General features: G+C 64.3%; 64 protein-coding genes and 1 pseudogene (2 of these 65 only partly in view). 52 read left to right on the top strand and 13 right to left on the bottom strand.

The genetic code is table 11. The features are described 5' to 3' along the window. From fusA to EJ073_RS03455, 31 genes are all read left to right on the top strand, one after another. Positions 1-582, top strand: the final stretch of a protein-coding gene (gene fusA / locus EJ073_RS03305) for an elongation factor G (RefSeq protein WP_126054432.1). It extends 1,509 nt beyond the left edge of the window; the window shows 582 of its 2,091 coding nt (coding positions 1,510-2,091); the start codon falls outside the window, past its left edge; it ends in the stop codon at positions 580-582. 65 nt (positions 583-647) lie between these two features. Next, the gene (tuf, locus tag EJ073_RS03310; RefSeq protein WP_095805843.1) at positions 648-1,823 is read left to right on the top strand and encodes an elongation factor Tu; all 1,176 of its coding nucleotides are present in this window, start codon (positions 648-650) and stop codon (positions 1,821-1,823) included. Positions 1,824-1,891: 68 nt separating this feature from the next. After that, the gene (gene rpsJ / locus EJ073_RS03315; RefSeq protein WP_006205468.1) at positions 1,892-2,200 is read left to right on the top strand and encodes a 30S ribosomal protein S10; all 309 of its coding nucleotides are present in this window, start codon (positions 1,892-1,894) and stop codon (positions 2,198-2,200) included. Between the two features lie 94 nt (positions 2,201-2,294). Then, positions 2,295-3,011 carry a 50S ribosomal protein L3 gene (gene rplC, locus EJ073_RS03320; RefSeq protein WP_126054433.1) on the top strand — a complete coding sequence of 239 codons (717 nt, stop codon included), beginning with the start codon at positions 2,295-2,297 and terminating at the stop codon, positions 3,009-3,011. Further along, on the top strand, positions 3,011-3,631 hold the full coding sequence (rplD, locus tag EJ073_RS03325; protein WP_126054434.1) for a 50S ribosomal protein L4: 621 nt from the start codon (positions 3,011-3,013) through the stop codon (positions 3,629-3,631). The genes rplC and rplD overlap by 1 nt, the downstream gene beginning before the upstream one ends. Then, the gene (locus EJ073_RS03330) at positions 3,628-3,921 is read left to right on the top strand and encodes a 50S ribosomal protein L23 (RefSeq protein WP_126054435.1); all 294 of its coding nucleotides are present in this window, start codon (positions 3,628-3,630) and stop codon (positions 3,919-3,921) included. Before rplD ends, EJ073_RS03330 begins: the two co-directional genes overlap by 4 nt. A gap of 22 nt (positions 3,922-3,943) precedes the next feature. Continuing rightward, positions 3,944-4,777, top strand: a complete 834-nt coding sequence (gene rplB / locus EJ073_RS03335; RefSeq protein WP_126054436.1) for a 50S ribosomal protein L2 — start codon at positions 3,944-3,946, stop codon at positions 4,775-4,777. 16 nt (positions 4,778-4,793) lie between these two features. Next, positions 4,794-5,072 (top strand): 30S ribosomal protein S19, encoded by a 279-nt coding sequence (rpsS, locus tag EJ073_RS03340; RefSeq protein WP_006205463.1) that lies wholly within the window; start codon positions 4,794-4,796, stop codon positions 5,070-5,072. A 2-nt stretch (positions 5,073-5,074) separates the two neighbouring features. Continuing rightward, positions 5,075-5,464 carry a 50S ribosomal protein L22 gene (gene rplV, locus EJ073_RS03345; RefSeq protein WP_006205462.1) on the top strand — a complete coding sequence of 130 codons (390 nt, stop codon included), beginning with the start codon at positions 5,075-5,077 and terminating at the stop codon, positions 5,462-5,464. Further along, positions 5,464-6,195, top strand: a complete 732-nt coding sequence (gene rpsC, locus EJ073_RS03350; protein WP_126054437.1) for a 30S ribosomal protein S3 — start codon at positions 5,464-5,466, stop codon at positions 6,193-6,195. Before rplV ends, rpsC begins: the two co-directional genes overlap by 1 nt. 27 nt (positions 6,196-6,222) lie before the next feature. Then, a complete protein-coding gene (gene rplP / locus EJ073_RS03355) occupies positions 6,223-6,636 on the top strand; it encodes a 50S ribosomal protein L16 (RefSeq protein ID WP_126054438.1) in 414 nt (137 codons plus the stop codon). Between the two features lie 13 nt (positions 6,637-6,649). Beyond that, positions 6,650-6,850 (top strand): 50S ribosomal protein L29, encoded by a 201-nt coding sequence (gene rpmC, locus EJ073_RS03360; protein WP_126042433.1) that lies wholly within the window; start codon positions 6,650-6,652, stop codon positions 6,848-6,850. Between the two features lie 11 nt (positions 6,851-6,861). Beyond that, the gene (gene rpsQ / locus EJ073_RS03365) at positions 6,862-7,101 is read left to right on the top strand and encodes a 30S ribosomal protein S17 (RefSeq protein ID WP_126054439.1); all 240 of its coding nucleotides are present in this window, start codon (positions 6,862-6,864) and stop codon (positions 7,099-7,101) included. 72 nt (positions 7,102-7,173) lie between these two features. Continuing rightward, on the top strand, positions 7,174-7,542 hold the full coding sequence (gene rplN / locus EJ073_RS03370) for a 50S ribosomal protein L14 (RefSeq protein WP_006205457.1): 369 nt from the start codon (positions 7,174-7,176) through the stop codon (positions 7,540-7,542). Between the two features lie 12 nt (positions 7,543-7,554). Next, a complete protein-coding gene (gene rplX, locus EJ073_RS03375) occupies positions 7,555-7,869 on the top strand; it encodes a 50S ribosomal protein L24 (protein WP_126054440.1) in 315 nt (104 codons plus the stop codon). Beyond that, positions 7,862-8,440, top strand: coding sequence for a 50S ribosomal protein L5 (gene rplE, locus EJ073_RS03380; RefSeq protein WP_126054441.1), 579 nt, complete (start codon positions 7,862-7,864; stop codon positions 8,438-8,440). The genes rplX and rplE overlap by 8 nt, the downstream gene beginning before the upstream one ends. 26 nt (positions 8,441-8,466) lie before the next feature. Then, positions 8,467-8,772 carry a 30S ribosomal protein S14 gene (gene rpsN / locus EJ073_RS03385; RefSeq protein ID WP_126054442.1) on the top strand — a complete coding sequence of 102 codons (306 nt, stop codon included), beginning with the start codon at positions 8,467-8,469 and terminating at the stop codon, positions 8,770-8,772. Positions 8,773-8,785: 13 nt separating this feature from the next. Then, the gene (gene rpsH / locus EJ073_RS03390; RefSeq protein WP_126054443.1) at positions 8,786-9,184 is read left to right on the top strand and encodes a 30S ribosomal protein S8; all 399 of its coding nucleotides are present in this window, start codon (positions 8,786-8,788) and stop codon (positions 9,182-9,184) included. 89 nt (positions 9,185-9,273) lie between these two features. Then, the gene (gene rplF, locus EJ073_RS03395) at positions 9,274-9,807 is read left to right on the top strand and encodes a 50S ribosomal protein L6 (protein WP_126054444.1); all 534 of its coding nucleotides are present in this window, start codon (positions 9,274-9,276) and stop codon (positions 9,805-9,807) included. 90 nt (positions 9,808-9,897) lie between these two features. Next, positions 9,898-10,257: a 50S ribosomal protein L18 gene (rplR, locus tag EJ073_RS03400; protein WP_126054445.1), complete on the top strand. Its 360-nt coding sequence runs from the start codon at positions 9,898-9,900 to the stop codon at positions 10,255-10,257. 77 nt (positions 10,258-10,334) lie between these two features. After that, a complete protein-coding gene (rpsE, locus tag EJ073_RS03405; RefSeq protein ID WP_027046810.1) occupies positions 10,335-10,904 on the top strand; it encodes a 30S ribosomal protein S5 in 570 nt (189 codons plus the stop codon). 25 nt (positions 10,905-10,929) lie between these two features. Then, the gene (gene rpmD, locus EJ073_RS03410; protein ID WP_006205449.1) at positions 10,930-11,127 is read left to right on the top strand and encodes a 50S ribosomal protein L30; all 198 of its coding nucleotides are present in this window, start codon (positions 10,930-10,932) and stop codon (positions 11,125-11,127) included. A gap of 22 nt (positions 11,128-11,149) precedes the next feature. Next, positions 11,150-11,623 (top strand): 50S ribosomal protein L15, encoded by a 474-nt coding sequence (rplO, locus tag EJ073_RS03415; RefSeq protein WP_126054446.1) that lies wholly within the window; start codon positions 11,150-11,152, stop codon positions 11,621-11,623. A 191-nt stretch (positions 11,624-11,814) separates the two neighbouring features. Beyond that, positions 11,815-13,155: a preprotein translocase subunit SecY gene (gene secY / locus EJ073_RS03420; RefSeq protein WP_126054447.1), complete on the top strand. Its 1,341-nt coding sequence runs from the start codon at positions 11,815-11,817 to the stop codon at positions 13,153-13,155. Next, positions 13,152-13,751, top strand: a complete 600-nt coding sequence (locus EJ073_RS03425; protein ID WP_126054448.1) for an adenylate kinase — start codon at positions 13,152-13,154, stop codon at positions 13,749-13,751. Before secY ends, EJ073_RS03425 begins: the two co-directional genes overlap by 4 nt. A gap of 188 nt (positions 13,752-13,939) precedes the next feature. Further along, positions 13,940-14,308 carry a 30S ribosomal protein S13 gene (gene rpsM / locus EJ073_RS03430; RefSeq protein WP_006205445.1) on the top strand — a complete coding sequence of 123 codons (369 nt, stop codon included), beginning with the start codon at positions 13,940-13,942 and terminating at the stop codon, positions 14,306-14,308. A gap of 158 nt (positions 14,309-14,466) precedes the next feature. Further along, positions 14,467-14,856: a 30S ribosomal protein S11 gene (gene rpsK / locus EJ073_RS03435; protein ID WP_006205444.1), complete on the top strand. Its 390-nt coding sequence runs from the start codon at positions 14,467-14,469 to the stop codon at positions 14,854-14,856. A gap of 102 nt (positions 14,857-14,958) precedes the next feature. Further along, complete coding sequence (locus EJ073_RS03440) at positions 14,959-15,969, top strand: DNA-directed RNA polymerase subunit alpha (protein ID WP_006205443.1); 1,011 nt, start codon at positions 14,959-14,961, stop codon at positions 15,967-15,969. Between the two features lie 104 nt (positions 15,970-16,073). After that, on the top strand, positions 16,074-16,505 hold the full coding sequence (gene rplQ / locus EJ073_RS03445; protein WP_126054449.1) for a 50S ribosomal protein L17: 432 nt from the start codon (positions 16,074-16,076) through the stop codon (positions 16,503-16,505). A gap of 194 nt (positions 16,506-16,699) precedes the next feature. Then, the gene (locus EJ073_RS03450; RefSeq protein WP_126054450.1) at positions 16,700-18,187 is read left to right on the top strand and encodes a DegQ family serine endoprotease; all 1,488 of its coding nucleotides are present in this window, start codon (positions 16,700-16,702) and stop codon (positions 18,185-18,187) included. 39 nt (positions 18,188-18,226) lie between these two features. Continuing rightward, positions 18,227-19,537, top strand: a complete 1,311-nt coding sequence (locus EJ073_RS03455) for a replication-associated recombination protein A (RefSeq protein WP_126054451.1) — start codon at positions 18,227-18,229, stop codon at positions 19,535-19,537. 40 nt (positions 19,538-19,577) lie between these two features. On the opposite strand, the gene EJ073_RS03460 is transcribed toward EJ073_RS03455, so the two are convergent. The 4 genes from EJ073_RS03460 to EJ073_RS03475 all read right to left on the bottom strand — a co-directional run bounded on the left by EJ073_RS03460 (position 19,578) and on the right by EJ073_RS03475 (position 22,576). After that, the gene (locus EJ073_RS03460) at positions 19,578-20,003 is read right to left on the bottom strand and encodes an HIT family protein (protein WP_126054452.1); all 426 of its coding nucleotides are present in this window, start codon (positions 20,001-20,003) and stop codon (positions 19,578-19,580) included. Between the two features lie 109 nt (positions 20,004-20,112). Then, entirely contained in the window at positions 20,113-21,327 is a 1,215-nt protein-coding gene (locus tag EJ073_RS03465; RefSeq protein ID WP_126054453.1) for a GNAT family N-acetyltransferase, read from the bottom strand. 41 nt (positions 21,328-21,368) lie between these two features. Beyond that, positions 21,369-22,097 carry a glycerophosphodiester phosphodiesterase gene (locus EJ073_RS03470; protein ID WP_126054454.1) on the bottom strand — a complete coding sequence of 243 codons (729 nt, stop codon included), beginning with the start codon at positions 22,095-22,097 and terminating at the stop codon, positions 21,369-21,371. A gap of 14 nt (positions 22,098-22,111) precedes the next feature. Further along, positions 22,112-22,576 carry a RidA family protein gene (locus EJ073_RS03475; protein ID WP_126054455.1) on the bottom strand — a complete coding sequence of 155 codons (465 nt, stop codon included), beginning with the start codon at positions 22,574-22,576 and terminating at the stop codon, positions 22,112-22,114. Positions 22,577-22,713: 137 nt separating this feature from the next. On the opposite strand from EJ073_RS03475, the gene EJ073_RS03480 reads away from it, so the two are divergent. The 5 genes from EJ073_RS03480 to tsf all read left to right on the top strand — a co-directional run bounded on the left by EJ073_RS03480 (position 22,714) and on the right by tsf (position 26,484). Next, positions 22,714-23,544, top strand: coding sequence for a cell envelope integrity EipB family protein (locus EJ073_RS03480; protein ID WP_126054456.1), 831 nt, complete (start codon positions 22,714-22,716; stop codon positions 23,542-23,544). A gap of 58 nt (positions 23,545-23,602) precedes the next feature. After that, a complete protein-coding gene (locus EJ073_RS03485; RefSeq protein WP_126054457.1) occupies positions 23,603-23,881 on the top strand; it encodes a DUF4031 domain-containing protein in 279 nt (92 codons plus the stop codon). Beyond that, a complete protein-coding gene (locus EJ073_RS03490; protein WP_126054458.1) occupies positions 23,878-24,489 on the top strand; it encodes a LysE family translocator in 612 nt (203 codons plus the stop codon). The genes EJ073_RS03485 and EJ073_RS03490 overlap by 4 nt, the downstream gene beginning before the upstream one ends. Positions 24,490-24,666: 177 nt before the next feature. Continuing rightward, positions 24,667-25,446, top strand: coding sequence for a 30S ribosomal protein S2 (rpsB, locus tag EJ073_RS03495; RefSeq protein WP_126054459.1), 780 nt, complete (start codon positions 24,667-24,669; stop codon positions 25,444-25,446). Positions 25,447-25,563: 117 nt separating this feature from the next. Next, a complete protein-coding gene (tsf, locus tag EJ073_RS03500; RefSeq protein WP_126054460.1) occupies positions 25,564-26,484 on the top strand; it encodes a translation elongation factor Ts in 921 nt (306 codons plus the stop codon). 27 nt (positions 26,485-26,511) lie between these two features. Here tsf and EJ073_RS03505 read toward each other — a convergent pair whose 3' ends face one another. Beyond that, positions 26,512-27,438 (bottom strand): LysR family transcriptional regulator, encoded by a 927-nt coding sequence (locus EJ073_RS03505; RefSeq protein ID WP_126054461.1) that lies wholly within the window; start codon positions 27,436-27,438, stop codon positions 26,512-26,514. 116 nt (positions 27,439-27,554) lie between these two features. Here EJ073_RS03505 and EJ073_RS03510 point away from each other — a divergent pair, with 116 nt between their 5' ends. From EJ073_RS03510 to lpxB, 13 genes are all read left to right on the top strand, one after another. Next, positions 27,555-28,082 carry a nuclear transport factor 2 family protein gene (locus tag EJ073_RS03510; RefSeq protein ID WP_126054462.1) on the top strand — a complete coding sequence of 176 codons (528 nt, stop codon included), beginning with the start codon at positions 27,555-27,557 and terminating at the stop codon, positions 28,080-28,082. A gap of 38 nt (positions 28,083-28,120) precedes the next feature. Next, positions 28,121-29,230 carry an aldo/keto reductase gene (locus EJ073_RS03515; RefSeq protein WP_126054463.1) on the top strand — a complete coding sequence of 370 codons (1,110 nt, stop codon included), beginning with the start codon at positions 28,121-28,123 and terminating at the stop codon, positions 29,228-29,230. A gap of 159 nt (positions 29,231-29,389) precedes the next feature. Further along, positions 29,390-30,112, top strand: a complete 723-nt coding sequence (pyrH, locus tag EJ073_RS03520; RefSeq protein WP_126054464.1) for a UMP kinase — start codon at positions 29,390-29,392, stop codon at positions 30,110-30,112. Between the two features lie 121 nt (positions 30,113-30,233). Then, positions 30,234-30,788 carry a ribosome recycling factor gene (gene frr / locus EJ073_RS03525; RefSeq protein ID WP_126054465.1) on the top strand — a complete coding sequence of 185 codons (555 nt, stop codon included), beginning with the start codon at positions 30,234-30,236 and terminating at the stop codon, positions 30,786-30,788. A gap of 33 nt (positions 30,789-30,821) precedes the next feature. Beyond that, complete coding sequence (locus EJ073_RS03530; RefSeq protein WP_126054466.1) at positions 30,822-31,541, top strand: isoprenyl transferase; 720 nt, start codon at positions 30,822-30,824, stop codon at positions 31,539-31,541. Between the two features lie 11 nt (positions 31,542-31,552). Then, on the top strand, positions 31,553-32,368 hold the full coding sequence (locus tag EJ073_RS03535) for a phosphatidate cytidylyltransferase (RefSeq protein WP_126054467.1): 816 nt from the start codon (positions 31,553-31,555) through the stop codon (positions 32,366-32,368). Between the two features lie 103 nt (positions 32,369-32,471). Beyond that, positions 32,472-33,614 carry an RIP metalloprotease RseP gene (rseP, locus tag EJ073_RS03540; protein ID WP_126054468.1) on the top strand — a complete coding sequence of 381 codons (1,143 nt, stop codon included), beginning with the start codon at positions 32,472-32,474 and terminating at the stop codon, positions 33,612-33,614. A 218-nt stretch (positions 33,615-33,832) separates the two neighbouring features. Beyond that, on the top strand, positions 33,833-36,190 hold the full coding sequence (bamA, locus tag EJ073_RS03545) for an outer membrane protein assembly factor BamA (protein ID WP_126054469.1): 2,358 nt from the start codon (positions 33,833-33,835) through the stop codon (positions 36,188-36,190). 78 nt (positions 36,191-36,268) lie between these two features. Beyond that, the gene (gene lpxD, locus EJ073_RS03550) at positions 36,269-37,324 is read left to right on the top strand and encodes a UDP-3-O-(3-hydroxymyristoyl)glucosamine N-acyltransferase (protein WP_126054470.1); all 1,056 of its coding nucleotides are present in this window, start codon (positions 36,269-36,271) and stop codon (positions 37,322-37,324) included. Beyond that, positions 37,317-37,775, top strand: coding sequence for a 3-hydroxyacyl-ACP dehydratase FabZ (fabZ, locus tag EJ073_RS03555; protein ID WP_126054471.1), 459 nt, complete (start codon positions 37,317-37,319; stop codon positions 37,773-37,775). The genes lpxD and fabZ overlap by 8 nt, the downstream gene beginning before the upstream one ends. Before the next feature lie 15 nt (positions 37,776-37,790). Then, positions 37,791-38,624 (top strand): acyl-ACP--UDP-N-acetylglucosamine O-acyltransferase, encoded by an 834-nt coding sequence (lpxA, locus tag EJ073_RS03560; RefSeq protein WP_126054472.1) that lies wholly within the window; start codon positions 37,791-37,793, stop codon positions 38,622-38,624. After that, complete coding sequence (locus EJ073_RS03565) at positions 38,605-39,513, top strand: LpxI family protein (RefSeq protein ID WP_189347942.1); 909 nt, start codon at positions 38,605-38,607, stop codon at positions 39,511-39,513. The genes lpxA and EJ073_RS03565 overlap by 20 nt, the downstream gene beginning before the upstream one ends. Beyond that, positions 39,503-40,669 (top strand): lipid-A-disaccharide synthase, encoded by a 1,167-nt coding sequence (lpxB, locus tag EJ073_RS03570; RefSeq protein ID WP_126054474.1) that lies wholly within the window; start codon positions 39,503-39,505, stop codon positions 40,667-40,669. The genes EJ073_RS03565 and lpxB overlap by 11 nt, the downstream gene beginning before the upstream one ends. Before the next feature lie 46 nt (positions 40,670-40,715). Here lpxB and gltA read toward each other — a convergent pair whose 3' ends face one another. Continuing rightward, positions 40,716-42,044, bottom strand: coding sequence for a citrate synthase (gltA, locus tag EJ073_RS03575; protein WP_126054475.1), 1,329 nt, complete (start codon positions 42,042-42,044; stop codon positions 40,716-40,718). 182 nt (positions 42,045-42,226) lie between these two features. After that, positions 42,227-43,651, bottom strand: coding sequence for a glutamate--tRNA ligase (gltX, locus tag EJ073_RS03580; RefSeq protein WP_126054476.1), 1,425 nt, complete (start codon positions 43,649-43,651; stop codon positions 42,227-42,229). Between the two features lie 102 nt (positions 43,652-43,753). On the opposite strand from gltX, the gene EJ073_RS03585 reads away from it, so the two are divergent. Next, complete coding sequence (locus tag EJ073_RS03585) at positions 43,754-46,213, top strand: ComEC/Rec2 family competence protein (RefSeq protein WP_126054477.1); 2,460 nt, start codon at positions 43,754-43,756, stop codon at positions 46,211-46,213. On the opposite strand, the gene lexA is transcribed toward EJ073_RS03585, so the two are convergent. From lexA to EJ073_RS03615, 6 genes and pseudogenes are all read right to left on the bottom strand, one after another. Further along, positions 46,207-46,941: a transcriptional repressor LexA gene (gene lexA, locus EJ073_RS03590; protein WP_126054478.1), complete on the bottom strand. Its 735-nt coding sequence runs from the start codon at positions 46,939-46,941 to the stop codon at positions 46,207-46,209. The two genes, EJ073_RS03585 and lexA, sit on opposite strands and share 7 nt — an antisense overlap. A 116-nt stretch (positions 46,942-47,057) precedes the next feature. After that, on the bottom strand, positions 47,058-48,263 hold the full coding sequence (glp, locus tag EJ073_RS03595) for a gephyrin-like molybdotransferase Glp (RefSeq protein ID WP_126054479.1): 1,206 nt from the start codon (positions 48,261-48,263) through the stop codon (positions 47,058-47,060). Continuing rightward, positions 48,263-48,760, bottom strand: a complete 498-nt coding sequence (gene moaC / locus EJ073_RS03600; RefSeq protein ID WP_126054480.1) for a cyclic pyranopterin monophosphate synthase MoaC — start codon at positions 48,758-48,760, stop codon at positions 48,263-48,265. Before moaC ends, glp begins: the two co-directional genes overlap by 1 nt. A 2-nt stretch (positions 48,761-48,762) precedes the next feature. After that, positions 48,763-49,575, bottom strand: coding sequence for an indole-3-glycerol phosphate synthase TrpC (trpC, locus tag EJ073_RS03605; RefSeq protein ID WP_126054481.1), 813 nt, complete (start codon positions 49,573-49,575; stop codon positions 48,763-48,765). A gap of 4 nt (positions 49,576-49,579) precedes the next feature. Further along, positions 49,580-50,590 carry an anthranilate phosphoribosyltransferase gene (gene trpD, locus EJ073_RS03610; protein ID WP_126054482.1) on the bottom strand — a complete coding sequence of 337 codons (1,011 nt, stop codon included), beginning with the start codon at positions 50,588-50,590 and terminating at the stop codon, positions 49,580-49,582. Beyond that, positions 50,587-52,478 (bottom strand): annotated as a pseudogene (locus EJ073_RS03615) (SurA N-terminal domain-containing protein). Before EJ073_RS03615 ends, trpD begins: the two are co-directional and overlap by 4 nt. 145 nt (positions 52,479-52,623) lie before the next feature. Between EJ073_RS03615 and tpiA the strand changes: the two are divergent. Continuing rightward, positions 52,624-53,391: a triose-phosphate isomerase gene (tpiA, locus tag EJ073_RS03620; RefSeq protein WP_126054483.1), complete on the top strand. Its 768-nt coding sequence runs from the start codon at positions 52,624-52,626 to the stop codon at positions 53,389-53,391. Between the two features lie 161 nt (positions 53,392-53,552). Then, positions 53,553-53,927, top strand: the 5' portion of a protein-coding gene (gene secG / locus EJ073_RS03625) for a preprotein translocase subunit SecG (RefSeq protein WP_126054484.1). Its footprint extends 129 nt past the window's final position; 375 of the gene's 504 nt are visible here — the first part of the coding sequence; its start codon is at positions 53,553-53,555; the stop codon falls past the right edge of the window.

Genomic DNA, 53,927 nt, shown 5'->3' on the forward strand with positions numbered 1-53,927 from the left:
CAGACGGGCGGTACCGGTCAGTTCGCCCGCGTCAAGATCCTGTTTGAGCCGGACCAGGAAGGCGGCGACTTCAAGTTCGAGTCGAAGATCGTCGGCGGCGCGGTGCCGAAGGAATACGTCCCCGGCGTCGAGAAGGGCATCAACAGCGTGCTGTCGTCCGGTCCGTTCGCTGGCTTCCCGATGATCGGCGTCAAGGCGACGCTCATCGACGGTGCCTTCCACGACGTCGACTCCTCGGTGCTCGCCTTCGAAATCGCCGGCCGCGCCTGCTTCCGTGAAGCTGCGCCGAAGCTCGGCGTGCAGTTGCTCGAGCCGATCATGAAGGTCGAGGTCGTGACGCCGGAAGACTACGTCGGCAGCGTCATCGGCGACCTCAACGGCCGCCGTGGCCAGATCCAGGGCCAGGAAGCGCGCGGCGTGGCCGTCGTCATCAATGCGATGGTGCCGCTCGCCAACATGTTCAAGTACGTCGACAATCTGCGTTCGATGTCGCAGGGCCGCGCCCAGTACACGATGCAGTTCGACCACTACGAGCCGGTTCCGACCGCGGTCGCCCAGGAAGTCCAGAAGAAATACGCGTAACTCGAGCGGGTTGCACGAGACCTTAATTCAAGCCCCGCACGGGCAAGCAGGAATGGAGACATCACATGGCAAAAGGTAAATTCGAGCGCACCAAGCCGCATGTGAACATTGGCACGATCGGCCACGTCGATCATGGCAAGACGTCGCTGACGGCGGCGATCACGAAGTATTTTGGCGAATACAAGCGCTATGACCAGATCGACGCGGCGCCGGAAGAGAAGGCGCGTGGCATCACCATTTCGACGGCGCACGTCGAATACGAGACGGCCAACCGCCACTATGCCCACGTCGACTGCCCCGGCCACGCCGACTATGTGAAGAACATGATCACCGGCGCGGCGCAGATGGACGGCGCGATCCTGGTCGTTTCGGCCGCCGACGGCCCGATGCCGCAGACGCGCGAGCACATCCTGCTCGCCCGCCAGGTCGGCGTGCCGTCGATCGTGGTGTTCCTGAACAAGGTCGACCAGGTCGACGACGCCGAGCTGCTTGAGCTGGTCGAGCTCGAGGTTCGCGAGCTCCTGACCAAGAACGAGTTCCCCGGCGACGACATTCCGATCGTCAAGGGCTCGGCGCTGGCGGCGCTTGAGGACTCCAACAAGACCATCGGCGAGGACGCGATCCGCGAGCTGATGGCGCAGGTCGACGCCTACATCCCGACGCCGGTGCGTCCGCTGGACAAGCCGTTCCTGATGCCGATCGAGGACGTGTTCTCGATCTCGGGCCGCGGCACGGTTGTGACCGGCCGCGTCGAGCGCGGCGTGGTCAAGGTCGGCGAGGAACTGGAGATCGTCGGCATCCGTCCGACGACCAAGACGACCTGTACGGGCGTCGAGATGTTCCGCAAGCTGCTCGACCAGGGCCAGGCCGGCGACAACATCGGCGCGCTGCTGCGCGGCGTCGACCGTGAGGGCGTCGAGCGCGGCCAGGTTCTGGCCAAGCCGGGTTCGGTGAAGCCGCACAAGAAGTTCGTGGCCGAAGCCTACATCCTGACCAAGGACGAGGGCGGCCGCCACACGCCGTTCTTCACCAACTACCGTCCGCAGTTCTACTTCCGCACCACTGACGTGACCGGCATCGTGACGCTGCCGGCCGGCACCGAGATGGTGATGCCTGGCGACAACATCACGGTCGACGTCGAGCTGATCGTGCCGATCGCCATGGAAGAGAAGCTGCGCTTCGCCATCCGTGAAGGCGGCCGCACCGTCGGTGCCGGCATCGTCGTCACCATCAAAGAATAATTGGACTTAAACCGATCTGTCGCGGGCGCGGAAGTTGCCCGCGCCGCGCCAGAACAAGGAAGTGACGCATGAACGGACAGAATATCCGCATCCGCCTTAAGGCGTTTGATCACCGCGTGCTCGACGCCTCGACGCGGGAGATCGTGTCGACGGCCAAGCGCACCGGCGCCAACGTCCGCGGCCCCATTCCGCTGCCGACGCGGATCGAAAAGTTCACGGTCAACCGGTCGCCTCACGTCGACAAGAAGAGCCGCGAGCAGTTCGAGATGCGCACGCACAAGCGTCTGCTCGATATCGTCGATCCGACCCCGCAGACGGTCGATGCTTTGATGAAGCTCGACCTCGCCGCCGGTGTCGACGTCGAGATCAAGCTCTAAGGAACAAGAGGCGCGGGGCGACCCGGAACTCTGAAGGAACAAGAGGCGTGGAGGGGCGACAGCCCCGACAGGGAACTCTAAAGGAATTGAACCGATGCGTTCAGGTGTGATTGCAAAGAAGGTGGGAATGACCCGCATCTATAACGATGCCGGGGAACATGTTCCCGTCACCGTTCTCCAGATGGAGAATTGCCAGGTCGTGGCGCAGCGCACGCAGGAGAAGAACGGCTACACCGCCGTCCAGCTCGGCGTTGGCCTTGCCAAGGTAAAGAACACGTCGAAGGCGATGCGCGGCCATTTCGCCGCCGCTTCCGTCGAGCCGAAGGCGAAGCTCGCCGAATTCCGCGTCTCCGCCGACAACATGATCGACGTTGGCGCCGAGATCACCGTCGAGCACTTCGTCGCCGGCCAGAAGGTCGACGTCACCGGCACCTCGACCGGCAAGGGTTTCCAGGGCGTGATCAAGCGGCACAACATGGGTGGTGGCCGCGCCACGCACGGTAACTCGGTCTCGCACCGCACGCACGGCTCGACCGGCCAGCGCCAGGACCCCGGCAAGGTGTTCAAGGGCAAGAAGATGGCCGGCCACATGGGTGACGTTCGCGTCACCACGCAGAACGTCGAGGTCGTCTCGACCGACGCCGACCGCGGCCTGATCCTGATCCGCGGCGCGGTTCCCGGCGTCAAGGGCGCCTGGATCCTGGTCCGCGACGCGGCCAAGGTCGCGCTGCCGGCCAATGCGCCGAAGCCTGCCGCGATCCGCGCTGGCGCCGCCAAGAATGAAGCCCCGGCTACCGAGGGAGCGGAATAATGGACCTCAAAATCACAACGCTGGGCGGCAAGGACGCCGGCAAGGTGAAACTCTCCGAGGAGATTTTCGGCCTTGATCCGCGCGAGGACATCCTGCAGCGCGTCGTGCGCTGGCAGCTGGCCAAGAAGCAGCAGGGCACGCACAAGGCCAAGGGCCGCGCCGAGATCGCGCGCACCGGCGCCAAGATGTACAAGCAGAAGGGTACGGGCCGCGCCCGCCACCATTCGGCTCGCGCCCCGCAGTTCCGCGGCGGCGGCAAGGCGCACGGCCCGGTCGTGCGCAGCCACGAGCACGACCTGCCGAAGAAGGTGCGCGCGCTCGGCCTCAAGCATGCTCTGTCGGCGAAGGCCAAGAGCGCGTCGATTATCATCGTTGACGAGCTGAAGCTGACCGAGGCCAAGACCAAGGCGCTGGTCGCGAATTTCGAGACGCTTGGCCTGACCAACGCGCTCGTCATCGGCGGCGCCGAGCTCGACCAGAACTTCAAGCTGGCGGCGACCAACATTCCGAACATCGACGTGCTGCCCATCCAGGGCATCAACGTCTACGACATTCTGCGCCGCGGCACGCTGGTCCTTTCCAAGGCCGCCGTCGAGGCTCTCGAGGAGCGCTTCAAATGACCGACCTTCGTCACTACGACGTGATCGTCTCGCCGGCGATCACCGAAAAGTCGACCATGGCTTCCGAGCAGAACCAGGTCGTCTTCAACGTCGCCAAGAAGGCGTCGAAGCCGGAAATCAAGGCCGCCGTCGAAGCCCTCTTCGGGGTCAAGGTTACGGCCGTGAACACGCTTGTCCGCAAGGGCAAGATCAAGCGCTTCCGCGGCACGATCGGCCGCCAGGGCGACGTCAAGAAGGCGGTTGTGACGCTGGCCGACGGCCAGTCGATCGACGTCGCGACGGGTCTCTGAGCAAGGCCGCGAGGACAGGACAATGGCACTCAAGAAATTCAACCCGGTAACGCCGAGCACCCGCCAGCTGGTCATCGTCGACCGCTCGGGCCTCTACAAGGGCAAGCCCGTGAAGGGCCTGACCGAAGGCCTGACCAAGTCGGGCGGCCGCAACAATTACGGCCGCATCACCGCCCGCTTCATCGGCGGCGGTCACAAGCGTTCGTACCGCATCATCGACTTCAAGCGCCGCAAGTTCGACGTCGTCGGCACGGTGGAGCGGATCGAATACGATCCGAACCGCACCGCCTTCATCGCGCTGATCAAGTATGACGACGGCGAGCTGTCCTACATCATCGCCCCGCAGCGCCTTGCCGCCGGCGACAAGATCGTGGCAGGCGAAGCGGTCGACGTGAAGCCGGGCAATGCGATGCCGTTGGCCTCGATGCCGGTCGGCACGATCGTCCACAACATCGAGCTGAAGCCGGGCAAGGGCGGCCAGGTCGCCCGTTCGGCGGGCGGTTACGCCCAGCTCGTCGGCCGCGACCAGGGCATGGCGATCCTGCGCCTCAACTCGGGCGAGCAGCGCGTCGTGCACGGTTCCTGCATGGCGACCGTCGGCGCGGTGTCGAACCCCGACCACGGCAACATCAATGACGGCAAAGCCGGCCGCACCGTGTGGCGCGGCAAGCGTCCGCACAATCGCGGCGTGGCCATGAACCCGGTCGATCACCCGCACGGCGGCGGCGAAGGCCGCACCTCGGGTGGCCGTCATCCGGTTTCGCCCTGGGGCAAGCCGACCAAGGGCAAGAAGACGCGGTCCAACAAGGCGACCGACAAGTTCATCGTGCGCTCGCGCCATCAGCGCAAGAGCTAAGAAGAGGTAACGCCAAGTGACTCGTTCGATTTGGAAAGGCCCCTTCATCGACGGCTACCTTCTCAAGAAGGTGGACAAGGTTCGTGAAGGCGGTCGCAATGAGGTGATCAAGATGTGGAGCCGTCGCTCCACCATCCTGCCGCAGTTCGTCGGCTTCACCTTCGGTGTCTACAACGGCCAGAAGCATGTTCCCGTCTCCGTGAACGAGGACATGGTCGGTCACAAGTTCGGTGAATTCGCTCCGACCCGGACCTATTACGGTCACGGCGCGGATAAGAAGGCGAAGAGGAAATAATCATGGGCAAGGCCAAAGCTCCGCGCAGGCTTGCTGACAACGAGGCGCGCGCCGTTCTGCGCACGATCCGTATCAGCCCGCAGAAGCTGAACCTGGTTGCCGCGCTGATCCGCGGCAAGAAGGTCGCGACAGCGCTTTCCGACCTCGAATTCTCGGCCAAGCGGATTTCCGGCACGGTCAAGAAGACGCTGGAATCGGCGATCGCCAACGCGGAAAACAACCACGACCTCGACGTCGACGCGCTGATCGTGGCGGAAGCCTATGTCGGCAAGTCGATCGTCATGAAGCGGTTCCACGCTCGTGGCCGTGGCCGCGCCAGCCGTATCGAAAAGCCGTTCTCGCACCTCACGATCGTCGTTCGTGAAGTCGAGGAAAAAGGGGAGGCCGCATAATGGGCCAGAAAGTCAATCCGATCGGGCTGCGTCTCGGCATCAACCGCACCTGGGATTCGCGCTGGTTCGCGAACACCGGCGAGTACGGCCAGCTGCTGCATGAGGACATCAAGATCCGCAAGTATCTTGAGAAGGAACTCAAGCAGGCCGCCATCTCCAAGGTCGTGATCGAGCGTCCGCACAAGAAGTGCCGCGTCACCATCCACGCGGCGCGTCCGGGCCTGATCATCGGCAAGAAGGGCGCCGACATCGAGAAGCTTCGCAAGAAGCTGATGGAGATGACGAAGTCCGAGACGCACCTCAACATCGTCGAGGTGCGCAAGCCGGAGATCGACGCCACGCTGATCGCGCAGTCGATCGCCCAGCAGCTGGAGCGCCGCATCGCGTTCCGCCGCGCCATGAAGCGCGCCGTTCAGTCGGCGATGCGTCTCGGCGCCGAGGGCATCCGCATCAACTGCTCGGGTCGTCTGGGCGGCGCCGAAATCGCGCGCATGGAATGGTACCGCGAAGGCCGCGTGCCGCTGCATACGCTGCGCGCCGATGTCGACTACGGCACGGCCGAGGCGAACACCGCTTACGGCATCTGCGGCGTCAAGGTCTGGGTGTTCAAGGGCGAGATCCTCGAGCACGACCCGATGGCGTCGGAACGCCGGGCCACCGAGGGCGATCATGCGCATGGCGGCAGCGCCGGTGGTGAGCGCGAGCGCGGTCGCCGTCGCGAAAACGCCTGAGACATTTGAGAATTTGGAGTTAGAACGATGCTGCAGCCAAAGCGCACAAAGTTCCGCAAGCAGTTCAAGGGCCGCATCCACGGTACCGCCAAGGGCGGCACCAATCTGGATTTCGGCGGTTTCGGGCTGAAGGCGCTTGAGCCGAACCGCGTCACCGCGCGCGAGATCGAGGCGGCCCGCCGCGCGATCACCCGCGAGATGAAGCGCGCCGGCCGCGTCTGGATCCGGGTGTTCCCGGATCTGCCGGTCACCTCGAAGCCGACCGAAGTGCGTATGGGTAAAGGCAAGGGCGCCGTCGACTATTGGGCGGCGCGCGTCAAGCCTGGCCGCATCATGTTCGAGATCGACGGCGTCAGCGAAGAGACGGCGCGCGAGGCGCTGCGCCTCGGCGCGGCGAAGCTCTCGGTCAGGACGCGCTTCGTACAGCGCATCGCAGAATAAGGACGGGCCGATCATGAAAGCCGAAGACATCCGGACCAAGACCCAGGACCAGCTGACCGACGACCTGGCCAGCCTGAAGAAGGAGCAGTTCAACCTGCGCTTCCAGAAGGCCACCGGTCAGCTCGAGAAGACCGCGCGCGTGAAGCAGGTCCGCAGGGACATAGCGCGCATCAAGACCATCGCTGCGGAAAAGTCCGCGGCCAAGAAGGCTTAAGGACGAAAACCATGCCAAAGCGCATTCTGCAGGGCACCGTCGTCAGCGACAAGAATGAGAAGACGGTCGTCGTCAAGGTCGAACGGCGCTTCACGCATCCCGTGATGAAGAAGACCGTGCGCATGACCAAGAAGTACAAGGCGCACGACGAGAACAACGCCCACAAGATCGGCGATCAGGTGTTCATCCAGGAATCGAAGCCGATTTCCAAGGACAAGCGCTGGATCGTCGTGTCTTCGGACCAGGCGTAAACAAACGAATTTTGGACAGACCGGGGAGGGGCTTCGAGCCTGTCCCGTTAGAAAAGAAGAAGGCGGCCAGTCATGATTCAGATGCAAACAAACCTCGACGTCGCGGATAATTCCGGCGCCCGTCGTGTCATGTGCATCAAGGTGCTGGGCGGCTCGAAGCGGAAATACGCCTCTGTCGGCGACATCATCGTGGTGTCGATCAAGGAAGCCATTCCGCGCGGCCGCGTGAAGAAGGGCGATGTGATGAAGGCGGTCGTTGTTCGCACGGCCAAGGACATCCGACGCCCGGACGGCAGCGTGATCCGTTTCGACAAGAACGCGGCTGTTCTCGTCGACAACAAGAAAGAGCCGATCGGCACGCGTATCTTCGGACCGGTTCCGCGCGAACTTCGCGCCAAGAACCACATGAAGATCATCTCGCTCGCGCCTGAAGTGCTGTAAGGAGCCGGACCAATGCAGAAGATCAGAAAAGGCGACAAGGTCGTCGTGCTTGCCGGCAAGGACAAGGGCCGTTCGGGCGAAGTCCTGTCGGTGCAGCCGAAGGAAGACACCGCGCTGGTGCGCGGCGTCAACCTGATCCGCCGTCACCAGAAGCAGACCCAGTCCCAAGAGGGCGGGATCATCACCAAGGAAGCGCCGATCCACCTGTCGAACATCGCGCTGGCCGACCCCAAGGACGGCAAGCCGACCCGCGTCGGTTTCACCATCCAGAAGGACGGCAAGAAGGTGCGCGTCGCCAAGCGTTCGGGAGAAGTCATCAATGGCTAAGGCTGAAACCAAGCAGGCGGCTGCCAAGAACGAGCCGCGCCTCAAGAAGGTCTATAACGAGACCATCCGCAAGGCGCTGCAGGAGCAGTTCGGCTACGACAACGACATGCAGGTTCCGCGCCTCGACAAGATCGTGCTGAACATGGGCGTCGGCGAGGCGACCGGCGATTCGAAGAAGCCTTCGGTCGCGGCCGAGGACCTCGCGATGATCGCCGGCCAGAAGGCCGTCGTCACCCGCGCCCGCAACTCGATCGCCGGGTTCAAGGTGCGCGAGAACATGCCGATCGGCGCCAAGGTCACGCTGCGCAAGGAACGCATGTACGAGTTCCTCGATCGCCTCGTGAACATCGCGCTGCCGCGAGTCCGCGACTTCCGCGGGCTGAACCCGAAGAGCTTTGACGGCCGTGGCAACTATGCCATGGGCATCAAGGAACACATCGTGTTCCCGGAGATCAACTACGACAAGGTTGATCAGGTCTGGGGCATGGACGTCATCGTTTGTACGACGGCGAAGACGGACGACGAAGCCAGGGCTCTGCTCAAGGCTTTCAACTTCCCCTTCCGCCAGTAACGGCAGCGAAAAAGGAAAAATCTGAAATGGCAAAGACCAGCTCAGTCGAGAAGAACAACAGGCGCCGGAAGCTTGCGGACCAATATGCCGCCAAGCGCAAGGCACTGAAGGCCATCGTCATGGATCAGTCCAAGCCGATGGAAGAGCGTTTCCGCGCCCAGTTGAAGCTGTCGGCACTGCCGCGCAACTCGGCCAAGATCCGCATCCGCAACCGCTGCGAAGTCACCGGCCGCCCGCGCGCCTACTATCGCAAGCTCAAGGTTTCGCGTATCGCGCTTCGCGATCTTGGCAACAACGGCCAGATCCCGGGCCTGGTCAAGTCGAGCTGGTAAGGAGGACATTGAGATGTCATTGAGCGATCCTCTCGGCGATATGCTGACCCGCATCCGCAACGCCTATGGCCGTAAGAAGTCGAGCGTCTCGACCCCGGCTTCGCGTCTGCGCACCCGCGTCCTCGACGTGCTGAAGGCAGAAGGCTATATCCGCGACTACAGCCAGACCGACTTCGAGAACGGCAAGTCCGAAATCGAGATCGAGCTGAAGTATTTCGACGGCGCGCCGGTCGTGCGCGAAATCGCCCGTGTCTCGAAGCCGGGCCGCCGCGTCTATGTCTCGGCCAAGTCGATCCCGCAGGTCGCCAACGGCCTCGGTATCGCCATCCTTTCGACGCCGAAGGGCGTGATGGCCGACCACGAAGCGCGCGAGCAGAACGTCGGCGGTGAAATCCTCTGCCAGATCTTCTGATCTGGCGCGTGATATCGAAAGCGGTATCCGGTTTTCGGGAATGCTCGAAAACTGGACCCTGAACCTAGAGAAGTGACGAGGACAACAAAATGTCTCGTATTGGAAAGAAACCCGTTTCGCTGCCGCAGGGCGTGACCGCGACCGTCAACGGCCAGACCGTGACGGCGAAGGGCCCCAAGGGTGAGCTGAAGTTCGTGGTCAACGACGAAGTGCTGGTCAAGCTGGAAGGCACCGAGATTGCCGTCCAGCCGCGCGACCAGACAAAGACCGCCCGCGCCAAGTGGGGCATGTCGCGCACGCAGATCGTCAACATCCTGCAGGGTGTGAAGGACGGCTTCGAGAAGCGGCTCGAGATCACCGGCGTCGGTTATCGCGCCGCCATGCAGGGCAAGAACCTGCAGCTTGCGCTTGGCTTCAGCCATGACGTGGTCTACGAGACCCCGCAGGGCATCACCATCACGGTGCCGAAGCCGACGGAAATCACGGTCACCGGCATCGACAAGCAGCAGGTCGGGCAAGTTGCCGCCGAGATCCGCGAGTACCGCGGTCCCGAGCCCTACAAGGGCAAGGGCGTGCGCTACGCCGGCGAGAAGATCGTCCGCAAGGAAGGCAAGAAGAAGTAATCATCGCAACGCCGCGGGGCGCGACCGCGGGAGGCATCTTCGCCTACCGCACAGGGTTGCCCCCGTTTTCTGAAGGCAAGGAACAGTACCATGGGCTCGAAAGAATCCACCCAGCGCCGCGCTCAGCGCGTGCGTCGCCAGATCAAGAAGGTTGCGGGCGAGCGTCCGCGTCTCTCGGTCCATCGCACCTCGAAGAACATCTACGTCCAGGTCATCGACGACGCCAAGGGCCATACGCTGGCCGCCGCCTCGACGCTGGAGAAGGACCTCAAGGGTTCGCTCAAGACAGGCGCCGACACCGCAGCTGCCGCGGCTGTCGGCAAGCTGATCGCCGAGCGCGCCTCGAAGGCCGGTGTCAAGGAAGTCGTCTTCGACCGTGGCCCGTACATCTATCACGGCCGCGTCAAGGCGCTGGCCGAGGCCGCCCGCGAAGGTGGTCTGAGCTTCTGATTTTTCACCGCCGGCGACCCGAAAGCGGCGCCGGCATTGCAGCAACCGTGCTTCCGGAAAAGAACAAGGAACAGGATATGGCACAGGAACGTAGGGAAGGCGGCCGCGGCCGCGAGCGTGAGCGCGAAGAGCGCGACGACGGCATGGTGGACAAGCTCGTCCACATCAACCGCGTCGCCAAGGTGGTGAAGGGCGGCCGGCGTTTCGGCTTTGCCGCTCTCGTCGTCGTCGGCGACCAGAAGGGCCGCGTCGGCTTCGGCCACGGCAAGGCGCGCGAAGTGCCGGAAGCGATCCGCAAGGCGACCGAGTCGGCCAAGCGCGACATGATCTTCGTGCCGCTGCGCTCGGGGCGCACGCTGCATCACGACGTCGAGGGCCGCTGGGGCGCCGGACGCGTTCTGCTGCGCGCCGCCAAGCAGGGTACCGGCATCATCGCCGGCGGCCCGATGCGCGCCGTCTTCGAGACGCTCGGCATGCATGACGTGGTCGCCAAGTCGATGGGTTCGTCGAACCCCTACAACATGGTTCGCGCCACCTTCGACGCGCTGAAGAGCCAGATGCATCCGAAGGATGTGGCTGCCGCGCGCGGCATCAAGTACTCGACCCTTCAGGCCCGCCGCGGCACCGCCGTCGCGGCTGAAGAATAGTCGACGCTGACCAGGGATCCAGACCATGGCCAAGAAAGCTACCAAGACCATCACCGTCGAGCAGATCGGCTCGCCGATCCGCCGGCCGAAGGAGCAGCGCGCCACGCTGGTCGGCCTCGGCCTCAACAAGATGCACAAGCAGCGCACGCTGGAAGATACGCCTTCCGTGCGCGGCATGATCGCTGCCGTCCAGCATCTCGTCCGCGTCGTGGACGAGGGCTGAGCAGAAGCGCAGGAGAACGAAGATGAAACTCAACGATCTGCGTGACAAGGACGGCGCCACGCACTCCAAGAAGCGTCTGGGCCGCGGCATCGGCTCCGGCTCGGGCAAGACAGGCGGCCGCGGCGTCAAGGGCCAGAAGGCACGCTCGGGTGTGGCCATCAACGGCTTCGAGGGCGGCCAGATGCCGCTTTACCGGCGCCTGCCGAAGCGCGGCTTCAACAACCTGTTCGGCAAGAGCTTCACCGTCGTGTCGCTGGCCCGCATCCAGGCCGCGCTCGACGCAAAGAAGCTCGACGCCAAGGCGACGGTGACGGCCGAGGCCCTCATCGCGGCCGGCGTCATCCGCCGCGCCAAGGACGGCGTGCGCATTCTGTCCGACGGCGACCTCAAGGCGAAGCTCGCCTTCGACGTGGCCGGTGCCTCCAAGGCCGCGATCGAGAAGATCGAGAAGGCCGGCGGCTCGGTGAAGGTGCCGGAAAAGGCCGCCGCAGAGTAACGGCGATTTAAAGCGCAGATGGCACGAGTGAAGCCAGGTTTTACCGTCCTTCGCGCCTTGATCTGATCAATTAGGCGGCCGCGTCAACGCGGCCGCTTGCATGTTTACGGTCCGGAGCTTATCTCGTGAGCTTCGGTGACACGCGCCGCCTGAGCTGCGGGCATCGAGCGTGACCAAGCGGAGAATCAGGCATGGCTTCGGCTGCTGAACAACTAGCCTCGAATCTGAATTTTTCGGCCTTCGCCAAGGCCGAGGACCTGAAGAAACGCATCTGGTTCACCGTCGGCGCGCTGCTCGTCTACCGGCTCGGCACCTATATCCCGCTGCCCGGCATCAATCCCGACGCGTTCGCCCAGGCTTTCTCCTCGCAGAGCAAGGGCGTGCTCGGCATGTTCAACATGTTTGCCGGCGGCGCGGTGCAGCGCATGGCGATCTTCGCGCTGGGCATCATGCCCTACATCTCCGCCTCCATCATCATGCAGCTGATGACCTCGGTCATTCCGTCGCTGGAAGCGCTGAAGAAGGAAGGCGAGCAGGGCCGCAAGATCATCAACCAGTACACGCGCTACGGCACCGTGCTCCTGGCCCTGGTGCAGGCCTACGGCATCTCCGTCGGACTGGAGGGCGGCAACGGCATTGTCAACGATCCCGGCATGTTCTTCCGAATCTCCACCGTCGTCACGCTGGTCGGCGGCACGATGTTCCTGATGTGGCTCGGTGAGCAGATCACCGCGCGCGGCATCGGCAACGGCATTTCGCTGATCATCTTCTCCGGCATCGTCGCCGGCCTGCCGCGTGCCATCTCCGGCACGCTGGAGCTCGGCCGCACCGGCGCCCTGTCGACCGGGCTGATCCTGGCGATCATCGTGCTCGCCATCGTCGTCATTGCGCTTATCGTGTTCTTCGAGCGCGCGCAGCGCCGCCTGCTGATCCAGTACCCGAAGCGCCAGGTCGGCAACCGGATGTTCCAGGGCGACACCTCGCATTTGCCGCTGAAGCTCAACACCTCGGGCGTCATCCCGCCGATCTTCGCGTCCTCGCTGCTTCTGCTGCCGGCAACGATCGCCGGCTTTTCGCAGACGGCCAACATGCCGGCATGGGCAAGCACAATCCTTGCCTCGCTGGGCCATGGACAACCGCTCTACATGGCATTCTACGCGGCGATGATTGTGTTCTTCGCCTTCTTCTACACCGCGATCGTTTTCAACCCGAAGGACACCGCCGACCAGCTCAAGAAGCATTCCGGCTTCATTCCAGGCTACCGCCCGGGCGAGCGCACCGCCGATTACATCGACTATGTTCTCACGCGCATCACCGTCATCGGCGCCATCTACCTGGTGCTGGTGTGCCTGCTGCCCGAATTCCTAATTTCAGCGACTGGCGTACCATTCTACCTTGGTGGCACATCGCTTCTGATCGTGGTCAGTGTAACGCTCGATACGGTGGCGCAGATTCAGGGTCACCTGATCGCGCACCAGTATGAGGGCCTGATCAAGAAGTCGAAGTTGCGCGGGGGGAAGAGGACCAGATGAGGCTGATATTGCTTGGACCGCCGGGGGCGGGCAAGGGGACGCAAGCGCAAAGACTGGTAGAGAAGTTCCGCATACCCCAGCTCTCGACCGGTGACATGCTGCGTGCCGCTGTGCAGGCCGGTACCGAGGTCGGCAAGCGGGCCAAGGCGGTGATGGATGCCGGCGAGCTGGTTTCCGATGCCATCGTCAATGCCATCGTGGCCGAGCGCATCGACCAAGCTGATTGCGCAAATGGCTTCATCCTCGACGGCTATCCACGCACCCTGGTGCAGGCCGATGCGGTCGAATCGATGCTCGCGGATCGTGGCCTCCATCTCGACGCCGTGATCGAGCTCGTCGTCGATGACAAGGCGCTGGTTGGGCGAATCGTCAAGCGCGCCGAGGATGCCAAGGCCGCCGGCCAGCCGGTGCGCAAGGATGACAATCCAGCCGTGTTCGAGGAGCGCTTGCGGGAGTACTACAAGAAGACCGCTCCACTCATTGGCTACTACTACGCCAAGGGCAGGCTGAAGAGCGTCGACGGCATGGCCGACATAGACACCGTCACGAGAGAGATCGAAGCGGTGCTCAAATCCGTCACGCAGGCGGCGGCATAGAGAAACAGCGCTTGACTGTAGCGGTCCGCTGGGGTATGGCGGCCCGTCTTCCATCAGGCATAGGCTTTGCTTGTCCGCAAGGGCAAGGCGGCCGCTTTGAACTGGAAACTCCCGCAAGGGCCGGCCTCCACCGGACGCGGGGCAACTTGAAGCGTCGGCGCGTCCGGCCCATATGGAGATGAGAGAAGATGGCTCGTATAGCCGGCGTCAACATTCCGACCAACAAGCGCGTCGTCATCGCGCTTCAGTACATTCACGGCATTGGCAAGAAGTTCGCCCAGGAGATCGTCGACAAGGTCGGCATCCCGGCCGAGCGCCGGGTCAACCAACTGACCGACGCGGAAGTGCTGCAGATCCGCGAGACGATCGACCGCGACTACCAGGTCGAAGGCGACCTGCGCCGCGAAGTGTCGATGAACATCAAGCGGCTCATGGACCTCGGCTGCTACCGCGGCCTGCGTCACCGCCGCTCGCTGCCGGTCCGCGGCCAGCGCACGCATACCAACGCACGTACCCGCAAGGGCCCGGCCAAGTCGATCGCCGGCAAGAAAAAGTAATTAGGGGAATAAGGGAGTAGGGGAGTAAGGCAGTAGGGAATAGTCCGAAAATCGGATCATTTGTTTCCCAACTCCCTTACTTCCCTATTCCCCTACTCCCTTAGCAAGGTGGAGCCGCTGGCACTACGGCGGTGTAGAGATCAACTGAAAGGACTACCATGGCCAAGGAAGCCGCTCGTGTTCGCCGTCGCGAACGCAAGAACATCTCGTCGGGCGTTGCCCACGTCAATTCGACCTTCAACAACACGATGATCACCATCACCGACGCGCAGGGCAATTCTATCGCCTGGTCGTCGGCCGGCGCCCAGGGCTTCAAGGGTTCGCGTAAGTCGACCCCGTTCGCCGCCCAGATGGCCGCCGAGGATGTCGCCAAGAAGGCGCAGGAACACGGCATGCGCATGCTCGAGGTCGAGGTCTGCGGACCTGGCTCCGGTCGTGAATCGGCGCTGCGCGCGCTGCAGGCCGCCGGCTTCACCATCACCTCGATCCGTGATGTGACGCCGATCCCGCACAATGGCTGCCGCCCGCGCAAGAAGCGCCGCGTCTAAGGAACTATCGAACGCCGCGCGAACGCCAAAAAGTGTTCCTCCGCGGCATTCCAGGTCGCCCGCCACGATTGGATGGTGGCGGGGCAACGGAAGGAAAGCATCATGATCCAGAAAAACTGGCAGGAACTGATCAAGCCGAACAAGATCGAGTTCTCGTCGAAGAAGAAGACGCTGACCACGCTGGTGGCCGAGCCGCTCGAGCGCGGCTTCGGCCTCACGCTGGGCAACGCGCTGCGGCGCGTGCTTCTGTCTTCGCTGCGTGGCGCGGCCGTCACCGCCGTGCAAATCGACGGCGTCCTGCATGAATTCTCATCCATCGCCGGCGTGCGTGAGGACGTGACCGATATCGTGCTGAACATCAAGGAAATCGCCATCCGCATGGAAGGCGACGGCCCGAAGCGCATGGTCGTTCGCAAGCAGGGCCCGGGCGCCGTGCTGGCCGGCGACATCCAGACGGTCGGCGACGTCGAGATCCTCAACCCCGACCACGTCATCTGCACGCTGGACGAGGGTGCGGAGATCCGCATGGAGTTCACCGTCGACACCGGCAAGGGCTACGTGCCGGCCGAGCGCAACCGCGCCGAGGACGCGCCGATCGGCCTGATCCCGGTCGACAGCCTCTACTCGCCGGTCAAGAAGGTCTCCTACAAGGTCGAGAACACCCGCGAGGGCCAGGTCCTCGACTATGACAAGCTGACCATGACCATCGAGACCGACGGTTCGATCTCGGGCGAGGACGCGGTGGCTTTCGCCGCCCGCATTCTGCAGGACCAGCTCGGCCTGTTCGTCAACTTCGACGAGCCGCAGAAGGAAGTCGCGGCCGAAGCCGTCACCGAACTCGCCTTCAACCCGGCGCTGCTCAAGAAGGTCGACGAGCTGGAGCTCTCGGTGCGTTCGGCCAACTGCCTGAAGAACGACAACATCGTCTATATCGGCGACCTGATCCAGAAGACCGAAGCCGAGATGCTGCGCACCCCGAACTTCGGCCGCAAGTCGCTGAACGAGATCAAGGAAGTCTTGGCGGCGATGGGCCTGCACCTCGGCATGGAAGTGCCGGACTGGCCGCCGGAAAACATCGAAGACCTCGCCAAGCGTTACGAAGACCAATATTGAGCATGAATTCCAAGGATCGGCGGCGTGAGCCGGTCGATCCGACGGTCATGCGGAAAACCATCAGAGGCCGTGGCCTCTTGAACAACTGAAGAAGGAAAAGAGCCATGCGCCACGGTTTCAAAGGCCGTCGCTTCGCCCGCAGCGTAAGCCACCGCAAGTCTATGTTCGCCAACCTCGCCGTGTCTCTGATCGAGCACGAGCAGATCGTCACCACCCTGCCGAAGGCGAAGGACCTGCGTCCGATCGTCGAGAAGCTGGTGACGCTCGGCAAACGCGGAGATCTGCATGCGCGCCGTCAGGTGATCGCCCAGATCGGCAATGAGGGCGTCGTCAAGCGCCTGTTCGAGACGATCGCGCCGCGCTACGCCTCCCGCAACGGCGGCTACCTGCGCATCATGAAGGCGGGCTTCCGCCACGGCGACAATGCCGCCATGGCGGTGATCGAGTTTGTCGACCGCGACACCTCGGCCAAGGGCGCCGGCGACCGCGCCCGCATCGAAGCTGAAGGTACGGAAGAGGAAGCCGCGGCCGCCTGAGCCCGGGCTTTTCGCCGTGTGTTCAAAGGGGCCCTGTGGGCCCCTTTTTGCATTCTGAAAGCGGCGCTCTACGTTTCAGACAATTTCGTCGGCCGAAGCGCATGCTTTTGGGCGACAATTATCGGATTTCGGTGCATTAGCCTTTCATTCTGCACAATCGTCGGGAGAATGGCGCCCGATTTGGAGGATTCGGAATGCACGTCAAACGGCTGTCCATTGTTCTGATTTCGGCCTTGCTGGCGTTCGCACCGGCGGCCAGGCAGGCACTGGCCGAGGACGCCACCAAGCCCGCTGATCCGGGCTTGTCCGACGTGCTGACCGATCTGCTGCATGGCGTCGAAGGCGAAAATGCCACCTCCGGGCCGGACAAGCGCGTGCCGTTCGGTCGCGAGGAGGTGCAGCTCTCGTTCGCGCCGCTGGTCAAGCAGACGGCGCCGGCCGTGGTCAACGTCTATGCCTCGCAGACGGCCAAGGTGACGTCGCCTTTCGAGGGCGACCCGTTCTTCGAGGAGTTCTTCGGGCGCGCGCAGCCGCGCGCGCAGTCCTCGCTCGGCTCCGGCGTACTGGTCGACCCGAGCGGCGTCATCGTCACCAATTACCACGTCATCAAGGATGCCGACGAGGTGAAGGTGGCGACCGCTGACGGTCGCGAGTTCGCCAGCAAGGTCATGCTCAAGGACGAGACACTCGATCTCGCCGTGCTCAAGATCTCGGCCGACAAGCCTTTCCCGGTGATCGCCATCGGCGATTCCGACGCGCTGGAGGTCGGCGACCTGGTGCTGGCCATCGGCAATCCGTTCGGCGTCGGACAGACCACCACCAGCGGCATCGTTTCGGCACTTGCCCGCAGCCATATCGGCGTCTCGGATTCGGGCTACTTCATCCAGACTGACGCCGCCATCAATCCCGGCAATTCCGGCGGCGCGCTGATCAACATGGGCGGTCAGCTGGTCGGCATCAACACGGCTATCTACAGCCGCAGCGGCGGCTCGATCGGCATCGGTTTTGCCATCCCCGCCAACATGGTGCGGGCTTTCGCTGACGCCGCCAAAGCCGGGCTCGATTTCTTCGAGCGGCCCTATATCGGCGCCGAGTTCGAGGCGGTGACGCCGCAGATCGCCGAATCGCTCGGCATGGAAAAGCCGACCGGCGCGCTGGTCTCGACGGTCGACGCTACCGGGCCGGCGGGCAAGGCGGGGCTGAAGCCTGGCGACGTCGTGCTGTCGCTCAACAACACGACGGTCGAAAGCATCGAGGCTCTTGACTATCGCATGGCCACCTTGTCGATCGGCTCCAAGGCCAGCTTCGCTGTGCTGAGCAAGGGCCAGCAGGCGACGATGGAGATCCCGCTGGAGCGAGCGCCGGAAGGCGCCAAGGCCACTGAGGTGACGCTGCATGGCCGCAGCCCGTTCGCCGGCGCCAAGGTCGCGGAACTGTCGCCGAGGCTTGCCCAGAAGCTCGGCCTGCGCACCGACCTCAAGGGCGTCACCGTAGTAGATATCAATCGCGATTCGCCGGCGGCCGATTTCGGCTTTCAGCCGGGCGACATTGTGCGTGAGGTGAACGGCACGACCATCGACACGGCGGCGACGCTGGCGCAAATAGCCCAGCAGGACACGCGCTGGTGGCGCTTTACCGTCGAGCGCGGCGGGCAGATACTGCGCCAGGTGTTGCGTTATTGAGGCGATCCAAGGGATCGCCCTCCAGCTTCGAAGACGTTCATGGCCGATCTGTTCAGCGTCGATGAACCGGAAAAGGCGCCGCCCGGCCGGCCGCTGGCCGACCGGCTGCGCCCGAAAAACCTCGGCGAGGTGGTCGGCCAGGAGCATCTGACCGGTCCCGATGGCGCGCTGACCAGGCTGATCGATTCCGGCTCTCTCGGCTCGATGATCTTCTGGGGGCCGCCCGGCACCGGCAAGACCACGGTTGCGCGGTTGCTTGCCGGCGAGACCAAGCTCGCCTTCGAGCAGATATCGGCGGTGTTTTCGGGCGTGGCCGACCTGAAGAAGGTGTTCGAGGCGGCCAAGCTGCGCCGCGCCAACGGCCGCCAGACCCTGCTCTTCGTCGATGAGATCCATCGCTTCAACCGTGCCCAGCAGGACGGCTTTTTGCCGGTGATGGAAGACGGCACCGTCGTGCTGGTCGGCGCCACCACGGAAAACCCATCCTTCGAGCTGAACGCGGCGTTGCTGTCGCGGGCGCGTGTGCTGGTGTTCCGTTCACTCGGCGAGGACAGCATCGCCAAGCTTCTGGCACGCGCCGAGGATGCCGAGGGCAGGGCGCTGCCACTCGACGACGAGGCGCGCGCCATGCTCGTCCGCATGAGCGACGGCGACGGCCGCGCCTCGCTGACGCTCGCCGAAGAAGTGTGGCGCGCCGCCAAGTCCGGCGAGGTGTTCGGCCCGGAGGGTCTGCAGCGCATCATCCAGCGCCGCGCGCCGATCTACGACAAGGGCCAGGACGGTCACTACAATCTGATCTCGGCGCTGCACAAATCGGTGCGCGGCTCCGACCCGGACGCCGCCCTCTACTATCTCGCCCGCATGTTCGACGCAGGCGAGGATCCGCTCTATCTTGGCCGTCGGCTGGTGCGCATGGCGGTGGAGGATATCGGGCTGGCCGACCCGCAGGCGCTGGTCATCGCCAATGCCGCGAAGGACGCCTATGACTATCTTGGTTCGCCCGAGGGCGAGCTCGCCTTCGCCGAGGCCGCCGTCTATCTCGCCACCGCGCCGAAATCCAACGCCGTCTACACCGCCTTCAAGGCGGCGACGCAAGCGGCCAAGGAGTACGGCTCGCTGCTGCCGCCCAAGCACATCCTCAACGCGCCGACCAAGCTGATGAAGGAAGAGGACTACGGCGCCGGCTATCGCTACGACCACGACGAGCCCGACGCCTTTTCCGGCCAGGACTATTTCCCGGAAAAGATGGGCCGGCGCACCTTCTACGATCCGCCTGAGCGCGGCTTCGAGCGCGATATCAGGAAACGGCTGGACTATTGGGCCAAGCTGCGCGGCGAGCGGGAAAGGTAAGCTCGCCGCGCCATGGTCGCGCGCTTCGGCCGGCGCTCGTTCAGTCAGCAAGCGCCGCCCGGATCTTGCTCGCATTTTCCGCCAGCACCTCGGGCTGTTCCATCTGTCCGCTGTGCGGCTTCAAGGGGATGCCCTCGAAGCGCGGAATGACATGGACATGGAGGTGGTAGACGGTCTGGCCCGAAGCCGGTTCGTTGAACTGCAGGATGGTGACGCCATCGGCGCCGAAAGCCTTCTTGACCGCCCGCGCCAACTTCTGAACGATCGTGAAGAGCGGCCCGAGCGTGGCCGCGTCAGCGTCGAGCAGATTGCGCGACGGCGCCTTCGGCACCACCAGGGTGTGGCCCGCTCCTTGCGGCATCACATCCATGAAGGCGATGACCGCATCGTCTTCATAGACACGGTGCGAGGGGATTTCGCCGCGCAGGATCTTCGCGAAGATGTTGCCGGAATCGTAGTCAGCCATGGCGGGCGCTCCTGATCAAGGATGTCCTGCCTAGTGTAGCGAAGCCGTCATGGCGCGGCAAGGCAGGTCACCCGAGATCGATTATGCCTGCCTCGACAAGGACGAGGGGCTATTCGGCCAGATCCTTGCGGAATGGCGTGTGGTCCTCGAGATATTCGCCCATCCGCTCGACCTCACGGCGCTCGCGGCGCAGATAATCGGCCACCGCGTTGCGCAGGCCGGGATGCGCGATGTAGTGCGCCGAGTGCATGGTCACCGGGCGGTAGCCGCGCGCCAGCTTGTGCTCGCCCTGCGCGCCGGCTTCCACGACCTTCAGCTTGCGTTCGATGGCGAAGTCGATCGCCTGGTGATAGCAGATCTCGAAATGCAGGAAGGGATGGTTCTCGATGCAGCCCCAGTTGCGCCCGTAGAGCGCATCGGAGCCGATGAAGTTGATGGCGCCGGCGATGTAGCGGCCGTTGCGCCTGGCCATCACCAGCAGGATGTCGTCGGCCATGCGCTCGCCGATCAGCGAGAAGAACTGGCGGTTCAGATAGGGACGGCCCCATTTCCTGCCGCCGGTGTCCATGTAGAAGGCAAAGAAGTCGTCCCAGACCCTTTCGGTCAGGTCCTTGCCGGTCAGCCAGTCGATCGAGATGCCGTCGGCCAGTGCCTCGCGCCGCTCCTTCTTCATCGCCTTGCGCTTGCGGGAAGCAAGCGTGGCCAGGAAGTCGTCATAGCTCGAAAAGCCTTCATTGAAGAAATGGAACTGCTGGTCGGTGCGGTGCAGGAAGCCGGCCGCCTCCAGCGTGACGACATCGCTTTCCGAGGCGAAGGTGACGTGAGCGGAGGACACGCCGAGCTTGTCGGTCACCATCTTCAGGCCAGCCGCGAGGCCGGCCTTCACCGCGCTGTCATCCTCGCCCTTGCTGACCAGCAGGCGAGGGCCGGTGACGGGAGTGAACGGCACGGCACTTTGCAGCTTCGGATAGTAGCGGCCACCGGCGCGTTCGAACGCATCCGACCAGCCGTGGTCGAAAACATATTCGCCTTGGCTGTGCGATTTGAGATAGCAGGGCACGGCGCCCAGCAGCTTGCCCTGCGCCGTCTCCAATCGCAGGTGGTGGCCCTGCCAGCCGGTGCGGCGCACAGCGCAGCCGGACTCTTCAAGCGCGCTCAGAAAAGCGAATGAAACGAGAGGGTTGTAGCCGTTTTCCTTGTCACCGCGCGTGGTCCCGGCAAAGCCGTTCCACTCATCGCAGGTGAAGGCGCCGATACCGGAGGCGACGCGGATCGAAAACTCCGCATTCGCCATCTGTCCATCATCGTCATCACCCTGATCCATGAGGCTTATTTAAGCTCCATACGGGGCTGCGCAAGCCTGGATCACGCCACCTTTACGAGGTCGGGTTCGAAACCTTCGAAGGTCATCTGGTCGGCATATTTGAAGGTGAGGTCGACCGCCGGCTGGTCATGCACGGTCCAGGTGATGACCGGCATTTTCAGCCGCTGGCGCACGAAGCTGACGAAGGGGTTGGGCAGGTCGCCGGCGGCATAGGAGGTGAAGGCGATGTCATGCGCCAGCATGGCGAAATGCGCCTCGATCAACTGGTTGTCCTTGCCGTAGGCGGTCAGCCCGCCAGGAATGCCGGGCGCGTCCTTCGGAAAATCGCGGATCAGCCAATGGTCGAACGACATGATCGCCGCCTTGCCCTTGTAGCGATTGAGCATCTTGCCGACGCTCGCCACAAGGCCCTGGTCGTAGCCCGGCGTGCCCTTCAGTTCGACCACCAGCGGCACGCGGCCGTCGATCAGGTCGAGCGCCTGCTGCAGCGTCGGCACATGATCGGCCGTGCCGCCGACCTTGAGCGCCGAGAGCTCCGCCGCCGTGCGCTGCCAGACGAAGCCGTCCTCACCGGTCAGCCGCTTGAGGTCGCCATCATGGATGATGACGGGAACGCGGTCCGAGGAGAGATGCACGTCGCATTCGATCGCGTAGCCGCGCTCGGCGGCGGCCGCGAAGGCCGACAGCGTGTTCTCCCAGCGCGCCTTGTTCATGTCGTGGAAGCCGCGATGCGCGACAGGGCGTGCGGTCAGCCAGGAAAGGTCGGTCATGATATCGGTCCGGCTCATTCGACTTCGAAGATCGCTTCGATCTCCACCGCCGCGTTAAGCGGCAGCGAGGCGGTGCCGACGGCGGAGCGGGCGTGCTTGCCGCTTTCGCCCAGCACCGCGACCAGGAAATCGGAAGCGCCGTTGGCGACCAGATGCTGCTCGACAAAGTCGGGCGCCGAGGCGACGAAGACGGTGATCTTGACCAGGCGCCGGACCTTCCCGAGATCGCCGAGCGCTGCCTTGGCCTGCGCCAGAATGTTGATGGCGCAGTATTTTGCGGCTTCCTTGCCAGTCGCCGTATCGACGTCGCGGCCGAGTAGGCCGCTCGCCTGCAGCTTGCCGTCCTTGAGCGGCAACTGCCCCGCCGTGAACAGCAGATTGCCGGTCCGGCAATAGGGCACATAGTTGGCGGCCGGCGCGGCGGCAGCCGGAATTGTGACGCCGAGATCGCTTAGCCGCTTTTCGATTGTTTCACCCATCGTATTTCCCTATTGCTTGAAGACGCCGCGCGAGCCGGGCCGAAATTGCTATTTTTGCCTCGCTTCCGCCATGACTTTTTTAAGCTGGACCATCTTTCCCTGCGGCCTGCCATCAGCCGCGACGATCGGAGCACCATATGCGCGCAAAGCGCCTAGCATTCCCTGCCGTTCTTGTGCCAGCGCTGTTCCTGGTGGCTCCCGCCTTTGCCGTTCCGGCGCTGCAGGCGCACCGCGCGGTCTACGACCTGACCCTCAACAAGGCATCCGACCGCTCCGGCATAACCGGCATTTCGGGCCGCATGGTCTACGAATTCAATGGCTCGCCCTGCGAGGGCTACACGGTAAAGTTCCGCTTCGTCACCCAGATCGTCACCAACGACAATACGCGTCTGACCGATCAACAGACGACCACTTTCGAGGATGCCGAGGGCAAGACCTTCTCCTTCGTCACCAAATCCTTCGTCGACCAGAATCTCGACAAGGAGGTCAAGGGCATGGCGACCAGGGAGCCCAAGGGCCTCAAGGTCGACATCGACAAGCCCGAGAAGAACAGCCTGGAGCTCGCCGCCACCCAGTTCCCGACCCAGCATCTGGTGGAACTGATCGGCAAGGCCGAGAAGGGCGAAAGCTTCTATGAAACCAACCTTTTCGACGGGTCGGAAGACGCCAACAAGGTGATGACCACGACGGTCGTCGTCGGCAAGAAGACCGACGCCGACAAGACCGACCCGGAAGCGCCGGCGCTGGCCAAGCTCGCCGCCGACAAATACTGGCCGGTCGACATCGCCTATTTCGACGACACCGACAAGAGCGGCGAGGAGGTCCCGGAGTACCGGATCAGCTTCAAGCTGCACGAAAACGGCATCACCCGCGATCTCGTCATGGACTATGGCGACTTCTCGATGACCGGCAAGCTGGTCAACCTGTCGCTGTTCGACCAGGCGAAACCCTGTCCTGCATCGAAATAGTCCAAAGGCAAATCGTCTCGCAGGGCCGTCGGCGCTGAAGAGGGGAGCGGCAGGCCTGATGGCGATCTATGTCGATGCGGCGATCTGGAAATGGGCCGGCCACCGCTGGTGCCATTTGATGGCCGACGACACCGATGAACTGCATCGCTTTGCCACCGAACTCGGCCTCAAGCGCTCGTCCTACCAGGGGCCGCCCAAGACATCGGCGCCGCATTATGACATAACCGGCTTCGAGCGCGACCGGGCGGTGCGGCTGGGCGCGATCGAGTGCAGCCGCGAGGAGATTGTTGCGATCTTCCGCCGTGTGCGGGTTCCTAACGGGAAGATAAGGCCATGACGCTCACGGCATTTCTGGCTTACTGCGCCGCGATCACGCTTGCCGCCGCTACGCCCGGCCCGGCAATGTTCGCGGTCATCACCAACGGCGTCTCGCGTGGCTTCGTCCGCGCCTTCATGGCCGGTGTCGGCATTGCCTTCGGCGATGCGGTGCTGGTGATCCTGGCGCTGCTCGGCCTGGTGGCGCTGGCACAGACTTTCGAATGGGTGTTCCTCGCCCTGAAATATGCGGGCGCTGCCTATCTGGTGTTCCTCGGCATCCGGATGTGGCGCTCGGCCAACGCCCGTGCGGATACGGCGCAGGCATCCCAGGCGAGGCTCTCACGCTCGTTTTTCCTCGGCGCCTCCATAGCGCTCGGCAATCCCAAGGCAATCCTGTTCCACGCCTCGATCATGCCGCTGATCCTCGATCTCGACACCATGACCTTCGCCGATGGGCTGCTGGTGATAGCGGTCGTCATCAGCGTCAACATTGGCACCATGGGCGTCTACGCGGCGCTCGCCGGGCGGGCCTCCGGCTGGTTCAGGACGCCGGGGCGCATGCGCCTGATGAACAGGTTTGCCGGCGGCGCCATGATCGGCACCGGTGCGCTGATCGTCGCACGCTGATCGGCAAGGAGCAGGGGCGCTTGCGTTTGTCGCGCATCCCCTCTATATGCGCGTTCATTCCACACACGGACTTTGGTGTCTGCCCGGGAGAAATCCGGCTGAAACCTCCGGTGGCGTTCAAGGACCTCGGTCCGAAAATGCCTGTGTCCGTGGAGGCCAACCGGAAAGGAACTAAGAATGGCTCTGCCTGATTTCAGCATGCGCCAGCTTTTGGAAGCTGGCATTCACTTCGGCCACCAGACCCACCGCTGGAACCCGAAGATGGCGCCCTACATCTACGGCGCCCGCAACAACATCCACATCATCGACCTGTCGCAGACGGTGCCGCTGCTGCACCAGGCGCTCAAGCAGGTGTCGGACACCGTCGCCAAGGGCGGCCGCGTGCTGTTCGTCGGCACCAAGCGCCAGGCGTCCGAAATCGTCGCTGACGCCGCGCAGCGCTCGGCCCAGTATTACGTCAACTCGCGTTGGCTCGGCGGCATGCTGACCAACTGGAAGACGATCTCGAACTCGATCCAGCGCCTGCGCAAGCTCGACGAACTGCTGGCCGGCGAGGCACAGGGCCTGACCAAGAAGGAGCGCCTCAACCTCGACCGCGAGCGCGAGAAGCTCGACAAGGCGCTGGGCGGCATCAAGGACATGGGCTCGACGCCGGACCTGATGTTCGTCATCGATACCAACAAGGAAGCGATCGCCATCCTCGAGGCCAAGCGCCTCGGCATTCCGGTCGTCGCCATCATCGATTCGAACTGCGACCCGGACAAGATCGACTTCCCCATCCCCGGCAATGACGACGCGGCTCGCGCCATCCAGCTCTACTGCGACCTGATCGCCAAGGCTGCGATCGACGGCATCGCTCGCCAGCAGGGCGCGCTCGGCGTCGACATCGGCGCCTCGGTCGAGGCTCCGGTCGAGCCGGCGCTCGATGCCCCGGCGGCCGAGACCCCGGAAGCATAATAGCGAAGGCCGGTTCCGGCCTTCATCTTTCCAATATCTTGGCGCGCTAAGCGCTGTCGCCGGGCGCATCATCGAGAATCGATGGTGCGTCGGCGCATTTGAAACAAAGAGGCGACAATGAGCATTACGGCTGCACAGGTCAAAGAACTCCGCGACTTGACCGGCGCGGGCATGATGGACTGCAAGGCGGCGTTGAACGAGACCAACGGCAACATGGAAGAGGCCGTCGACTGGCTGCGCAAGAAGGGCATCTCCAAGGCCGACAAGAAGGCTGGCCGCACCGCTGCCGAGGGCCTTATCGGCGTTGATGCCGGCCTGCGCGAGGCTGCCATTGTCGAGGTCAATTCCGAGACCGACTTCGTCGCCCGCAATGCCGCGTTCCAGGAGATCGTCGCCAACGTCGCCAAGGTGGCGCTGGCCTATGGCGCGACCGAAGCTGTGGCGGCCGCCAAGTACACGGGCTCGGACAAGTCGGTCACCGAGACGATCAAGGATGCGGTCGGCACCATCGGCGAAAACATGGGCTTCCGTCGTTCGACCAAGCTCTCTGTCGCGCACGGCGTGGTGGCGAACTATGTGCATAACAAGGTCGCCGACGGCCTCGGCAAGCTCGGCGTGCTGGTTGCCATCGAGACCACCGGTAATGCAGAGGCCGCAAATGCCTTTGGTCGCCATGTCGCCATGCATGTTGCGAATTCCAACCCGGTTGCGCTGACCGCCGAGGAAGTCGATCCGGCGCTGGTCGAACGCGAGAAGGCGATCTTCTCCGACCAGGCGCGCCAGTCCGGCAAGCCGGAGGCGATCATCGAAAAGATGGTCGAGGGCCGCCTGCGCAAGTTCTATGAAGAGGTCGTTCTGCTGAAGCAGGCTTTCGTGCTCAATCCCGACATCACCGTCGAGAAGGCGCTGAAGGATGCCGAGAAGGAAATCGGCGCTCCTGCAAAGATCACCGGCTATGTGCGTTACGCGCTCGGCGAAGGCATCGAGAAGGAAGAGACCGATTTCGCCGCGGAAGTCGCGGCGGCGGTCAAGAAATAGCCCGAAGCACAAGTAGGGCTACAGAGCTCAGGCAGCACGGCCGGGCGTCCGCGAGGATGCCCGGCCGATTTCTTGCGCGGTGTCGATGAAGGCCCGGAGCTTCGGCGCCATCGACGCCCGGCGCGGGAAATAGAGGAACAGGCCGGGTTCCTCGATCGCCGACTGCGGCAGGATCTGCACGAGGCGACCGGCGGCGATGTGGGCGCGCACCAGCGGCTCAAAGACATAGATGATGCCAACCCCGGCAAGCGCGAGGTCGATCGCGGCGAGCGAATCGGTGACGATTGCCGTGCCATTCGTTTCCACAGAGACGTCATTGCCGTCCTCGCTCAGGTCCCAGCGGTAGAGCGCGCCACTGCGCACGAGGCGGTAGCCGATGCAATTGTGGCCGGCGAGATCGGCGATGGCGGTGGGACGGCCGCGCCGCCCGACATAGGTCGGCGAAGCAGCCATCACGACACTGAATGGCGGCGTCAGCCGGACCGCCACCATATCCTGTGCGATCATCTCGCCCAGCCTGATGCCGGCGTCGAAACCTTCTCCCACGATATCGACGAGGCCCTGATCGGCAAACAGCTCGACGGTCACGTCCGGATAGCGCTCCGCCATCGCCGCCACCACGGGGGTCACCGCCAGCGGGATGGCGATATGGGAGACGTTGATCCTGAGCAGCCCCGCCGGGCGGCCGCCGATGCCGCGGATGCGGTCCATGCGTTCGGCGATGTCCTGCAGGGCAGGGGCTGCGGTCTCGATCAATGCCTTGCCGGCTTCGGTCAGCGAGACGCTGCGCGTCGTGCGCGCGAACAGCGGCTGACCGATCCGCTCCTCGACCAGACGCACAGCGTGGCTGACCGCCGACGGGCTCATGCCGAGCTCGGCCGCGGCGAGCGCGAAGCCGCCGCGCCGTGCGACGGCGACGACGACAGGCAGGTGGCTGAGCAGATCGCGATCCATTGATGAGCGGTATCGCATAGTCATTGCGAACAATGCAATCTTATCGTCTGCCGCATACTTGCACACATTGTCGCCAGCGCCACCGGCGGCGGGCCGATGCAGAAGGAGAAGACGAGATGAAAGCGTTGAAGCACGTCACTTTCGCAGCGGGCATGGCATTGGCACCGGTCGATGCCGGCGGAGCGGAACCGTCGGACTGGCACGCGCACGCCAATGAGCGCGCCGTGATCCGCATCGCCGACTCGATCGACCGCGCCGTCGACGCGCAGGACTGGCCGCTTGCCCGTAGCTATTTCGCGGATCGGGTCACTGTGGATTTCAGCAGCCTCTCCGGACGGCCGCCGGCCACCATCGCCTCGGACGAGCTGATCGGCACATGGTCGGCGAACCTCAAGGGGAGCAAGACGAGCCTGCACCTGCGCACCAACCACCAGGTGGTGATCGACGGCGACCGCGCCACCGTGTCGTCGAATGGCTACGCCTGGAATCGGATGGAAGGCAATGGCGACCCGCTCTGGGAAGTCTGGGGCACCTACGAGCACCGCCTGACCCGCACGCAAGCCGGCTGGAAAGTGGATGGCTTCACGTTCCGCATGACGCATGAGCGCGGCAACGCGTGGGTCAAGACCACTCCCGGCCGCTGAATGGCGGCATCAATCCCTATCAGAATCGGAACTACATCATGACGATGAATTACTACACCCTCGGCAACAGCGGCCTTCGGGTAAGCCGCATCGCGCTCGGCACGATGACCTTCGGCACGGAATGGGGCTGGGGAGCCGACCGGGAAACCGCCCGCTCGATGTTCGACGCCTATGTCGAGGCAGGCGGCAATTTCTTCGATACCGCCGACCTCTACACCAATGGCACGAGCGAGACCTGGCTCGGCGAATTCGTCGCCGAGCGCGGGCTGCGCGACAAGGCAGTGATCGCCACCAAGTTCACCATGAACACCGAGCCCGGCAATCCGAACAGCGGCGGCAATGGCCGCAAGAACATCATGCGCGCGGTGGAGGCCTCGCTCAGGCGGCTCGGCACGGACTATATCGACCTCTACCTGCTTCACGTCTGGGACAGGCTGACGCCGGCCGAAGAGGTCATGCGCACGCTGGACGACCTGGTGCGCGCGGGCAAGGTGCGCCATATCGGTCTGTCGGACGTGCCGGCCTGGTATGCCGGCCGCGCCCAGGCGATTGCCGAATTGCGCGGCTACGAGCCAGTTTCGGCCTTGCAGCTCGAATATTCGCTCGCCGAACGTTCGATCGAGCATGAGTTCGTCCCCTTCGGCACGCGTCACGGGGCGGGCATCATGGTCTGGAGCCCGCTGGCCAGCGGCTTGCTCAGCGGCAAGTATCGGCCGGCGCAGGCCGGAAATGCCGGCCGGCTCGATGGGTTCCGCAACACCACCCATCCGGGGTTCCAGAAATTCACCGAGCGCAACTGGAAGATCGTGGCGGAGCTCGAAAAGGTTGCCGCCGAACTCGGCCGCAGCATGCCCCAGGTCGCGCTCAACTGGGTGGCGACGCAGCCGGGCGTCGCCACGGTCATTCTCGGCGCGACCAAGCTTGCCCAACTACAGGACAATATCGGGGCGCTGGATTTTTCAATTCCAGCCGCGCTTCGCGAAAGACTGGAGGTAGTCAGCAGATCCCCGGCGCCATTCCCCCATTCCTATTTCGGCTTCGAGATCCAGGGCCGGGTCACCGGCGGCGCCACGACTGGCGACAAGCCGGCCGGCTATGCGCAGCCGGTGCTCATCGAGGGCGAAGCCGTCAGCGTTGCCAGCGACTGATTGGCGCAAGCCGGAGAGGCGGGCATTGCGCAGGGGCGCCGCGTGACATCGCGGCGCCCTTCGTGTATCGGAACTCGCATCGCGCCGGTGTTTTTGGGCGCGGCGCCTGCGCGAGGGCGGCCACCCCAGGCGCTTCACACGCACAATGACGAGGATCAGATGACGGCGAAGCCCCTCTACCGACGTGTCTTGCTGAAAGCGTCGGGCGAAGCGTTGATGGGGGAGCAGCATTTCGGCATCGATGTCTCGGTCGTTGACCGCATCGCGGCCGACATTGCCGAGGCCCGCGCGATGGGCATCGAGGTCGGCGTCGTCATCGGCGGCGGCAACATTTTCCGAGGCGTGGCGGTTGCGTCCAAGGGCGGCGACCGCGTCACCGGCGATCACATGGGCATGCTTGCCACCGTCATCAACTCGCTGGCGCTGCGCACCTCGCTGAACAAGATCGGCGTCGATGCCGTAGTGCTGTCGGCGATCGCCATGCCGGAGCTTTGCGAGAGCTTCTCCCAGCGCCAGGCCACCGCCTACATGAACCAGGGCAAGGTGGTCATCTTCGCCGGCGGTACCGGCAATCCGTTCTTCACCACCGATTCGGCAGCAGCGCTCCGCGCCGCCGAGATTGGCGCCGATGCGCTGTTCAAGGGCACCCAGGTCGACGGCGTCTATTCCGCCGATCCCAAGAAAGACCCGAACGCGACCCGCTTCGAACGCATAAGCCATGCGGAAGTGATCAAACGCGGGCTTTCGATCATGGATACGGCAGCGATTGCACTTGCGCGCGAAAACAACATTCCGATAATCGTCTATTCGATCCACGAAAAGGGTGGTTTTGGCGAGATTCTGAGGGGCGGCGGCCGGTGTACGGTCGTTGCGGACGATTGATCCGGAGCCGATGCCGATCCGGAAGCCCGCTATGAAGCGGCAGGCGGTATCGGAACAAGGCTCGAGCACGGGGCTGTTGCCCTGAAACAGTGAACCCGGCAAACGGGTCGAGGAGACAATGATGAGTGGTGAGTTCGACGACCTCAAGCGGCGCATGGACGGGGCGATCGCCGCGTTCCGGCATGACCTGGCTTCGCTGCGCACCGGCCGCGCGTCCAGCAACCTGCTCGACGCAATTCAGGTCCAGGCCTACGGCACGACGATGCCGATCAACCAGGTGGCGAACGTGTCCGTGCCGGAGCCGCGCATGCTTTCGGTGTCGGTCTGGGACAAGGCGATGGTCGGCGCCGTCGACCGCGCCATCCGCGAATCCAACCTCGGCTTCAACCCCATCGTCGACGGCACCAATCTGAGGATCCCGCTGCCCGAACTCAACGAGCAGCGCCGCAAGGAACTGGTCAAGATCTCGCACGGCTATGCCGAGAACGCCCGCGTCGCTGTCCGCCATGTCCGGCGCGACGGCATGGATTTCCTCAAGAAGGCCGAAAAGGACGGCCTCATCGGCGAGGACGATCACCGCAAGCGTTCGGATCAGGTGCAGAAACTGACCGACGAGATGATCAGCACCATCGACCATCTGCTTTCCGATAAGGAAGCTGAAATCATGCAGGTTTAGGGTTCGGCTCTCCACCGGCCCGAAAGCGAGACCATGGCAACGCCCGCGCATGTCGCGATCATCATGGATGGAAACGGACGCTGGGCCAAGGCGCGCGGCATGCCGCGGCTTGCCGGCCATCGCGCGGGCGTCGAGGCCTTGCGCAAGACAGTGCGCGCCGCGCCCGACCTCGGCGTCTCGTTCCTGACAGTATACGCCTTCTCGTCGGAAAACTGGTCGCGGCCGAAATCCGAGGTCAGCGACCTGATGGGCCTGTTGAAACTGTTTATCCGTCGCGACCTTGCCGAACTGCATCAGAACGGCGTGCGAGTGCGAATCGTCGGCGACAGGGCGGGGCTGCAGCCCGATATCAGGGGCCTGCTGCAGGAAGCCGAATCGCTCACCGCCGGCAACAAGGCGCTGACGCTGGTCATTGCCTTCAACTATGGCGGGCGCGACGAGATCGTGCGCGCGGCGCGCAAGCTTGCCGCGGCTGCCGGGCGCGGCGAAATCACCGCCGAGGCTATCACGGCGGAGGCCTTTGCCGGCGCGCTCGACACCGATGGCATTCCCGACCCGGAGCTGGTCATCCGCACCAGCGGCGAGCTGAGGTTGTCGAATTTCCTTCTCTGGCAGGCGGCCTACAGCGAGCTTGTGTTCCTGCCTTGCTACTGGCCCGATTTCAGCCGGGAACACCTGGCCGACGCGCTGCGCGACTTCGCAAGCCGCGAGCGCCGTTTCGGCGGGCTTGCCGCCCAAGACGTCGCTTCGTGAGCGGCGGCCAGATGAGCAATCTCCAGCTGCGTGTGATTTCGGCGCTCGTACTGGCCGCCGTCACCCTCGGACTCACCTGGCTCGGCGGCATGCCGTTCCGCTTGCTCTGCAGCTTCATCGCCTGCACCATCTTCTACGAATGGTCACGCATGTCGCGCCCGACAACCGGCGGCGCCCTGGGCTTTCTGCCGGAAGCGCTGCTGCTGGCTTTCGTCGGCACCTTGATTGCCGGCGTGCCGGCGTCCTGGCAGCTGATCCTCGTCGCGATCATGGTTGTCGTCACGGCGGCCGGCGCTCGAATGCGCGGGACGGCGCAATGGGATGCCCCGGGCCTGGCCTATGCGTCGCTCTCGGGCCTGTCGCTGGCGATGCTGCGCGACGGCGACCATTCCGGCCTGATTGCGATCCTCTTCCTGTTCGCCGTCGTCTGGGCGACCGACATAGCGGCCTATTTCGTCGGTCGCGCCGTTGGCGGCCCGAAGCTGGCGCCGTCGATCTCGCCCGGCAAGACGCAGAGCGGGGCGTTGGGCGGCGCCGTCGGCGGCGTCGTGGCCGGTGTGCTTTTGGCCTCGGCGACCGGAGTCGGCAATCTCGGAACACTCGGCCTCGTGGCACTCGCCCTGTCGGTGGTGGCGCAGGCAGGTGACCTTTTCGAATCCTGGGTCAAGCGCCGCCACGGCCAGAAGGACTCCGGCAACCTGATCCCTGGCCATGGCGGCGTCATGGACAGGGTGGACGGGCTTGTCGCGGCGGCTCTGGCCCTGTACGTCATCGGCTGGATCTCGGCGGGCGCCGATCATCCGGCGCAGGGGCTGTTTCCGATTTGAACCGCATGCCGCAGGGCGAAGAACAGGCAGCGCCACGGATTCGCCCGGATTGATGTCACAGTCGCGGCACGGCCTGCGTCGCGCACGGTTTTGAGGACACGACTTGAACGAGATTCTTCACGCGTTGTTCAGCACGGAAGGCTTCGTCCTCGGCACGCTGGTGCCGTTCCTGTTCGTGCTGACCGTGGTGGTCTTCGTACACGAAATGGGCCACTACCTCATCGGCCGCTTGTGCGGCATCGGCGTCAAGGCCTTTTCGATCGGCTTCGGCCCCGAGCTCATCGGCTTCAACGACAGCCACGGCACACGCTGGAAGCTCTGCGCCATACCGCTTGGCGGCTATGTCAAATTCGTCGGCGACATGAATGCCACGTCGAGCCAGCCGAGCGCCGAGGACCTGGAGGCGCTGAGTGATTCGGAGCGCGAGGTCGCGTTCCATACCCAGCCGATCTGGAAACGCGCCGCGACAGTGGTGGCCGGGCCGCTGTTCAATTTCCTGCTGACCATAGTCGTCTTTGCCGTGCTGTTTTCCGTCTATGGCCGCCCGGTGCTGGACCCAATGGTGGCCCAGGTCACCGCTGGCAGCCCCGCCGACAAGGCAGGCATCCAGCCGGGTGACCGATTCGTCAGAGTCGACGGCAGCACGGTCGAGACCTTCGCTGACGTCCAGCGCCTCGTTCAGGGCCGCGCCGGCGATGCCATCGCCTTCACCATGCTGCGCGATGGCAAGGAGATTACGCTCACAGCGACCCCTGTGCCGATGGAACAGCAGGATGCGCTGGGCAACAAGATCAAGGTGGCCGTGATCGGCGTCGTCAACAGCACCGAACTCGGCCAGGCGCGCATTGTCACCTACAATCCCGTCGGTGCCGTGGGCGCGGCCATCGAGGAGACCGGGCACGTCATCCAGCGCACGGGGCAGTTTCTGCAGCGTTTCGTTGTCGGCCGCGAGGACAAATGCCAGCTTGGGGGACCGATCAAGATCGCCAAAATGTCGGGTCAGGCGGCGAAACTCGGCTTCGAATGGCTGGTGCAGCTTGTTGCATTCCTGTCAGTCGGAATAGGAATTCTCAATCTTCTGCCGATTCCCCCCCTCGACGGCGGCCACCTCTTGTTCTACGGCGTGGAGGCCGTCTTCCGTCGGCCGGTATCGGAGCGGATGATGGAAATGGCCTACCGGACCGGACTGCTTCTGGTGTTGGGCTTTATGGGCTTCGTGTTCTGGAACGATCTGTTTGGGTGCTGAAATCATGAAGAAATTTGGCTTCGGCAGCCGCAATGTTGAGACGCCGTTTACCATGCACAGGGGTAGGCGTGACGCGAAAGCCACGCACCAGGGTTAAGTAATTACAAATTAACCAGAAGCCTTGCGTGTAGGGAAAATCCGGTTAATACGGTAGGGGAAAATTACCGCACGTCCGGTTTTCTCGCCGTGGGGACTACGAGAAAAGGTACAAAAGCCCGATGAAGGCAGCATCCAAGTTTATGAGCGCCGCGTCCGCGGTGGCTTTGTCCGCCGCTCTGGTTGTGCCAGGCGCGCTCGCAGTGCAGTTTGTTGCCACATCGGTAGCCGAAGCCGCAGTCGTCTCGAGAGTGGAGGTCAGCGGCAACCAGCGCGTCGATGCCGACACCATCCGCAACTACATCACGATCAAGCCTGGCAAGGCGTTCTCCAGCTCCGATATCGATGATGCGGTCAAGGCGCTGTTCGGCACCGGCCTGTTCTCGGATGTGCAGATCAACCAGGTCGGCTCGACCCTCGTCGTCAAGGTTTCCGAATACAAGGTCGTGAATCAGGTCCTGTTCCAGGGCAACAAAAAGCTCAAGGACAACGCTCTGCAAGCCGCGGTCCAGCTCAAGCCGCGCGCGACCTTCTCGCAGCAGACGCTTGATTCCGACGTCGAGGCGGTCAAGGCCGCCTACCGGCGCATCGGTCGCGACGATGCGGCGGTGACCACGCAAATCATGGAACTCGGCGACAACCGCGTGAATGTCGTCTTCAACATCAACGAAGGTGGCCGCACCCAGATCGCCGCGATCAATTTCGTCGGCAACAGTGCCTATTCCAGCCGCCGTCTGTCCGACGTGATCAACACCAAGCGTTCGTCCTGGCTCTCCTTCGTGCTGCGCGACGACGTCTATGACGAGGACAAGCTGCGCGCCGATCAGGAGTTGCTGCGCCGCTTCTACTACAATCACGGCTATGCCGATTTCCAGGTGGTCTCGGCGGTCGGCGAGCTCGATGACACCACCAACAAATACACTGTCACCATCACCGTGCAGGAAGGCGACCGTTACACCTTCGGCGACGTCAGCGTCGAAAGCACGATTCCCGAAGTCGACTCCAAGTCGCTGGAATCCGTGATCGAGACCCATAAGGGTGACGTTTACAACGCCAAGGATGTCGAGGATTCCATCATCGCGCTGACCGAGAAGGTCGCCGGCTCCGGCTATGCCTTCGCCCAGGTGACACCACGCGGCGATCGCAACTTCGAGAACCACACCATTTCGGTGGTCTACACAATCGACCAGGGCACCAAGGCCTATATCGAGCGTATCGAAATCCGCGGCAACGACCGCACGCGCGACTATGTCATTCGCCGCGAGTTCGATGTCAGCGAAGGCGACGCCTTCAACCAGGTGCTTATCCAGCGCGCGAAGAAGCGCCTGGAAGCGCTCAATTACTTTGAGAAAGTCGACATCTCGACCGTGCCGGGTTCGCAGCCCGATCAGGTCGTGCTGGTGGTTGACGTGGTCGAGAAGTCGACCGGCGAATTCTCGATCGGCGCCGGCTATTCGACCGGTGGCGACACGCCTGGTCCGTCGGTCGAAGGCTCGATCACGGAGCGCAACTTCCTCGGTCGTGGCCAGTACATCAAGCTGGCGGCGGGCGGCGGCAAGAATTCGCGCGACTACAGCATTTCCTTCACCGAGCCTTACTTCCTCGGGCGCCGCATTGCCGCCGGCTTCGATGTCTTCCAGCAGACGCGCAATTACACCCACTACGACAGCGAGACGCTGGGCGCCACAGTGCGCTTCGGCCTGCCGATCACCGACAGCATTTCCACCCAGCTGGCGTACAACATCGCGCAGGAGAAATACAAATACGATGACTGCGACGACAACGACGATGGCACTCAGGGCGATTGTGATCTTTCACAGGCCATCAAGGACGGCATCGCTGAAAGCCCCTGGCTGAAATCCTCGGTCAGCTTGGGTCTGGTGTACAACACCATCGACGACATGAAGAACCCGCATGAGGGTATTTACATCAACGGCACGACCGAAGTCGCCGGTCTCGGCGGCGACGCCAAGTGGGTGAAGCTGACCGGGCGGGCGAGCGTCTATCAGACCTTGTCCGAGCAGCTCGATCTGGTCGGTCTTGTGTCCGCCGGCGCTGGCCACATCGCAGGGTTTGGCGATGATGGGCTGCGCATTTTCGATCAGTTCCAGAGCAACGATCGCATGATCCGTGGCTTTGAGTATGGCGGTATCGGCCCGGCGGACGTCGCTACGGGGGATCACCTGGGCGGCACGACCTACTTCAATGCGTCGGCTGAAGCACAGTTCCCGCTGCCGGTCATTCCGGAAAGCTTCGGCCTGCGCGGTGCTGTTTTCGCGGATGCCGCCACTTTGTACGGCAGCAAGGTGACCACCGTCACTCAGACCTCAACCGACATGAAGCTGCGCGCCTCGGTCGGTATCGGCTTGATGTGGGCGTCGCCGTTCGGCCCGATCCGCATCGACTACGCGGTCCCGGTCAAGAAGGAACCGACCGACGACGTGCAGGAATTCAACTTCGGCATAGCGACCCGTTTCTGATCCGCGGGTAACAATGCTTCCGGGCCGCCATGCGGTCCGGAAGAGCGTGATCCGACCTAGCTGGATATTGCTTCTGGAATGACCGATCCGGTGTTCTTCGCGCCATCACGCCGGTATACGGCCGGCGAAGTCGCGAATCTGACCGGCGCTCAGCTTGTCGATTCTGCCCAGTCGCATGTCTCCATCGAAGCCCTAGCACCTGCCAACGAGGGCGGCGAGAACGCGCTCGTCTTCGTCGACGGTAGGCGCAATTTTGCCCTCATGCCGTTGTTGAAGGCCGCGGCGGTTCTTTGCCCGGCCGAATTCGCCAGCAAGGCGCCGGCGGGCATAGCGGTGCTTACCCATCCGCGCCCGCAGCAGGCATTCGCGCTGGTCGGGCGCCTTCTGTTCCCGCAGGCGGCCACACCCGGGCCAATGACCGGCGAAACCGGAATCTCGCCGCATGCCCATGTCGACCCCTCGGCGCATGTCGAGGCCGGCGCGATCGTCGAGGCCGGCGCGGTCATCGGTCCGCGCGTTTCGGTCGGCAACGGCACCATCATCGCTCCGCATGCGGTGATCGGCCATTCCTCCCAGATCGGCCGTGACGGCTATATCGGCCCGGGTGCCAGCGTGCAGTACGCGCTGATCGGCAACCGCGTCATCATCCATGGCGGCGCCAGGATCGGCCAGGACGGCTTCGGCTTCGTGGCCGGCGCCAAGGGCCCGGAGCGCGTGCCGCAGATCGGTCGCGTCATCATCCAAGACGACGTCGAGATCGGCTCCAATTCGACCGTCGATCGCGGCGCGATGTCCGACACCATCATCGGCCAGGGCACCAAGATCGACAATCTGGTGCAGATCGCCCACAATGTTCGTATCGGTCGCAATTGCATTATAGCGGGGCTTTCGGGTATTTCCGGTTCGGTCGTCGTCGGCGATGGTGTCACCATGGGTGGCGGCGTCGGCCTAGCCGATCATTTGACCATAGGGCCTGGGGCCAAGCTTGCAGCGAGAAGCGGATTCATGAGCAACGTCCCGGCGGGCGAGATCTGGGGAGGCTATCCGGCGCAGCCGATGGCCGAGGCCATGCGTGAAATCGCCATGCTGCGCAAGCTGGCCAGGACCCGCAAACAAGGCGATGGGAATGGCTGATATGGTGGCGACGCTTGAGGCGGTCGACATAATGGGGCTTATGAAGCTCCTGCCGCACCGCTATCCGTTCCTGCTGATCGACCGCATCGTCGACATCGATGGCGACGAGTCCGCCGTCGGCATCAAGAACGTGACCATCAACGAGCCGCATTTCCAGGGCCATTTCCCGCAGCAGCCAGTGATGCCCGGCGTGCTGATCATCGAGGCCATGGCGCAGACCGCCGGCGCGATCTGCATCCGCAGCCTCAACACGGAAAAGCCATCGCTGGTCTATTTCATGACCATCGACAATGCGAAGTTTCGCAAGCCGGTCGTTCCCGGCGACCAGCTCAGGATTCACGTCAAGAAGATCAAGAAGCGCGGCAACCTGCTCAAATTCGCCTGCGAAGCGATGGTCGATGGAGCAAAAGCTGCGGAAGCCGAGGTTTCGGCTATGATGGTCACCGGCTGACGGTTCAAAATGCTCATGAAAGTCCAGACTGAAATCCACCCTTCCTCGGTCGTCGAAGAAGGGGCCCAGCTCGGCGAAGGCGTTCGCATCGGACCCTTCTGCCACGTCGGCCCCGATGCCGTCATCGGCGACCGGGTCGAGCTTGTCGGCCATGTCTCGGTGATGGGCGCGACCACCATCGGCGCCGCCACCAAGGTCTATCCGATGGCCATACTCGGCGCGCCGCCGCAGAACACCAAGCACAAGGGTGGCCGCACGACGCTGGTGATCGGCGAGAACTGCACGATCCGCGAAGGCGTGACCATGCATCTCGGCACCGATTCCAGCCGCGGCGAGACGACGGTGGGCGACAATGGCAATTTCCTCGCCTATGCCCACATTGCCCATGACTGCGTCGTCGGCAAGAACGCCACCTTCGCCAACGGCGCGACGTTGGGCGGCCACTGCGAGATCGGTGACAACGTCTATGTTGGCGGCCTCACCGCCGTTCACCAGTTCGTCCGCATCGGCAACAACGCCTTCATCGGCGGCTGCTCTGCGGTCGTCGGCGACGTCATTCCCTATGCGATCGCCGCCGGCAACCGCGCCAGCCTTCGCGGCCTCAACATCGTCGGCCTGAAGCGTTCCGGCCTGCCGCGCGCCGAGATCCACCTGTTGCGCAAGGCCTACAGGACGATCTTCGACCGCTCCCGAACCGTCGGCGAGAACATAGAGTTCGCCAAGGCGGAATTCGCTTCCTCGCCGACGGCCATGAAAATCATCGATTTCATCGCCAATCGCGGCAAGCGGCACTATGCCGTCCCGTCGCTCAAGGGTGGCGACGGCGACGATGCCGACGATGAAGGCTGAGGCTGCCGGAGCCAAGTTGGACCTCGCGCCGGGCTCAAGGGTCGGCATCATCGCCGGCGGCGGCAGCCTGCCGGTGGAAGTCGCGGCTAGCCTCGCAAGGCAGGGACATCCGCCCGTCATCATCGCGGCCGAAGGCGAGGTCGACCGCAAGCAGGACCTCGCCGGCTACGAGACAGAGCAGCTCGCGCTCGAATCGTTCGGCTCGCTGGTGCCTTTGCTCAGGCGCAAGCGAATCAGCCACCTCGTGCTGGCCGGCGAGATCAGGCGCAGGCCGAAATTGACCGCCATGCGGCCGAGCCTCGGCCTGCTGGCTGCCGTGCCTACAGTGGTGATGGGGCTGGCGCGCGGTGACGACGGCTTGCTGAGGATGCTGACGCGTTTCCTGGAAAAGCGCGGCATCAAGGTCGTTGGCGCGCATGAGATCGTGCCCGAACTGCTTGCGAGCGATGGCTCGCTGACCACGGCCAAGCCGGGCAAATCCGACTGGCGCGACATCGAGGCCGCCAGGGTCGCGGCAAAGGCGATCGGTGCTCTCGATATCGGGCAGGCCGCGGTCGCAATCGGCGGCAGGGCGATCGCGCTGGAGGGCATCGAGGGCACTAACGGGCTGCTCGAGCGGACCAGACAATTGCGCGACCATGGCAGGCTCGCCGGCAAGACGCGCGGCGTTCTGGTCAAATGCGCCAAGCCTGGTCAGGAACTGCGCGCCGATCTGCCGTCCATCGGCCCGCGGACGGTCGAGGCCGCATATGAAGCGGGACTGGCGGGGATTGCGGTTGAGGCCGGCCGCTCGCTGATCCTTGAAGCTCCCGACACCATCGCGCGCGCCAATGCGCTCGGCCTGTTCATCGTCGGCCTTCCTGTCGAGGAGCCGGCTCATGGCCAATGACAAGCCGCTGAAGATCGCCGTCGTCGCCGGCGAGGAATCGGGCGACATGCTTGGCGCCGACATCGTCGCGGCACTGAAGCGGACGACCGGCCGCGATGTTCAGCTTATCGGCATCGGCGGCCGGCATCTGCAGGCGCTCGGGCTTAAGTCCCTGTTCGACGGCGGCGAGATCGCGCTGATGGGCTTCAGCGCTATCCTGCGCGACCTGCCGCGGCTGATCAGGCGGATCGGCCAGACGGCAAGCATGATCGCCGCCGAAAAACCCGACTGCCTCATCACCATCGACAGCCCGGATTTCTCGCTGCGCGTGGCGAAGAAGGTGCGGGCCGCCAACCCGTCGATCCCGATCGTCCACTATGTCTGCCCGAGCGTCTGGGCATGGCGGCCGGGCAGGGCGGTGGCGATGAAGCCCTATGTCGATCATATCCTTTGCATCCTGCCCTTCGAGGTGAAGGCGCTCGCCCGCCTTGGCGGCCCGCCCGGCACCTATGTCGGGCATCGCCTGGCGCGGGATCCGGGCGTGCTTGGCGCCGCCAAGGCGCAGGGCCTGCCGCGGGACCTGGCGGGGGATCGCGTCAAGACGCTGCTGGTGCTGCCGGGTTCCCGACGTGGCGAAGTGCGCCGGCTGATCGAGCCGTTCGGCAAGACGATGTCGATCCTGCGCCAGCGCGGGCATCGCCTGCGTCTGCTCTTGCCGACGGTGCCGCATGTGGCCGACCTGGTCAGGGCTTCGGTCGCCAGTTGGGACGACAAACCGGAGATTGTCGTCGAGCCGGAACGCAAATGGCAGGCCTTCGGCAAGGCTGATGCCGCGCTGATCGCCTCGGGGACAGTATCGCTCGAGCTGGCCCTGTCGGGCGTGCCGATGGTGTCCTGCTACAAGCTCGATCCCGTGGCGCGTCTGGTCATGCCGCATCTCATTTCCGTCTGGTCGGCGCTGCTGCCCAATCTGATCTCGGACCGGACCCTCGTTCCGGAGTTTTACGACCAGTATGTCCTGCCGGAGAACCTCGCCAGGCAACTGGAGACGCTATTTTCCGACACCGGCATGCGCGCCTGGCAGAAGGACGGTTTCGCCGAGATCGCGCTGCGCATGGCAACGGACAGACCGTCCGGCGATATCGCCGCCGAAGTCGTTCTCCGGCACATCAAATAAAAAGCGCCCTTGCGGGCGCCTTTTTGATCTGTTCGCTCGGGCGCGATCAGCGCTTGGCGATCGGCACGTAGTCGCGTTCCGCGGCACCGGTGTAGAGCTGACGCGGCCGGCCGATCTTCTGGTGCGGATCCTCGATCATTTCCTTCCACTGCGCGATCCAGCCGACGGTGCGGGCAACCGCGAACAGCACGGTGAACATGGTGGTGGGGAAGCCCAGCGCCTTCAGCGTAATGCCGGAATAGAAGTCGACATTCGGGTAAAGCTTCTTCTCGATGAAGTAGGCGTCGGTGAGCGCGATCTTCTCCAGCTCCATGGCGATGTCGAGCAGCGGATCATCCTTGATGCCGAGCTCGCCCAGCACCTCATGCGCTGTCTTCTGCATGATCTTGGCGCGCGGATCGTAGTTCTTGTAGACGCGGTGGCCGAAGCCCATCAGCCGGAACGGATCGTTCTTGTCCTTGGCGCGGGCGATGAATTCCGGGATGTGGTCGACATGGCCGATCTCGCCCAGCATGTTGAGCGCCGCTTCGTTGGCGCCGCCATGCGCCGGGCCCCAGAGGCAGGCAATGCCGGCCGCAATGCAGGCGAAGGGGTTTGCGCCCGAAGAGCCGGCGAGACGAACCGTCGAGGTGGAGGCGTTCTGCTCGTGGTCGGCGTGCAGGATGAAGATGCGTTCCATGGCGCGCGCCAGCACCGGATTGATCTTGTATTCCTCGCAGGGCACCGCAAAGCACATGTGCAGGAAGTTGGCGGCGAAGTTCAGCTCGTTCTTCGGATAAATGAAGGGCTGGCCGATGTGGTACTTGTAGGCCATCGCCGCGATCGTCGGCATCTTGGCGATGAGCCGCATCGAGGCGACCATGCGCTGGTACGGATCCGAGATGTCGGTCGAGTCATGATAGAAGGCCGAGAGCGCGCCGACCACGCCGCACATGACGGCCATTGGATGCGCATCGCGGCGGAAACCGGTGAAGAAGCGCGACATCTGCTCATGCACCATGGTGTGGCGCGTCACCCGGTAGTCGAAGTCGTCTTTCTGCGCCTTGGTAGGCAACTCGCCATAGAGCAGCAGGTAGCAGACCTCGAGGAAGTCGCCATGCTCGGCGAGCTGGTCGATCGGATAGCCGCGGTGCAGCAGGATGCCGGCGTCGCCGTCGATGAAGGTGATGGCCGACTCGCAGCTGGCCGTAGAGGTGAAGCCGGGATCGTAGGTGAAGGCGCCGGTGGTGCTGTAGAGCGAGCCGATATCGATGACGTCAGGCCCGACGGAACCGCTTCGCACCTTGAACTCGTGCGTCTTGCCGGCGAGCTCCAGCTTGGCGGTCGACCCGTGCGGTTTGGCGCTCGGTTCCAGTTTCGTTGCAGCTTCGCTCATTAGCAAACTCCTTTTTGTTTCCTCATGCCGGCAAGGCAAATCCTGCAAACGACACGTCGAAATCACCGGAATGCGCGTACTCGCCACCGCATTTTAGGAGGTGCGTGCCAGATTGGGCCAAGGCCTAATGTTGCACTGCGAAACGCACCTTTCAATGCCAATCTTTTTGGGCCAGTTCGCTCCTAATCGATTTGATCCGCGATGCGCGCCAGGCTTTCCTCGCGGCCGAGCACGGCAAGCACATCGAACACGCCGGGCGACGTGCTCCGGCCGGTCAGCGCGGCCCGCAGCGGCTGCGCCACGGCGCCGAGCTTGTGGCCGCCGGCCTGGGCGAACTCGCGGATCGCTGCCTCGGCGGCCGCGGCCGTCCAGTCGCCGGGAACCGCCGTCAAAGCCGCATGGGCGCCGCGGAGGACGGCGCGCGCCTCGCCGGAAAGCAGCGCCGCCGCCTTTTCGTCGACCGGCAACGGCCGCTCGGCAAACAGGAAGCCGGCGCCGTCGACCAGTTCGACCAGCGTCTTGGCGCGCTCCTTAAGCCCGGGCAGGGCCGCGAGCAACTGCGCCTTCTTCTTGTCGTCGAGCCGGGCGGCGAGCGCCGGGCCGCCTTCGAGATAGGGCAGGGTGGCGACGAAGATGTCGAACAGCGCATGATCGTCCATCTTGCGCATATGGACGCCGTTCAGCGCCTCGAGCTTGGCGAAGTCGAAGCGGGCGGCGCCCTTGTTGACGTCGCCGATGTCGAACCAGCCGATCATGTCTTTGATCGACATGACTTCGTCGTCGCCGTGGCTCCAGCCGAGGCGGGCGAGATAGTTGAGCAGGGCCTCCGGCAAGTAGCCCATCGAACGATAGGCCTCGACGCCGAGCGCGCCGTGCCGCTTCGACAGCTTGGCGCCGTCGGCGCCATGGATCAGCGGGATGTGCGACATCGAAGGCACATCCCAGCCCATGGCGTTGTAGATCACCGTCTGGCGCGCGGCGTTGGTCAGATGGTCGTCGCCGCGGATGATGTGGGTGACGCCCATGTCGTGATCGTCGACGACGACGGCGTGCATGTAGGTCGGGTTGCCGTCCGAGCGCAGGATGATGAAGTCGTCGAGGTCCTTGTTGGGAAAGCGCACCTCGCCCTGCACCCGGTCGTGCACGACGGTCTCGCCCTCGGCCGGCGCCTTGATGCGGATGGCGCCCTTGATGCCGGGCGGCGCCTCGGACGGGTCGCGGTCGCGCCATTGGCCGTTATAGCGTGGCGGCAGGCCCTTGGCGCGCGCCGCCTCGCGCATCGCCTCGAGCTCCGCAGGCGTCTCATAGCTGTAATAGGCCTTGCCCAGGCGCACGAGCTCCACGGCCACCTCGCGATGGCGCGGCGCGCGCTCGAACTGCGAAACCGCCTCACCGTCCCATGAGAGGCCGAGCCAGGTTAGTCCGTCCAGGATGGCAGCGGTTGCCGCCTCGGTGGAGCGCTCGCGATCGGTATCCTCGATGCGCAGCAGCATCGTGCCGCCGGAGTGCCTGGCATAGAGCCAGTTGAACAGCGCCGTGCGCGCTCCGCCAATGTGCAGGTAGCCTGTCGGCGAGGGGGCAAAACGGGTGACGACCTTGTCGGACATGGCACTCTCAGGCTGGCATAGGAAGCGGGCGTGATTGCGCGGACTTTCGCGCTTCGCGCGTTCATGTAGCATAGGAGGTCTGGGGCGCAAGGGGCAGACCCGATGGCTGGACGAGGCCGGGGCACGGTGGAGGGCGAGGGGACGACAGCTGGCGTCAGCGAGCGCCTGCTGTTTGCCGACACAGCGCCTGTCGAAACAGCGCCGGTTTGGCTTCCGGAGTCGCGTCCGGCCAAAGAGATTTTGCCGCCTGATGGCGGCGGATTCCGCCCGGCCTCGCCGACGGCAACCATCACGCGGCTCGGCAAGCAGCTTGGCCGCGTCTCATGGCCGGCGTTTCATCGCAGCATCGGCGCCGCGGCCACGACCGAGCTTGATCGCGGCATCGGCTTCCTGCTGGTGCCGGTGTTCCTGGCTGCCGGCGTGATCTTCTATTTCTCGCTGAACGCCGAGCCGGACCTATACAGGCCGCTTGCGGCGGTGGCGCTGATGGCTGTCTGCGCGCTCGTTTCGCGCCCACGGCCAAGGACGCATCTGCTCTTCATGGCGGCGTTCTTCTGCGCCTTGGGCTTTCTCGCCGCAAAGGTCGAGACCTGGCGCGCTGCGACACCGATGCTCGGTTCCGAGATCCAGACCCGCCTGACCGGCCGGCTCGTTAGCCTGGAGGAAATGGAGAACGGCCGCGTCAGGCTGACGATCGATGTGATCTCCACCGCTCACCCAAAGCTGCGCTACGCGCCGGAGCGGGTCCGGCTTTCGGCACGGAAAGTACCTGCTGATATGACAGCCGGCTCGCTGCTTACCGGCTATGCAAGGCTGCTGCAGCCGACCGGCCCGGTGCGACCCGACAGCTACGACTTCTCCTTCGACAGCTATTTTTCCGGTATCGGCGCCAGCGGCTTTTTCCTTGGCAATCCAAAGACAATCGCCAGCGAAGATGCGCCGCCCTCGGCGCGCCTGGCTTCCACGATCGAGAAGGCGCGGGAGAGCATCGCCAACCACATCCGCGGCCAGGTCGGCGGCCCGGAGGGCGAGATCGCCGCCGCACTGATAGTCGGCGTGCGAGCGGGCATCCCCGATGAGATCAATGAGGCGATGCGGCGCACCGGCATCTATCACGTCATCTCCATCTCGGGCCTGCACATGGCGCTGGTCGCCGGCACCATCATGCTCTTGCTGCGCGGGGCCTTCGCGCTGTTTCCCGACTTCGCATCGCGCCGGCCGGTCAAGAAATATGCCGCCGCAGCCGCACTCGTCTCGATCGCCGCCTATCTCGTCTTCTCCGGCATTGTGGTCGCGGCCGAACGCAGCTTCATCATGCTGGCGGTGATGCTTGTCGCCGTGTTGTTCGACCGGGCAGCGCTCACCATGCGCAATCTGGCGATCTCGGCCATCGCCGTCATCCTGGTGTCGCCGCACGAAGTGGTCGGCCCGAGCTTCCAGATGTCCTTCGCCGCCACGGCTGCCCTGGTCGGCGCCTATGCCGGCTGGGCCGACTATCGCGCCGACAGGACGACCACGCCGCCGCCGAAGCGATCGTTCCTTCGCTTTACGTCGCGCAAACTGGCGATGGGGATGGGTGGCCTTGCCATGACCTCGATCATCGCCGGCAGCGCCACGGCGCTCTTCGCCATCTGGCACTTCCAGCGCGTTTCGCCACTCAGCCTGGTCGCCAACCTGGCCGTCATGCCGATCGTTTCGGTGGTCATGTTCCTGGGGGTCGCCAGCGCCCTGACTATGCCGTTCGGCCTCGACTGGCCATTCCTGTATCTGATGGGCAAGGGCCTGACCGCGATGATCGCGATCTCTGGGTGGATTTCCGAACGCTCGCCGGTCGATGCCGTCGGGCTGATCTCCATCCAGTCGGTGCTTTTCGTGACGATAGCGCTGGTCATCGCGACCATGGCCACGACCTGGCTGAGACTTGCGGCGATCCCCTTCGCTCTGGCGGGCCTGCTGACGGTTTCCAATACCCGCACGCCCGATGTGCTGATCTCGGAGGATGCGCATCTGGTGGCGATGCCGATCGGAGGCGGCGAGCTCGCCGTCAACCGGGTGCGGTCGAACGAATTCACCACCGACAATTGGAAACGCGCGCTGGTGGCCGAGACCATCGTCGAGCCGGAGACCTTCGAGACAGGGGATGCACGCTTCGACATCGATCCGCTCGACCTGCCGCCGGGCTCGCCATTTTACTGCAGGGACGGGCTATGCCTTGCCCGACATCCGTCAGGCGCAATCGTGGCGCTCGCGGAAAACCGCAAGACGGCGCGGCCGGCCTGCGCCTTCGCCGACCTGATCGTCATCGACGACGCCACCGCCTACAGTCCCTGCTGGAATTCGCTGGCCCTCGTCGTCACCAAACGTCAGCTCGCCCGCTCCGGCAGTGCCGCCGTCTTCTTCGATCCGCAATCGGCGAGCGCGCAAGCAACAATCCGCTACGCGGTCGAAAAGCCCTACCGGCCATGGCACGAGCAGCGCAAATACTCTCGCGAGGCGAGGGGACTGCCGCCTTACCAGAGACCCGAAAAACCGGTGGTCAAACTGGCGCCGTCGGCTCAGTAGCGCCGGATCAGGCCGACCAGCTTGCCTTGCACCTTGACCCGGTCAGGGCCGAAGATGCGGGTCTCATAGGCAGGGTTGGCAGCTTCGAGCGCGATCGATGCGCCCTTGCGGCGGAAGCGCTTCAGCGTCGCCTCTTCCTCGTCGACCAGCGCCACAACGATCTCGCCGGGGCTCGCCGTGTCGGCGTTGCGGATGATGACCGTATCGCCGTCGAAGATACCGGCCTCGATCATCGAGTCGCCCTTGACCTCCAGCGCATAATGCTCGCCGCCCGAGATCATGTCCGGGGGCACCGAGATCGAATGCGTCTGGTGCTGGATGGCGTCGATCGGCACGCCGGCGGCGATGCGGCCCATTACCGGGATCGACACCGCCGACACAGCGTCGTCGTCATTGCTGGGGGTACGCGACGGCGACGCCGGTTTGATTTGCCGACCGAGATTGCCCTGTCCCAGGCTTCCCTGGATGACGCTCGGCGAAAACTTCTTCGCCGCATTGAGACCGGGCGCGATCGAGTCAGGCAGGCGCAGCACTTCCAGAGCACGCGCCCGGTTCGGCAGCCGGCGAATGAAGCCGCGCTCTTCCAGCGCCGTGATCAGCCGGTGGATGCCCGACTTCGAGGCGAGATCGAGCGCCTCCTTCATCTCGTCGAACGAGGGCGGAATGCCGCTTTCCTTCAGCCGTTCATGGATGAACATCAGGAGTTCATGTTGTTTGCGCGTCAGCATGGCGGCCCCCACGGGTTCTGAAACCAGAATCAGAAAAACAAACCCAGAACAAACACTATCTGTTCCAGTTGTGTTCCGCAACCGTTTAAAGTTTAATGAATGCGTTGACGTTTTGTTCAGCGTAGCATCAGCACGCGGCAAGCGTCGCCTGCGGCTGCAGCCGGGGCGAAGGGCTCCCGCACGACAAGGCCGTTGGCGTCGGCGAGCATGCGCAGCATCGAGGAGTCCTGGATGCCGAAGGGGGTGGCAACCATTGAGCCGGCTTCTTCGCGGACCACGGCGCGCACGTAATCCTGCCTGAGATCATTGGCCTGCATCGCCGTGCCCAGGCGTGCCTCGCGCAGGTCCTGCCGGAAGTCGCGGCCACCGAGTCGCGCCAGCAAGGGCTTCAGGAACAATTGCGAGCAGACCAGGCTGGCGACAGGGTTGCCCGGCAGGCCGATACAGCGCGTGCGCCCCATCCGGCCGAACATCAGCGGCTTGCCCGGGCGCATGGCGATCTTCCAGAAATCGAGCGTCATGCCTTCGCCGGTCAGCACGTCGTGGATCAGATCGTGGTCGCCGACCGAGGCGCCGCCCAGCGTGACGATGACATCGGCCTGCTGCTCGACGGCCTGCCTGACCAGCGCGGCGATCGCTTCCTTGCGGTCGGCGGCGATGCCGAGATCGAGCGCGCGGGCGCCGACCGACTGAGCGGCGGCGGCGACGCCATAGGCGTTGGACGAAATGATCTGGTCGGGACCAAGCTCGCTGCCGGGCGGCAGCAGTTCGTCGCCGGTGGCGATGATGGCGACCAGCGGCCGCTTCACCACGCTCAAACACGGATGGTTGGCGGATGCCGCCAGCGACAGTGCCGCGGGATCAAGCAGGCGGCCCCTTTCGAGCAGCACATCGCCTTGCGCGAAATCGAGTCCGACACGCCGGATGTTGCGTCCTTGCGCCGTCGGCTGGGTTACCTCTACCGTGCCGCCGCCCAGGTCCCTGACATTCTCCTGAATGACGATGGTGTCGGCGCCTTGCGGCACTGGCGCGCCGGTGAAGATGCGCACGGCTTGCGACGGGCCGACGCTGCCTTCGAAGCCGCGGCCGGCCGGCGCCATGCCGATCACCGAAAGCCGCGCCGGCACGGATGCCACGTCGGTGGCGCGCGTCGCATAGCCGTCCATGGCGGAGGCGTTGAAGGGCGGTTGCGTGCGCAATGCCACCACGGGCTCGGCCAGCACCCGGCCGGCGGCGTCGATCAGCGCGACGCTCTCACTGGCCCGCGGCGCCGCTCCATCCAGCAGGCGCTCGAGCGCCTCGGCGACAGGAACCAGCGCCATCAAGCGCCTTCCCCGCGCCCGGCCGCCTTGTAATCGCCAGACTTGCCGCCGGTCTTCTCGACCAGCCTGATGCCGGAGATCACCATGGCGCGGTCGGCGGCCTTGGCCATGTCGTAAATGGTGAGGCAGGCGACGGAGGCCGCCGTCAGCGCCTCCATCTCGACGCCTGTCTTGCCGGTGACGCGGGCGAGCGCCGTGACCTTGAGGCCAGGCAGGGACGTGTCCGGCTCGATGTCCACCGAAACCTTGGTCAGGAGCAGCGGATGGCAGAGCGGGATCAGTTCATGCGCGCGTTTCGCCGCCATGATGCCGGCAATGCGCGCGGTGCCAAGCACGTCGCCCTTCTTGGCATCGCCGGCAAGGATCATCTCCAGCGTTTCGGCGCGCATCGAGACAAAACCCTCGGCGATCGCGGTGCGCACCGTCTCGGCCTTGTCGCCGACGTCGACCATGTTGGCTTCGCCCGAAGCGCCAAGGTGGGTGAGGGAGGTCGCCATGGTCAGAGCGCCTCGGCTGGCGCCTTGCCCGTGAGCAGAAGCTGCGTTGCGGCGGCCACATCGGCTTGCCGCATCAGGCTCTCGCCGACCAGGAAAGTGCCGATCTTGCACTTCTCCAGCCTGCGGCAGTCCTGATGCGTGAAGATGCCGCTTTCGCTGACCAGCAGCCGGTCGGCCGGCACCATCGCCGCCAGCCGCTCCGAAACGTCCAGGCTGGTCTCGAATGTCCTTAGGTCGCGGTTGTTGATGCCGATTAGCCGCGAGGAGAGCCGGAGCGCCCGCTCCATCTCGGCCTCGTCATGCACTTCGACCAGCGCATCCATGCCGAGTTCGAAGGCCGCAGACTCGAGCTCGCGAGCCATCGCGTCGTCGACGCTCGCCATGATGATTAGGATGGCGTCGGCACCCCAGGCGCGGGCCTCGAACACCTGATAGGCGTCGAACAGGAAATCCTTGCGAAGCGCGGGCAGGACAACGGCGGCGCGGGCGGCGGCGAGGAATTCCGGCGCACCCTGGAAGGACGGCTCGTCGGTCAGCACCGACAGACAGGCGGCGCCACCTTTCGCGTAGGCCCTGGCCAGCGCCGGCGGATCAAAATCGGCGCGGATCAGCCCCTTGGACGGGCTCGCCTTCTTGATCTCGGCGATCAGCCCGAAGCTGCCGGCCGCGCGCCTGGCTTCGAGCGCGGCAAGAAAACCGCGCGGCGCCTCGGCGCCATCTGCCCGCGCCTTGATCTCGGCCAGCGGCACGCGCCGCTTCGCCGCCGCGATCTCCTCGCGCTTGTAGGCTTCGATCTTGCGCAGGATGTCGGACAAGGCTCTACCCGTTCGAAATTTCGACCAGCCGGCCGAGCACCTGGAGCGCCCGGCCACTGTCGATCGCTTGCGCAGCGCTCGCCATGCCGTCGGCCAGCGTTGTTGCCTTGCCGGCCACCACCAGGCCGGCACCGGCATTCATCAGCACGGTGTCGCGATAGGCGCCCGCGGCACCTCCCAGCATATCGCGCAGCGCCTTGGCATTGTAGGCCGCGTCGCCGCCGCGCAACTCGTCCTTGGTATGGCGCTTCAGGCCGACCGCCTCGGGGGTGAGCGCGAAGGTGCGGATCTCGCCGCCGGCAAGTTCCGCCACCTGCGTCTCGCCGGTGGTGGTGATCTCGTCATAGCCGTCGCCGTGAACGACCCAGGCGTGCTCGGTGCCCAGCGCCTTCAACGCCTCGGCAACCGGCATGATCCATTCCGGCAGGAACACGCCGACCATCTGCCTGCTGACGCCGGCCGGATTGGACAACGGTCCGAGCAAGTTGAAGATGGTGCGCGTGCCAAGCTCGCCCCGGATCGGGCCGACATGCTTCATCGCCGGATGATGCGCCGGCGCGAACATGAAGCCGACGCCGGCTTCATGGATGCAGCGGCCAATCGTCTCCGGTCCGATATCGATCTTGACGCCGAGCGCGGTGAGCACGTCGGCGGCGCCCGTCAGCGAGGACAGGCCGCGATTGCCGTGCTTGGCCACGGGCACGCCGCTTGCCGCAATGACGAAGGCGGAACCCGTCGAGATATTGACGCTGTGCGAATTGTCGCCGCCGGTGCCGACGATGTCGATGGCACCGTGCGGAGCCTCGACGCGCAGCATCTTGGCGCGCATGGTGGCGACGGCGCCGGAAATCTCACTCACCGCCTCGCCGCGCACGCGCAGCGCCATCAGGAAGCCGCCGATCTGGCCGGGCGTCGCGTCGCCAGACATGATGATTTCGAACGCCTCGCGCGCTTCCTCGAACGAGAGAGGGGTGCCTGCCGCCACCTTGGCGATATGGCTCTTCAGCGCGCTCATCGGGCCTGCGCCTGGGTAACGGCGGTCTGGTCGATGCGGACGTCGTATTGCGTTTGCAACTGCGCCACCAACTGGTCGAGCAGGTCGTCCGACATGCCGGCAGTGAACGATTTCTGCGCGTCGTCAGGCACGGAGCTGGCATCGGCGCCGGCCGGCTCGAAGACTTCAGCCACCTTGTAGAGGATCTGTCCGTCGCCGGTGGGCGAGGGGATCAGCCCGGTGCCGCCTTCGCCGACACCGAACATCTCGGCGGCGCCTTCCTTGCCGAAATCGGCGTCATCGGCTTCGCGCTTCAGGCCGCGCTTGGTCTGCTTCTCGAGCTTGAGTTCGCCAGCGATCACATCGAGCGTGGCCCCGGCCTTGAGCCGCTTCTCGAGCTCGTCCGCCTTGGCGGCAAGCCGCTTTTCCGTTTCCGCCGCCGTCCAGTCGGCCACCACCTTCTGGCGGACTTCATCCAGCGTGCGGTCGCGCGCCGGCGTGATCGATCCGACTTCGTAGAAGACGAAGCCGTTGTCGGCGGTGGTCAGGCCCTCATTCTCGGTGCCGGGCTCTGCGACGAACACCGCCTTGATGAGATCCGCCGACTCCGGCAGGTCCTTGACGATGGTGTCGTCTGGCCGCTGGCCGGTGCGGTCGATCGCGTCGACGGTGACGACCTTGAGCTTCAGCTTGGCGGCGGCGTCGGCAAGCGAACTGCCGGAAGCGCGCGTGTCTTCGTAGCTGTCGTGCACGTCGAGCAGGATGCGGCTGGCCTCGCCGAGCGCCAGGTCCTTGCGGATCTGGTCGGACACCTCGGCCAGGGGCTTCACCACCTCCGGCTTGATCTCGGTGACGCGCAGGAGCACCGGGCCGAAGGCGCCCTGGACGACGGGGCTGACCTCGTTGGCGGCGAGCTTGAAGGCCGCGTCGGCCACCGCCTTGTCGGCGATCTTGTCCTTGGCGAGCGTGCCAAGCAGCGTGTCGGCCTGGGTTTTGCCCTCGGCGGTGACGAGCTTGTCGAAAGTCGCGCCCGCTTTCAGCGAATCGAACGCGGCCTTGGCCGCGTCCGGCGTCTTAAACACCAGCTGCTCGATGGTGCGCATCTCGGGCGTCGTGTAGCGCCCTTGTTCTTGTTGTAGTCGTCGCTGATCTGCGGATCGGTCACCGCGGTCGGGTCCATGATGTCCTGCGGTTCGAGCCTGACATAGGAGAACTTGCGGTATTCGGGCGCCGCATATGCCTTCTTGTTGGCGTCGAAATAGGTCTGGAGCACGCTGTCAGACGGCGCCTCGATCGGCTCGACCAGCGTCTTCGGCAAGGTCAGATAGTCGATGGTGCGATCCTCGCCGCGGTAGAGCGCGACCGCCTTGAGGAAGGTCTGCGGAGGCTTGAGGCCGTCCGAAACCGCCTCGACGATCTGCTGGCGCACCGCAACCTGGGCGCGATTCTTCAGATAGTCCTCGGGCCGCATGCCGATCTGGCGCAGCAGGTATTCGAACGTCCTGCGGTCGAACTGGCCGCTTGGCCCCTTGAAGGCCGGATCCTCGCGCGTGAGTTCGGCGAGCCGGTCCTTGGACAGACCAAGTCCGAGCTTGCGGGCCTGCTCGTCGAGCACCGCGCCCGAAACGAGCTGCGCCAGCACCTGGTTGTCGATGCCGAGGGCCTGCGCCTGCTCGCGCGTGATGCGCTGGCCGAACTGCTGCGACATGACGCTGATCTGGCGGTCGTAGGCGAGGCGGTATTCGTTGATCGAAACCGCCGTGCCGCCGGCTGTGATCACGGAATGATGGCCGCCCAAAGTTCCCGATAGACGCCCCGAAATACCCCAGACGGCAAAGCTGATCACCAGCAAAGACAGCAACGCCTTCGCGACCCAGGTGCCCGCCGCGTTTCTCAAGATACCAAGCATGCCTACTTCCGATTTTTGCGCATTTTTCGTGCGCCCGAGTCTGAAACAAGCGCAATAGCGCCCTTCCGGTCCACTGTCGATTGCTTTGTGGCCTGATTTTGATAGTGAGTGCGCAAGCCAAATCTCGCCTGGAGAAGCAAAGCCCATGACGCCTGGAATCCGCCCGCTCGTTGCCGGCAACTGGAAAATGAACGGCACCAGCGCCTCGCTCAACGAACTGAGGATGATCGGCAACGGCTTCATGAGCGGCCTCGACGCCGAGACGGAGGCGCTTGTCTGCGTGCCAGCGACCCTGCTTTCGCACGCCGCCGAAATCCTCTCGCGCACCCCGGTTCGGGCCGGTGGCGAGGATTGCCATCCCAAGGAAAGCGGTGCCTACACCGGACGGATTTCGGCCGAGATGCTAAAGGACGCCGGCGCCAGCCACGTCATCGTCGGCCACTCCGAGTGCCGCGCCGATCTCAGCGAGGACGATGCCACCATCCACGCCAAGGCCTCCGCGGCATGGCGGGCCGGGCTGGTGGCTATCATCTGCATTGGCGAGACAAGGGCCGAGCGCGAGGCAGGCACGACGCTCGACGTGCTGTCGCGCCAGGTCGCCGGTTCCGTGCCGACAAGCGCCACTGCGGCCAACACCGTCATTGCCTACGAACCGGTTTGGGCCATCGGCACCGGCCTGACGCCGACCGCCGATGACGTCGCCGAGGCGCATGCGCACATCCGCGCAAAGCTGACGGAGCTGCTTGGCGGCGCGGCCGCAAAGATACGCATCCTCTATGGCGGCTCGGTCAAGCCGTCCAACGCTGTCGAGTTGCTCGGCGTCGCCAATGTCGACGGCGCGCTGGTCGGCGGCGCCAGCCTGAAGGCGGCGGATTTCCTCGGCATCGCCGAAGCCTATCTGAATATCTCCTAGTCGCGGAGCCAGCCGGCCGGCGCGGCCGAAATCGTTGCAAAGGGCGCATTGCTCCCCATATTCCGGCCACGGGCTTGGAAATGCCGCTAAAGCATTGTAAGGAGCCGCCTCCAAATCACCGGTCGTATCCGCGGCCGCGCAAGGCCTTGCCAGGATAAACTATGGAAACCGTACTGATCGTCATTCACCTTATGGTCGTGCTCGCGCTCGTCGGCGTGGTGCTGCTGCAGCGCTCCGAAGGCGGTGGTCTCGGTATCGGTGGCGGTTCCGGTTTCATGACGGCGCGCGGCGCCGCCAATGCGTTGACGCGGGCGACCGCGATCCTGGCGGCTGCCTTCTTTGCAACGTCTCTCACCTTGTCACTCGTGGCGCGCTACGGCGAAAAGCCGATCGACATCCTCGATCGCGCTCCGGCGTCGTCCAGCAACGCCGGCAAGGGCGTGCTCGACCAGTTGCCGGGCAACGCGCCGGCCGGCGCCACCGCACCGGCCGCTCCGTCGACCTCGACGGCGCCGGCGGCACCCGCCAGCGGATCG

This window comes from Mesorhizobium sp. M4B.F.Ca.ET.058.02.1.1 (genome assembly GCF_003952505.1).
In the GTDB taxonomy this organism is placed as follows: domain Bacteria; phylum Pseudomonadota; class Alphaproteobacteria; order Rhizobiales; family Rhizobiaceae; genus Mesorhizobium.

What these genes read in the sequence shown, in the direction of transcription:
- EJ073_RS03465 (WP_126054453.1), bottom strand. Translation starts at nt 21,327, where the DNA reads ATGGATCAGGGTGATGACGATGATGGACAGATGGCGAATGCGGAGTTT.
- EJ073_RS03530 (WP_126054466.1), top strand. Translation starts at nt 30,822, where the DNA reads ATGGCAACGCCCGCGCATGTCGCGATCATCATGGATGGAAACGGACGC.
- rpsE (WP_027046810.1), top strand. Translation starts at nt 10,335, where the DNA reads ATGGCACAGGAACGTAGGGAAGGCGGCCGCGGCCGCGAGCGTGAGCGC.
- bamA (WP_126054469.1), top strand. Translation starts at nt 33,833, where the DNA reads ATGAAGGCAGCATCCAAGTTTATGAGCGCCGCGTCCGCGGTGGCTTTG.
- EJ073_RS03425 (WP_126054448.1), top strand. Translation starts at nt 13,152, where the DNA reads ATGAGGCTGATATTGCTTGGACCGCCGGGGGCGGGCAAGGGGACGCAA.
- rpmD (WP_006205449.1), top strand. Translation starts at nt 10,930, where the DNA reads ATGGCCAAGAAAGCTACCAAGACCATCACCGTCGAGCAGATCGGCTCG.
- EJ073_RS03585 (WP_126054477.1), top strand. Translation starts at nt 43,754, where the DNA reads ATGGCTGGACGAGGCCGGGGCACGGTGGAGGGCGAGGGGACGACAGCT.
- EJ073_RS03460 (WP_126054452.1), bottom strand. Translation starts at nt 20,003, where the DNA reads ATGGCTGACTACGATTCCGGCAACATCTTCGCGAAGATCCTGCGCGGC.
- trpD (WP_126054482.1), bottom strand. Translation starts at nt 50,590, where the DNA reads ATGAGCGCGCTGAAGAGCCATATCGCCAAGGTGGCGGCAGGCACCCCT.
- EJ073_RS03505 (WP_126054461.1), bottom strand. Translation starts at nt 27,438, where the DNA reads ATGGATCGCGATCTGCTCAGCCACCTGCCTGTCGTCGTCGCCGTCGCA.
- secY (WP_126054447.1), top strand. Translation starts at nt 11,815, where the DNA reads ATGGCTTCGGCTGCTGAACAACTAGCCTCGAATCTGAATTTTTCGGCC.
- rplE (WP_126054441.1), top strand. Translation starts at nt 7,862, where the DNA reads ATGGCTAAGGCTGAAACCAAGCAGGCGGCTGCCAAGAACGAGCCGCGC.
- EJ073_RS03485 (WP_126054457.1), top strand. Translation starts at nt 23,603, where the DNA reads ATGGCGATCTATGTCGATGCGGCGATCTGGAAATGGGCCGGCCACCGC.
- EJ073_RS03470 (WP_126054454.1), bottom strand. Translation starts at nt 22,097, where the DNA reads ATGACCGACCTTTCCTGGCTGACCGCACGCCCTGTCGCGCATCGCGGC.
- rpsB (WP_126054459.1), top strand. Translation starts at nt 24,667, where the DNA reads ATGGCTCTGCCTGATTTCAGCATGCGCCAGCTTTTGGAAGCTGGCATT.
- EJ073_RS03455 (WP_126054451.1), top strand. Translation starts at nt 18,227, where the DNA reads ATGGCCGATCTGTTCAGCGTCGATGAACCGGAAAAGGCGCCGCCCGGC.
- rplX (WP_126054440.1), top strand. Translation starts at nt 7,555, where the DNA reads ATGCAGAAGATCAGAAAAGGCGACAAGGTCGTCGTGCTTGCCGGCAAG.
- lexA (WP_126054478.1), bottom strand. Translation starts at nt 46,941, where the DNA reads ATGCTGACGCGCAAACAACATGAACTCCTGATGTTCATCCATGAACGG.
- frr (WP_126054465.1), top strand. Translation starts at nt 30,234, where the DNA reads ATGAGTGGTGAGTTCGACGACCTCAAGCGGCGCATGGACGGGGCGATC.
- moaC (WP_126054480.1), bottom strand. Translation starts at nt 48,760, where the DNA reads ATGGCGACCTCCCTCACCCACCTTGGCGCTTCGGGCGAAGCCAACATG.
- EJ073_RS03515 (WP_126054463.1), top strand. Translation starts at nt 28,121, where the DNA reads ATGACGATGAATTACTACACCCTCGGCAACAGCGGCCTTCGGGTAAGC.
- pyrH (WP_126054464.1), top strand. Translation starts at nt 29,390, where the DNA reads ATGACGGCGAAGCCCCTCTACCGACGTGTCTTGCTGAAAGCGTCGGGC.
- lpxB (WP_126054474.1), top strand. Translation starts at nt 39,503, where the DNA reads ATGGCCAATGACAAGCCGCTGAAGATCGCCGTCGTCGCCGGCGAGGAA.
- EJ073_RS03440 (WP_006205443.1), top strand. Translation starts at nt 14,959, where the DNA reads ATGATCCAGAAAAACTGGCAGGAACTGATCAAGCCGAACAAGATCGAG.
- EJ073_RS03475 (WP_126054455.1), bottom strand. Translation starts at nt 22,576, where the DNA reads ATGGGTGAAACAATCGAAAAGCGGCTAAGCGATCTCGGCGTCACAATT.
- fabZ (WP_126054471.1), top strand. Translation starts at nt 37,317, where the DNA reads ATGGCTGATATGGTGGCGACGCTTGAGGCGGTCGACATAATGGGGCTT.
- rplO (WP_126054446.1), top strand. Translation starts at nt 11,150, where the DNA reads ATGAAACTCAACGATCTGCGTGACAAGGACGGCGCCACGCACTCCAAG.
- EJ073_RS03535 (WP_126054467.1), top strand. Translation starts at nt 31,553, where the DNA reads ATGAGCAATCTCCAGCTGCGTGTGATTTCGGCGCTCGTACTGGCCGCC.
- rpsJ (WP_006205468.1), top strand. Translation starts at nt 1,892, where the DNA reads ATGAACGGACAGAATATCCGCATCCGCCTTAAGGCGTTTGATCACCGC.
- rpsH (WP_126054443.1), top strand. Translation starts at nt 8,786, where the DNA reads ATGTCATTGAGCGATCCTCTCGGCGATATGCTGACCCGCATCCGCAAC.
- tuf (WP_095805843.1), top strand. Translation starts at nt 648, where the DNA reads ATGGCAAAAGGTAAATTCGAGCGCACCAAGCCGCATGTGAACATTGGC.
- rplQ (WP_126054449.1), top strand. Translation starts at nt 16,074, where the DNA reads ATGCGCCACGGTTTCAAAGGCCGTCGCTTCGCCCGCAGCGTAAGCCAC.
- rplF (WP_126054444.1), top strand. Translation starts at nt 9,274, where the DNA reads ATGTCTCGTATTGGAAAGAAACCCGTTTCGCTGCCGCAGGGCGTGACC.
- gltA (WP_126054475.1), bottom strand. Translation starts at nt 42,044, where the DNA reads ATGAGCGAAGCTGCAACGAAACTGGAACCGAGCGCCAAACCGCACGGG.
- lpxA (WP_126054472.1), top strand. Translation starts at nt 37,791, where the DNA reads ATGAAAGTCCAGACTGAAATCCACCCTTCCTCGGTCGTCGAAGAAGGG.
- tpiA (WP_126054483.1), top strand. Translation starts at nt 52,624, where the DNA reads ATGACGCCTGGAATCCGCCCGCTCGTTGCCGGCAACTGGAAAATGAAC.
- rplN (WP_006205457.1), top strand. Translation starts at nt 7,174, where the DNA reads ATGATTCAGATGCAAACAAACCTCGACGTCGCGGATAATTCCGGCGCC.
- rpsM (WP_006205445.1), top strand. Translation starts at nt 13,940, where the DNA reads ATGGCTCGTATAGCCGGCGTCAACATTCCGACCAACAAGCGCGTCGTC.
- rplD (WP_126054434.1), top strand. Translation starts at nt 3,011, where the DNA reads ATGGACCTCAAAATCACAACGCTGGGCGGCAAGGACGCCGGCAAGGTG.
- rpsN (WP_126054442.1), top strand. Translation starts at nt 8,467, where the DNA reads ATGGCAAAGACCAGCTCAGTCGAGAAGAACAACAGGCGCCGGAAGCTT.
- rpsQ (WP_126054439.1), top strand. Translation starts at nt 6,862, where the DNA reads ATGCCAAAGCGCATTCTGCAGGGCACCGTCGTCAGCGACAAGAATGAG.
- rplC (WP_126054433.1), top strand. Translation starts at nt 2,295, where the DNA reads ATGCGTTCAGGTGTGATTGCAAAGAAGGTGGGAATGACCCGCATCTAT.
- EJ073_RS03490 (WP_126054458.1), top strand. Translation starts at nt 23,878, where the DNA reads ATGACGCTCACGGCATTTCTGGCTTACTGCGCCGCGATCACGCTTGCC.
- gltX (WP_126054476.1), bottom strand. Translation starts at nt 43,651, where the DNA reads ATGTCCGACAAGGTCGTCACCCGTTTTGCCCCCTCGCCGACAGGCTAC.
- rpmC (WP_126042433.1), top strand. Translation starts at nt 6,650, where the DNA reads ATGAAAGCCGAAGACATCCGGACCAAGACCCAGGACCAGCTGACCGAC.
- EJ073_RS03480 (WP_126054456.1), top strand. Translation starts at nt 22,714, where the DNA reads ATGCGCGCAAAGCGCCTAGCATTCCCTGCCGTTCTTGTGCCAGCGCTG.
- rplR (WP_126054445.1), top strand. Translation starts at nt 9,898, where the DNA reads ATGGGCTCGAAAGAATCCACCCAGCGCCGCGCTCAGCGCGTGCGTCGC.
- rplB (WP_126054436.1), top strand. Translation starts at nt 3,944, where the DNA reads ATGGCACTCAAGAAATTCAACCCGGTAACGCCGAGCACCCGCCAGCTG.
- rplV (WP_006205462.1), top strand. Translation starts at nt 5,075, where the DNA reads ATGGGCAAGGCCAAAGCTCCGCGCAGGCTTGCTGACAACGAGGCGCGC.
- EJ073_RS03330 (WP_126054435.1), top strand. Translation starts at nt 3,628, where the DNA reads ATGACCGACCTTCGTCACTACGACGTGATCGTCTCGCCGGCGATCACC.
- EJ073_RS03450 (WP_126054450.1), top strand. Translation starts at nt 16,700, where the DNA reads ATGCACGTCAAACGGCTGTCCATTGTTCTGATTTCGGCCTTGCTGGCG.
- glp (WP_126054479.1), bottom strand. Translation starts at nt 48,263, where the DNA reads ATGGCGCTGGTTCCTGTCGCCGAGGCGCTCGAGCGCCTGCTGGATGGA.
- lpxD (WP_126054470.1), top strand. Translation starts at nt 36,269, where the DNA reads ATGACCGATCCGGTGTTCTTCGCGCCATCACGCCGGTATACGGCCGGC.
- rplP (WP_126054438.1), top strand. Translation starts at nt 6,223, where the DNA reads ATGCTGCAGCCAAAGCGCACAAAGTTCCGCAAGCAGTTCAAGGGCCGC.
- EJ073_RS03565 (WP_189347942.1), top strand. Translation starts at nt 38,605, where the DNA reads ATGCCGACGATGAAGGCTGAGGCTGCCGGAGCCAAGTTGGACCTCGCG.
- rpsK (WP_006205444.1), top strand. Translation starts at nt 14,467, where the DNA reads ATGGCCAAGGAAGCCGCTCGTGTTCGCCGTCGCGAACGCAAGAACATC.
- rpsC (WP_126054437.1), top strand. Translation starts at nt 5,464, where the DNA reads ATGGGCCAGAAAGTCAATCCGATCGGGCTGCGTCTCGGCATCAACCGC.
- tsf (WP_126054460.1), top strand. Translation starts at nt 25,564, where the DNA reads ATGAGCATTACGGCTGCACAGGTCAAAGAACTCCGCGACTTGACCGGC.
- EJ073_RS03510 (WP_126054462.1), top strand. Translation starts at nt 27,555, where the DNA reads ATGAAAGCGTTGAAGCACGTCACTTTCGCAGCGGGCATGGCATTGGCA.